The 55,177-nt window shown below is 66.5% G+C and carries 55 protein-coding genes and 1 riboswitch (2 of these 56 cut by a window edge); of the genes, 24 read left to right on the top strand and 31 right to left on the bottom strand.

Going from position 1 to position 55,177, the window contains the following annotated elements; genetic code table 11:
* A protein-coding gene (locus ACFOYU_RS25720) for a DUF3297 family protein (RefSeq protein ID WP_226739658.1) crosses the window boundary here: on the top strand, window positions 1-139 show its 3' portion. The gene continues 101 nt to the left of window position 1, outside the view; 139 of the gene's 240 nt are visible here — the last part of the coding sequence; its start codon lies beyond the left edge, outside the window; the stop codon is at window positions 137-139.
* A 12-nt stretch (window positions 140-151) separates the two neighbouring features.
* Here ACFOYU_RS25720 and ACFOYU_RS25715 read toward each other — a convergent pair whose 3' ends face one another.
* Window positions 152-598, bottom strand: coding sequence for a MarR family winged helix-turn-helix transcriptional regulator (locus tag ACFOYU_RS25715; RefSeq protein ID WP_226739656.1), 447 nt, complete (start codon window positions 596-598; stop codon window positions 152-154).
* Window positions 599-741: 143 nt separating this feature from the next.
* Between ACFOYU_RS25715 and ACFOYU_RS25710 the strand changes: the two genes are divergently transcribed.
* Window positions 742-1,188, top strand: a complete 447-nt coding sequence (locus ACFOYU_RS25710; protein WP_377035730.1) for a YybH family protein — start codon at window positions 742-744, stop codon at window positions 1,186-1,188.
* A 106-nt stretch (window positions 1,189-1,294) separates the two neighbouring features.
* Here the strand turns inward: ACFOYU_RS25710 and ACFOYU_RS25705 are convergent, their stop codons facing one another.
* Window positions 1,295-2,074 carry a hypothetical protein gene (locus ACFOYU_RS25705; RefSeq protein WP_377035729.1) on the bottom strand — a complete coding sequence of 260 codons (780 nt, stop codon included), beginning with the start codon at window positions 2,072-2,074 and terminating at the stop codon, window positions 1,295-1,297.
* Window positions 2,075-2,366: 292 nt separating this feature from the next.
* Between ACFOYU_RS25705 and ACFOYU_RS25700 the strand changes: the two genes are divergently transcribed.
* Window positions 2,367-3,638, top strand: a complete 1,272-nt coding sequence (locus ACFOYU_RS25700; protein WP_377035728.1) for a GNAT family N-acetyltransferase — start codon at window positions 2,367-2,369, stop codon at window positions 3,636-3,638.
* Entirely contained in the window at window positions 3,635-5,017 is a 1,383-nt protein-coding gene (locus ACFOYU_RS25695) for a lipopolysaccharide biosynthesis protein (protein ID WP_377035727.1), read from the top strand. The genes ACFOYU_RS25700 and ACFOYU_RS25695 overlap by 4 nt, the downstream gene beginning before the upstream one ends.
* Before the next feature lie 55 nt (window positions 5,018-5,072).
* Here ACFOYU_RS25695 and ACFOYU_RS25690 read toward each other — a convergent pair whose 3' ends face one another.
* On the bottom strand, window positions 5,073-7,037 hold the full coding sequence (locus ACFOYU_RS25690) for a methyl-accepting chemotaxis protein (RefSeq protein WP_377035765.1): 1,965 nt from the start codon (window positions 7,035-7,037) through the stop codon (window positions 5,073-5,075).
* Window positions 7,038-7,556: 519 nt separating this feature from the next.
* Between ACFOYU_RS25690 and ACFOYU_RS25685 the strand changes: the two genes are divergently transcribed.
* The 4 genes from ACFOYU_RS25685 (at window position 7,557) to ACFOYU_RS25670 (ending at window position 10,932) form a co-directional block, all read left to right on the top strand.
* Window positions 7,557-8,858, top strand: coding sequence for a hypothetical protein (locus ACFOYU_RS25685; protein WP_377035726.1), 1,302 nt, complete (start codon window positions 7,557-7,559; stop codon window positions 8,856-8,858).
* Window positions 8,859-9,484: 626 nt separating this feature from the next.
* Window positions 9,485-9,703 carry a GNAT family N-acetyltransferase gene (locus tag ACFOYU_RS25680; protein ID WP_377035768.1) on the top strand — a complete coding sequence of 73 codons (219 nt, stop codon included), beginning with the start codon at window positions 9,485-9,487 and terminating at the stop codon, window positions 9,701-9,703.
* Window positions 9,700-9,981 carry a GNAT family N-acetyltransferase gene (locus ACFOYU_RS25675; protein ID WP_377035764.1) on the top strand — a complete coding sequence of 94 codons (282 nt, stop codon included), beginning with the start codon at window positions 9,700-9,702 and terminating at the stop codon, window positions 9,979-9,981. The genes ACFOYU_RS25680 and ACFOYU_RS25675 overlap by 4 nt, the downstream gene beginning before the upstream one ends.
* A gap of 321 nt (window positions 9,982-10,302) precedes the next feature.
* Window positions 10,303-10,932, top strand: a complete 630-nt coding sequence (locus ACFOYU_RS25670) for a helix-hairpin-helix domain-containing protein (protein WP_377035725.1) — start codon at window positions 10,303-10,305, stop codon at window positions 10,930-10,932.
* A gap of 629 nt (window positions 10,933-11,561) precedes the next feature.
* On the opposite strand, the gene ACFOYU_RS25665 is transcribed toward ACFOYU_RS25670, so the two are convergent.
* Window positions 11,562-12,179, bottom strand: a complete 618-nt coding sequence (locus tag ACFOYU_RS25665) for a hypothetical protein (protein WP_377035724.1) — start codon at window positions 12,177-12,179, stop codon at window positions 11,562-11,564.
* Between the two features lie 294 nt (window positions 12,180-12,473).
* Between ACFOYU_RS25665 and ACFOYU_RS25660 the strand changes: the two genes are divergently transcribed.
* On the top strand, window positions 12,474-13,451 hold the full coding sequence (locus tag ACFOYU_RS25660) for a DMT family transporter (RefSeq protein ID WP_226739636.1): 978 nt from the start codon (window positions 12,474-12,476) through the stop codon (window positions 13,449-13,451).
* A gap of 4 nt (window positions 13,452-13,455) precedes the next feature.
* Here ACFOYU_RS25660 and ACFOYU_RS25655 read toward each other — a convergent pair whose 3' ends face one another.
* Entirely contained in the window at window positions 13,456-14,346 is an 891-nt protein-coding gene (locus tag ACFOYU_RS25655; RefSeq protein ID WP_377035723.1) for a LysR substrate-binding domain-containing protein, read from the bottom strand.
* 252 nt (window positions 14,347-14,598) lie between these two features.
* Between ACFOYU_RS25655 and ACFOYU_RS25650 the strand changes: the two genes are divergently transcribed.
* Window positions 14,599-14,919 carry a DUF1127 domain-containing protein gene (locus tag ACFOYU_RS25650; protein ID WP_226739632.1) on the top strand — a complete coding sequence of 107 codons (321 nt, stop codon included), beginning with the start codon at window positions 14,599-14,601 and terminating at the stop codon, window positions 14,917-14,919.
* Window positions 14,920-14,921: 2 nt separating this feature from the next.
* Here the strand turns inward: ACFOYU_RS25650 and ACFOYU_RS25645 are convergent, their stop codons facing one another.
* From ACFOYU_RS25645 to ACFOYU_RS25635, 3 genes are read right to left on the bottom strand one after another with little or no spacing between them, the layout of a single operon-like run.
* Window positions 14,922-15,644: a DUF937 domain-containing protein gene (locus tag ACFOYU_RS25645; protein ID WP_377035722.1), complete on the bottom strand. Its 723-nt coding sequence runs from the start codon at window positions 15,642-15,644 to the stop codon at window positions 14,922-14,924.
* A 38-nt stretch (window positions 15,645-15,682) separates the two neighbouring features.
* Window positions 15,683-17,062, bottom strand: a complete 1,380-nt coding sequence (locus tag ACFOYU_RS25640) for an MATE family efflux transporter (RefSeq protein ID WP_377035721.1) — start codon at window positions 17,060-17,062, stop codon at window positions 15,683-15,685.
* The gene (locus ACFOYU_RS25635) at window positions 17,062-18,912 is read right to left on the bottom strand and encodes a monovalent cation:proton antiporter-2 (CPA2) family protein (RefSeq protein ID WP_377035720.1); all 1,851 of its coding nucleotides are present in this window, start codon (window positions 18,910-18,912) and stop codon (window positions 17,062-17,064) included. The genes ACFOYU_RS25640 and ACFOYU_RS25635 overlap by 1 nt, the downstream gene beginning before the upstream one ends.
* Before the next feature lie 144 nt (window positions 18,913-19,056).
* On the opposite strand from ACFOYU_RS25635, the gene ispH reads away from it, so the two are divergent.
* The 3 genes from ispH to rnhA are packed head-to-tail and all read left to right on the top strand — an operon-like array spanning window position 19,057 to window position 21,467.
* Window positions 19,057-20,016 (top strand): 4-hydroxy-3-methylbut-2-enyl diphosphate reductase, encoded by a 960-nt coding sequence (gene ispH, locus ACFOYU_RS25630; RefSeq protein WP_377035719.1) that lies wholly within the window; start codon window positions 19,057-19,059, stop codon window positions 20,014-20,016.
* Between the two features lie 3 nt (window positions 20,017-20,019).
* Window positions 20,020-20,985: a homoserine kinase gene (locus ACFOYU_RS25625; protein ID WP_377035718.1), complete on the top strand. Its 966-nt coding sequence runs from the start codon at window positions 20,020-20,022 to the stop codon at window positions 20,983-20,985.
* Complete coding sequence (gene rnhA / locus ACFOYU_RS25620; RefSeq protein WP_377035717.1) at window positions 20,982-21,467, top strand: ribonuclease HI; 486 nt, start codon at window positions 20,982-20,984, stop codon at window positions 21,465-21,467. The genes ACFOYU_RS25625 and rnhA overlap by 4 nt, the downstream gene beginning before the upstream one ends.
* A 43-nt stretch (window positions 21,468-21,510) precedes the next feature.
* Here rnhA and ACFOYU_RS25615 read toward each other — a convergent pair whose 3' ends face one another.
* The gene (locus ACFOYU_RS25615) at window positions 21,511-21,993 is read right to left on the bottom strand and encodes a peroxiredoxin (RefSeq protein ID WP_377035716.1); all 483 of its coding nucleotides are present in this window, start codon (window positions 21,991-21,993) and stop codon (window positions 21,511-21,513) included.
* A 40-nt stretch (window positions 21,994-22,033) separates the two neighbouring features.
* The gene (locus ACFOYU_RS25610; RefSeq protein WP_377035715.1) at window positions 22,034-22,861 is read right to left on the bottom strand and encodes a protein-disulfide reductase DsbD domain-containing protein; all 828 of its coding nucleotides are present in this window, start codon (window positions 22,859-22,861) and stop codon (window positions 22,034-22,036) included.
* Between the two features lie 106 nt (window positions 22,862-22,967).
* Between ACFOYU_RS25610 and ACFOYU_RS25605 the strand changes: the two genes are divergently transcribed.
* On the top strand, window positions 22,968-23,576 hold the full coding sequence (locus tag ACFOYU_RS25605; protein ID WP_377035714.1) for a YqgE/AlgH family protein: 609 nt from the start codon (window positions 22,968-22,970) through the stop codon (window positions 23,574-23,576).
* Between the two features lie 12 nt (window positions 23,577-23,588).
* Here the strand turns inward: ACFOYU_RS25605 and ACFOYU_RS25600 are convergent, their stop codons facing one another.
* The 4 genes from ACFOYU_RS25600 to ACFOYU_RS25585 all read right to left on the bottom strand — a co-directional run bounded on the left by ACFOYU_RS25600 (window position 23,589) and on the right by ACFOYU_RS25585 (window position 29,969).
* On the bottom strand, window positions 23,589-26,468 hold the full coding sequence (locus tag ACFOYU_RS25600; RefSeq protein WP_377035713.1) for an EAL domain-containing protein: 2,880 nt from the start codon (window positions 26,466-26,468) through the stop codon (window positions 23,589-23,591).
* A gap of 203 nt (window positions 26,469-26,671) precedes the next feature.
* Window positions 26,672-27,955: a M16 family metallopeptidase gene (locus ACFOYU_RS25595; protein ID WP_377035712.1), complete on the bottom strand. Its 1,284-nt coding sequence runs from the start codon at window positions 27,953-27,955 to the stop codon at window positions 26,672-26,674.
* On the bottom strand, window positions 27,952-29,367 hold the full coding sequence (gene thrC, locus ACFOYU_RS25590) for a threonine synthase (protein WP_377035711.1): 1,416 nt from the start codon (window positions 29,365-29,367) through the stop codon (window positions 27,952-27,954). Before thrC ends, ACFOYU_RS25595 begins: the two co-directional genes overlap by 4 nt.
* 74 nt (window positions 29,368-29,441) lie before the next feature.
* Window positions 29,442-29,969 carry a GNAT family N-acetyltransferase gene (locus tag ACFOYU_RS25585; protein ID WP_377035710.1) on the bottom strand — a complete coding sequence of 176 codons (528 nt, stop codon included), beginning with the start codon at window positions 29,967-29,969 and terminating at the stop codon, window positions 29,442-29,444.
* 229 nt (window positions 29,970-30,198) lie between these two features.
* On the opposite strand from ACFOYU_RS25585, the gene ACFOYU_RS25580 reads away from it, so the two are divergent.
* Both ACFOYU_RS25580 and ACFOYU_RS25575 read left to right on the top strand, forming a co-directional pair.
* On the top strand, window positions 30,199-30,360 hold the full coding sequence (locus ACFOYU_RS25580) for a hypothetical protein (protein WP_377035709.1): 162 nt from the start codon (window positions 30,199-30,201) through the stop codon (window positions 30,358-30,360).
* On the top strand, window positions 30,321-30,548 hold the full coding sequence (locus ACFOYU_RS25575) for a hypothetical protein (protein ID WP_377035708.1): 228 nt from the start codon (window positions 30,321-30,323) through the stop codon (window positions 30,546-30,548). The genes ACFOYU_RS25580 and ACFOYU_RS25575 overlap by 40 nt, the downstream gene beginning before the upstream one ends.
* Here ACFOYU_RS25575 and ACFOYU_RS25570 read toward each other — a convergent pair.
* The 8 genes from ACFOYU_RS25570 to coxB all read right to left on the bottom strand — a co-directional run bounded on the left by ACFOYU_RS25570 (window position 30,531) and on the right by coxB (window position 37,076).
* Window positions 30,531-31,298: an SURF1 family protein gene (locus ACFOYU_RS25570; RefSeq protein ID WP_377035707.1), complete on the bottom strand. Its 768-nt coding sequence runs from the start codon at window positions 31,296-31,298 to the stop codon at window positions 30,531-30,533. The genes ACFOYU_RS25575 and ACFOYU_RS25570 overlap by 18 nt on opposite strands.
* Entirely contained in the window at window positions 31,295-31,666 is a 372-nt protein-coding gene (locus ACFOYU_RS25565) for a DUF983 domain-containing protein (protein ID WP_226739600.1), read from the bottom strand. The genes ACFOYU_RS25570 and ACFOYU_RS25565 overlap by 4 nt, the downstream gene beginning before the upstream one ends.
* A 127-nt stretch (window positions 31,667-31,793) precedes the next feature.
* A complete protein-coding gene (locus tag ACFOYU_RS25560; RefSeq protein WP_226739598.1) occupies window positions 31,794-32,651 on the bottom strand; it encodes a cytochrome c oxidase subunit 3 in 858 nt (285 codons plus the stop codon).
* A 68-nt stretch (window positions 32,652-32,719) separates the two neighbouring features.
* Complete coding sequence (locus ACFOYU_RS25555; protein WP_226739596.1) at window positions 32,720-33,310, bottom strand: cytochrome c oxidase assembly protein; 591 nt, start codon at window positions 33,308-33,310, stop codon at window positions 32,720-32,722.
* 9 nt (window positions 33,311-33,319) lie between these two features.
* Entirely contained in the window at window positions 33,320-33,481 is a 162-nt protein-coding gene (locus ACFOYU_RS25550) for a hypothetical protein (RefSeq protein WP_226739594.1), read from the bottom strand.
* A gap of 4 nt (window positions 33,482-33,485) precedes the next feature.
* Window positions 33,486-34,442, bottom strand: coding sequence for a heme o synthase (locus tag ACFOYU_RS25545; RefSeq protein ID WP_377035706.1), 957 nt, complete (start codon window positions 34,440-34,442; stop codon window positions 33,486-33,488).
* Between the two features lie 128 nt (window positions 34,443-34,570).
* Entirely contained in the window at window positions 34,571-36,187 is a 1,617-nt protein-coding gene (ctaD, locus tag ACFOYU_RS25540) for a cytochrome c oxidase subunit I (RefSeq protein ID WP_226739590.1), read from the bottom strand.
* Between the two features lie 31 nt (window positions 36,188-36,218).
* Window positions 36,219-37,076: a cytochrome c oxidase subunit II gene (coxB, locus tag ACFOYU_RS25535; RefSeq protein WP_377035705.1), complete on the bottom strand. Its 858-nt coding sequence runs from the start codon at window positions 37,074-37,076 to the stop codon at window positions 36,219-36,221.
* Window positions 37,077-37,384: 308 nt separating this feature from the next.
* Between coxB and ACFOYU_RS25530 the strand changes: the two genes are divergently transcribed.
* Together ACFOYU_RS25530 and ACFOYU_RS25525 are read left to right on the top strand one after the other, a co-directional pair.
* Window positions 37,385-37,897: an invasion associated locus B family protein gene (locus ACFOYU_RS25530; RefSeq protein ID WP_226739586.1), complete on the top strand. Its 513-nt coding sequence runs from the start codon at window positions 37,385-37,387 to the stop codon at window positions 37,895-37,897.
* 33 nt (window positions 37,898-37,930) lie between these two features.
* Window positions 37,931-38,488 (top strand): hypothetical protein, encoded by a 558-nt coding sequence (locus ACFOYU_RS25525; protein ID WP_226739584.1) that lies wholly within the window; start codon window positions 37,931-37,933, stop codon window positions 38,486-38,488.
* Window positions 38,489-38,552: 64 nt separating this feature from the next.
* Here the strand turns inward: ACFOYU_RS25525 and ACFOYU_RS25520 are convergent, their stop codons facing one another.
* Window positions 38,553-39,860, bottom strand: a complete 1,308-nt coding sequence (locus ACFOYU_RS25520; RefSeq protein ID WP_377035704.1) for a hemolysin family protein — start codon at window positions 39,858-39,860, stop codon at window positions 38,553-38,555.
* Between the two features lie 169 nt (window positions 39,861-40,029).
* Window positions 40,030-40,122, top strand: a riboswitch (glycine riboswitch).
* Window positions 40,123-40,278: 156 nt separating this feature from the next.
* On the opposite strand from ACFOYU_RS25520, the gene gcvT reads away from it, so the two are divergent.
* The 6 genes from gcvT (at window position 40,279) to ACFOYU_RS25490 (ending at window position 47,720) form a co-directional block, all read left to right on the top strand.
* Complete coding sequence (gcvT, locus tag ACFOYU_RS25515) at window positions 40,279-41,427, top strand: glycine cleavage system aminomethyltransferase GcvT (RefSeq protein WP_377035703.1); 1,149 nt, start codon at window positions 40,279-40,281, stop codon at window positions 41,425-41,427.
* Window positions 41,428-41,446: 19 nt separating this feature from the next.
* Window positions 41,447-41,818, top strand: a complete 372-nt coding sequence (gene gcvH, locus ACFOYU_RS25510) for a glycine cleavage system protein GcvH (RefSeq protein WP_226739578.1) — start codon at window positions 41,447-41,449, stop codon at window positions 41,816-41,818.
* A gap of 14 nt (window positions 41,819-41,832) precedes the next feature.
* A complete protein-coding gene (locus ACFOYU_RS25505; RefSeq protein ID WP_377035702.1) occupies window positions 41,833-42,306 on the top strand; it encodes an OsmC family protein in 474 nt (157 codons plus the stop codon).
* A gap of 20 nt (window positions 42,307-42,326) precedes the next feature.
* Window positions 42,327-43,667: an aminomethyl-transferring glycine dehydrogenase subunit GcvPA gene (gene gcvPA, locus ACFOYU_RS25500; protein WP_377035701.1), complete on the top strand. Its 1,341-nt coding sequence runs from the start codon at window positions 42,327-42,329 to the stop codon at window positions 43,665-43,667.
* A complete protein-coding gene (gcvPB, locus tag ACFOYU_RS25495) occupies window positions 43,667-45,313 on the top strand; it encodes an aminomethyl-transferring glycine dehydrogenase subunit GcvPB (RefSeq protein ID WP_377035700.1) in 1,647 nt (548 codons plus the stop codon). Before gcvPA ends, gcvPB begins: the two co-directional genes overlap by 1 nt.
* Window positions 45,314-45,692: 379 nt before the next feature.
* Window positions 45,693-47,720, top strand: coding sequence for an acyltransferase family protein (locus tag ACFOYU_RS25490; protein WP_377035699.1), 2,028 nt, complete (start codon window positions 45,693-45,695; stop codon window positions 47,718-47,720).
* Window positions 47,721-47,722: 2 nt separating this feature from the next.
* Here the strand turns inward: ACFOYU_RS25490 and ACFOYU_RS25485 are convergent, their stop codons facing one another.
* The 8 genes from ACFOYU_RS25485 to ACFOYU_RS25450 form a co-directional block, all read right to left on the bottom strand.
* Entirely contained in the window at window positions 47,723-48,370 is a 648-nt protein-coding gene (locus ACFOYU_RS25485; protein WP_377035698.1) for an HAD family hydrolase, read from the bottom strand.
* A 66-nt stretch (window positions 48,371-48,436) separates the two neighbouring features.
* Entirely contained in the window at window positions 48,437-48,919 is a 483-nt protein-coding gene (locus ACFOYU_RS25480; protein ID WP_226740180.1) for an ATP F0F1 synthase subunit B, read from the bottom strand.
* Window positions 48,920-48,932: 13 nt separating this feature from the next.
* The gene (locus tag ACFOYU_RS25475; protein ID WP_377035697.1) at window positions 48,933-49,484 is read right to left on the bottom strand and encodes a F0F1 ATP synthase subunit B'; all 552 of its coding nucleotides are present in this window, start codon (window positions 49,482-49,484) and stop codon (window positions 48,933-48,935) included.
* Window positions 49,485-49,608: 124 nt separating this feature from the next.
* Window positions 49,609-49,833, bottom strand: a complete 225-nt coding sequence (locus tag ACFOYU_RS25470) for a F0F1 ATP synthase subunit C (protein ID WP_116526730.1) — start codon at window positions 49,831-49,833, stop codon at window positions 49,609-49,611.
* A gap of 53 nt (window positions 49,834-49,886) precedes the next feature.
* Complete coding sequence (locus ACFOYU_RS25465) at window positions 49,887-50,615, bottom strand: F0F1 ATP synthase subunit A (RefSeq protein WP_226739562.1); 729 nt, start codon at window positions 50,613-50,615, stop codon at window positions 49,887-49,889.
* A gap of 55 nt (window positions 50,616-50,670) precedes the next feature.
* Complete coding sequence (locus ACFOYU_RS25460) at window positions 50,671-51,042, bottom strand: AtpZ/AtpI family protein (protein ID WP_377035696.1); 372 nt, start codon at window positions 51,040-51,042, stop codon at window positions 50,671-50,673.
* Window positions 51,043-51,251: 209 nt separating this feature from the next.
* On the bottom strand, window positions 51,252-54,710 hold the full coding sequence (locus ACFOYU_RS25455; RefSeq protein ID WP_377035695.1) for a chromosome segregation SMC family protein: 3,459 nt from the start codon (window positions 54,708-54,710) through the stop codon (window positions 51,252-51,254).
* 45 nt (window positions 54,711-54,755) lie between these two features.
* Window positions 54,756-55,177: the 3' portion of a DsbA family protein gene (locus ACFOYU_RS25450; protein WP_226739557.1), read on the bottom strand. Its footprint extends 217 nt past the window's final position; 422 of the gene's 639 nt are visible here — the last part of the coding sequence; its start codon lies off the right edge, out of view — the gene reads right to left on this strand; the stop codon is at window positions 54,756-54,758.

The raw sequence follows: 55,177 nt of genomic DNA, 5'->3' as shown, positions 1-55,177 counted from the left end.
CGAAAAGACCAATGTGGACGAGTACTGCGTCAGCGAAGGCTGGATCCGGGTCACCGCCGGCAATGCCAAGGATCGCGCGGGCAATCCCATGACGATCAAGCTCAAGGGCAAGGTCGAGCCCTATTTCCGCGACGCGTAGGCGACGCCGGATTCAGGACAGCGCGCGCAGATCCGCCCTCAGGGCATCGGGCTCGGCCTGCGTGATCAGCTGCGCCGTCTGCTCCTGGGCCTTCTCCCAGAGCGGCATGGCCGCCGCCAGCAGCGAGCGGCCTTCGGGCGTCAGGCTCAGGAGCCGGCTGCGCTTGTCGGCCGGATCGACGCCCACCGTCACGAGGCCCCGCCGCTCCAGCGGCTTCAGGTTGGCGGTCAGGGTGGTGCGGTCCATGGCCAGCAGGGACGAGACCTGGCTCATGGTCGGCGGCGCCGGCCGGTTGAGCGACATCAGCAGCGAGAACTGGAAATTCGTCAGCCCCAGGGGCCGCAGCGCCACGTCGTAGCGACGGGCGACGGCCCGGGCCGCACGCTGCACGTGCAGGCACAGGCAGGTATCGCGCACCCTGAGGGTGAGATCGAAGGGAAGCTCGTCACGGCTTGACATGGTTTTTATTATGTTGATATCAACGTATTTGTCAAGACCGAGTGCTCGGACTCACCGGGCCGCCAGATGTCCAGGCTGGGAAGCGATCACACCCATCGCCACACCGTCGGCACGGCCGACCATTCTCGAAGAGGGAGAAGACCATGGATACCGCTGCCTACAAAGTCAGGTCCGAGGACCAGGTTCGCGATCTGCTGCATTCCTGGCTCAAGGCGGTCCGAGCCAAGGACGTGGATGCGATCGCATCCCACTATGCGCCGGACATCGTGGCCTTCGACGCCATCGCGCAGCTGCAGTTCAAGGGAGTCGACGCCTACAGCCAGCACTGGAAGGCGTGCATGGACATGTGCGAGGGCGCCATGACCTTCGAGATTCACGACCTCGCCATTGCGGCGGGCGAGGACGTGGCCTTCGGCCACTATCTCAGCCGCTGCGGTGGAGCGGATGCGAACGGCGAAGAGAAGTTCTGCTGGATGCGCGTGAGCGTCGGCTGCCGAAAGAAGGCCGACCAGTGGACGATCGTGCACGAACACTTCTCGGCCCCCTTCGACATGGAAACCGGCAAGGTGTTGTTCGGACTCGAACCGTAAAGGAAGATTCGTTGTCCCGAGCGGGCGCGGCGGGAAGCTCCTGTCGCGCCCGGTTTCGTTCTGCCGGACCGGGAAGTGAAGGCGGGGGAGGCGGACCCTTCCGGCCTCAGAACGCAGGCGGTTTGCCGGAGGCGAGGGCGAGCTTGTCGCCGCGACGCTCGTAGATGACCGTCGTGGCCACCTTGATTCCGTCGGCGAACTTGCCGCCGTAATCGATCAGCAGGCGACCGCCCGGATCCACGCGCCAGGCGGCGTTGATGTCCGTGCAGGGTTCGCCCTTTTCCTTCGCCTCGCAGTTGCTCAGGCGCAGCGGAATGCCGTCCCTGGGGCCGAGCCTGACGGCGCGTCTGTCCCGGAAGATGAAGGCCTGCAGGGAGCTCGACGTCTCGCCCTGGAACGTGCCGCCGCCCTCGATGACGATGCCGTTGTCGGGACCGAGCCGCGTGGGGGTGACGATGCCGGGATCGCCGAAGGTTCCGCTTTCGGCGAACTCGTCATGGCGCCCTTCGACGGTCAGGTCGTCCTTGCTCTTGCGCAGGAAGACGGCGCTCAGCTCGCCGGCGCAGCCATGACAGGCCTCTCCGGGAATCCGGCCCAGGGTGAGCAGCACCACCGAATCGCCGTAGAGAATGGCCTGGTAGGGAAAGAGGCACGGCGCCGCCCCGTGCTGGCGAACGCTGCGACGGCTCTCCGCGATCTTCGGATAGGCGGTCTTGACCGCGTCGCGCAGGAGCGGGTCCGCCGCCATCATCTTCGCCGAGCCCGGGCACAGGAGCTGCGGCTTGCCGTTTCCCTGGGCCTGAGCCGCCGCGCCCGTCAGGAGCCCCGCGGCGATCAGGAGGAGAAGCGGCCTCGTCCTCCTCCGGTGCCCAACCCCGTCTGTCATGTGTCCCGCACCCAATTACGTTGGGGAAGATGCTACAGGTCCCGCGGTGGCGTGAGAAGTGCGGACGTGAGGGTGTAGGCACCGGGTCCCGACCGGCGCCGGGCGACTGCCGGGGCGAGACAACTCCCGATGGCCGTATTTCCCGGATGCATTTTTCCTCATCTTGTGAAGTAGCCCGGATGTCTCGGCGGCCAGAGGCGGGATACCCAATATAGAGGTCATGACCTTTGGGCAGCGGTGCCAATATTGACCTGCGGGCATGCCGCGACGGAGCCCCAGCACGGTCAGCGAGATGGGATCAAGCCACAGTTATCACGTACAGGGTCGCCGGCGGTCCAGGACCATCCCGTCGACCGGGCTGCGCACGGTCGTCGTTCATGATCTCGAAGCTTTGCGGCCGCATTTCGACTCGTGGCGGCGATTGGCCCTGGAGGCGCCGCAGAAGCTGGCGACGCTGCTGCCGGCTTGGGTCGATGCCGGTTTCCGCCATGGTCCGGAGCCCGGCGAATACTGGTTCTGCTGCTTCGTCTATCTGGCCGAAAGGCTCGTCGGCGTGGTGCCGGTGATTGCCGGGCCGCACTCGGTGCTGGGCCGGAGCCGGCCCGTCCTGCGCACCTGCGACAGGCATGTCACCATGGACAGGATCCTGCTGGCGCCGGACCAGGCGGGACCCGCGTTGCGGGCGCTGCTGGAAGCCGTCGACAGGGAGGTGCCGAGCCATCTCGGCATCGATCTCATGGCGGTGCGCAGCAACTCGCCCCTGTGGGCGGCCCTGGAGGAGGGGCTTGAAGGCTACGTGGTGCGTCGCGGTGCGCGCTACATGAACTCCTTTCTCGACGTGAGCGGCGATTTCGACAGCTTTCTGACGACCGCCGGAAAGATGCGCACCAACCTCAAGCGCTATCGAAGGAAGCTCGATGGAATGGGGCATGTCTCGGTCGAGATCAGGAAAGGGGACGAGGCCGATGTCGGGTTCCTGGACGAGTTCCTGGCCCTCGAGGCATCGGGCTGGAAAGGGCGCCTCGGCACGGCAATCCTCAACAACGAGAACTCCCTCGCATACCACACCACCCTGGTGAGGAACTTCGCTGCCGAGGGAGGTCTGGAATGGTACGGTATCCGGGTGGACGATCACCTCGTGGCGGCCCGGTTGGGCATCCGCTGCGGGAGCGCCCTCATGCTCCCGAAGGTGGCGTTCGACGAGAACTTCGCCATGTGCAGGCCCGGCACTCTCGTCACGGCGGAGGCGCTGAAGGACGCCTTCTCCCGTCCCGAGATCGACGAGATCAATCACATGAGCTTCGCGGAGGCGCACCGCTACTGGCACATGCCGCAGGACGCCTACACCAACGTGCATCTCGTGCGCGCGAACGCGCTGCCGGTTCTGTTCCAGCTGTCGCGCGTGGTGTCGCGCTCGATCTACCGCGATTACGTGCGGCCGAACATTCCGGAAGCCCTGAAGGAAGCCCATCGCCGGTTCCGGCGCCGGGGAGACCGCAAGCCCCAACGGGCGGCGGAGAGCCGCCCCGCTCCGGACAGAGAGAAGGACGGCGGGATTCCATGATCGCGCCGATCCCCGAGAGAAGGCCGCTCCTCGGCCGCCCGCCGCGGCGGCGCCTGCGCTCGAGCGGCGTCAGCCCGCCGGGAAGGGCGGCTGTCTGGATCGACCGCCTGCGCGGACACGCGTTCCTGCGCGGCGTCGCCGTGGTGGTGGGCGGCACCGCGGCGGCTCAACTCATCACGCTGGCCTTCTCGCCGCTCATCACGCGCCTCTACGGGCCGGAGATCTTCGGCGTGCAGGGCATCTTCCTGGCGGCGGTCGGCCTCGTGCTGCCCTTCGCCAATCTGGCCTACGGCGCATCCATCGTGTTGCCCGCGACCGACAACGAGGCGCGGGCGCTCTTCCGGCTCTCGGTGCTGATCAGCCTCGCGGTGACGGCGCTCTCGACATTGGTGTTCGGCATCTTCCACCGCGACATCGCGGAGGCGATCGGGTTCACCGCACCCTCGCAATTGCTGTGGCTCGCGCCGGTGACGATCCTCGTCATAGCCGTCGCGCAGCCGTTCCACCATTGGCTGGCGCGCAAGAAGCAGTTCGGCGCCCTTTCGCGCATCTCCGTCGCGGAGGCGACCATCGTCGGCGGCGCGAAGACGGCGGTCGGCTTCGTGGCGGCGACGGCGCCCGTGCTGCTCGCGTCGGTGGCGCTCGCGGGCCTGCTCAAGCTGGCGCTGCTCTGGACCAGCGCCCGCGACACGCTCGTGCCGGGAAAACGCGCCGATCAGGATCCACCGGTGCCGCTGAGGGACGTGGCCTATCGCTACCGCGACTTCCCGCTCTTTCGCGCGCCGCACGACTGGCTCAACGGCCTTTCGCACAATATCCCGTCGCTCATGCTGGCGGCCCTGGTGGGACCGGTGGCGGCGGGGTTCTACGTCCTGTCCTACCGGGTGGTGTCGCTCCCCATCACGGTCATCTCGGCGGCGGTGGGCACGGTGTTCCTGCCGCGCATCGCGGAGGCGAGCCACCGGTCGGAAAGGTTGCGTCCGCTGCTCCTGAAGGGCACCGCCGCGCTGGCGGCGGTCGGCCTTCTTCCCTTCGGGATCATGATCGCCTTCGCGCCCTGGCTCTTCAGCCTCGTCTTCGGCGTGGAATGGACCGCCGCGGGGGATTACGCCCGCTGGCTGTCCTTGTGGTTCTACATCGTCTTCATCGGCTCGCCCGCCTATCAGGCCATCCCGATCCTCGGGCTTCAGGGGCATCTTCTCGCCTATGAGATCGTGGTGCTGGCCCTGCGCACCTCCGCGCTCGCCGTCGGCGCCTTCGTGTACCAGGACGGCACGGTCGCGGTGGCGCTGTTCGCCGTGGTCGGCATGCTCGTCAACATCAGCCAGATCGGCTGGTGCATCTTCAGCTGCGACCGGCGCCTGCGCAGCGGGATCTGACCCAAAAAGAAGGCCCGGAGCGGATGGCTCCGGGCCCGCGGTGCCGCGTCAGCCGTCAGGCCGCCTTCACGCCGCTGAGGAAGTGCTCGACCTCGCGGCTGAGTTCCTCCGAGTGGCGCGCCAGTTCCTGCGCCGCTCCCAGAACCTGGGATGCGGCGGCCCCGGTCTCGCCCGCGCCATGCTGCACGTCGGTGATGCTGCCGGTGACGAACTCTGTGCCCTGCGCGGCCTCCTGCACGTTGCGGGAGATTTCGGCCGTTGCGGCTCCCTGCTCCTCCATCGCGGCCGCGAGGCTGGTGGAGATCTGCGACATTTCCGAGATGGTTTGCGCGATCTCCTGGATGGCGCCCACCACCTCCTGGGTCGCCTGCTGGACGCTGGCGATCTGGCTGCCGATCTCCTCGGTGGCCTTGGAGGTCTGGTTGGCGAGTTCCTTGACCTCGCTCGCCACCACGGCGAAGCCCTTGCCGGCTTCGCCCGCGCGCGCCGCCTCGATGGTGGCGTTGAGCGCCAGCAGGTTGGTCTGGCCCGCAATGGTGTTGATGAGCGCGATCACGTTGCCGATCTTCTCGGCGATGCCGGACAGCTGCTGGACCGTCACGTTCGTCCGCTTCGTTCCCTCCACGGCGCGCTCGGCGATGTGCGAGGACCGGAGGATCTGACCGGCGATGTCGCGGATCGAGATCGAGAGCTCTTCCGTCGCGGCCGCCACCGTCTGCACGTTGGCCGAGGTCTGCCGCGCGGAGGAGGCCACGCCCATGGACTGGCTGCTGGTCTGATTGGCGATTGCGGTCATCGACCGGGCGGTCGCCTCCATTTCGGTCGAGGCGCCCGACAGGCTTTGCGTCAGGACAGAAATGTTGGCCTCGAAGCGCTTGGTGAGCCGGTCGAGGGTCTCGGCGCGACGCATCTTGGCGTCGGCTTCGAGCGCGGCGGCTTCGTCGGCCGCCTTCTTCGCAATCAACGCTTCCTTGAACACCTGAACCGCGCGGGCCATCGCGCCGATCTCGTCGCGGCGGCCCGTGCCGTCCACGGCGACGGCGAGCTGGCCCTCGGTGAGGCGCTGCATCGCCTCCGTGATGCGCAGCAGGGGCTTCGCGATCGCGTTGCCCAGGCCGACGGCCAGCGAGGGGACGAGAACGAGCACGATGGCGATGGCCGACCACATCAGAAGCGAGGTGCGGGCTTCTGTGGCCTCGGCATCGGCGCGGGCGGCTTTATAGACCTCTTCCGCCGCCTTCTTGACCTCATCCATCGTCGGCTCGAATTCGGCATAGGCGGACGAGACGGACTTCATCTCCTCCGCCAACTTGAGCTGGGTCTCCATGTAGGCCGCGAAGTCCCGCTGATAGGCCGCCATGGCGGCAGCCACGTCGCTGCGGGTGGCGGGCGCGAGGGTGGATGTCGAAAGCGCCTTCGCGAATTCGTCCGCCCGCTTCTTCATCTCCTCACCGTATTTCGCGTCCAAGCGGAGCATGAAATCCTTCTCGTGCCGCCGCATCATCAGCATCAGGATCATCAGCCGCGGCTCGTCGAACTCGGCCAGCTTCTTCTCGACGGCTCGCACGGACCCGCGCAGGCTGCCTTGCAGGCCGCTCTCCTCGTTCAGCCCCAGCTTCTGCCGCAGCGCGACAGTGTTCCTGAACCGCTCCGCATAGGCTCCGATCCCCTTCTCGATCTGCGTGACCTTCGCCAGGAGGTCGCCGCCGGCGGACGATCCCGTGAGTTCATGAGCCTCCTTCAGGTCGCCTTGGGCCTCCTCGACGATCTCCGCATGGCGGGCCGCGTATTTTTCGTCGGCGCGCAGGAAGAAGTCCTTCTCGGCGCGGCGTGCGTTGAGCAGGTCCGCGTCGATCTCGACGACCAGAAGCTCCAGCTTCGTTGCGGCGGCGGCCGCCCTTCGCTGCTGCTCGGCCGTGCCGGATCCTATGACGTAGACGAGGGCAAGTGCCAGAATGCCGACGACGCCGACGAGGCAGGTCGTGAGGATCTGAAACCGGAGAGATATGCGGGACAACATGGCGGCCACGGCCGACCCCCTTGGAATGAGGCTGTTCACCGACGGAATGTGCAACGGCGGATGCATCGCGTGATGCATAGCGTAACGTTAGATTGGAAAGCTTAAAGAATTCATTCCGGTGCGCGCAGAATATTCCATGATGTGTCGGTTTCGTCTTCTATGGTTTCAAAGTGAAGAGATGCAGGGTCATGATTCTGCAAGTCGTCATCTGCGAAGCGCAAGGAAACGCTTCGTACTTCGAGGCAGTCGTCTCTGTGGATGCTGGGCGTTGTTTCTATCAAAAGAGGTAGCCCCTCAACCATTTGTTGCGGAGCGCCGTATCCGAAAGATTGAGGTCCCGCGCTGGCAAATCATGTCATCGTGATTGTGCATCGACGGTGTGCAGGCAACCAAGCATTGCGTGGTCTCGGTTTGCTTCCGCCGTATCGAGATTGCGAATAATTCTATGCCTGCCGGGCAGGCGCAAAGTGTTGCGAGTCGAGGGGCAGTCCCACCAACCGCTTTTTCAGGAAGTGCCCGATGGCGAGACGAGGTCTGTATTTCCACACCCTGACCCAGGAAGGGACCAGGGAGCTGCACTGGCTTCCGCACTGGAGCTCGAAACCCATTTCCCTGAACATCGATCTGGGCGAATTCGTCCCCGGTCCGCGGCCCCTCGCCGTGTTCAACGGCGACCTCTATTACACGGCGACGACGCCGGAATACGGAACGGAGCTCTACCGGCTGCCCGCGGGCAGCAAGACGCCGATCCTGATCGACATCAACAAGGGGCCCGGCGGTCCGGGGCCGGAACAGTTCGGCTCGCTTCCCATCAACCTCATCGAGTTCGACGGCCACCTCTATTTCACCGCGTTCACGGACGACCTCGGCACGCGGCTCTACCGGCTCGCTCCGGGCAGCAACACGCCCGAACGGATCGAGACCGCGGACGGGGCGGAACTGAGCATCACGCGGCTGCAGGTGTTCGGCGACACGCTCTATTTCGGCGCGCAGACCGAGGAGCGCGGCATCGAATTCTATCGTCTCGAAGCGGGCAGCAGCACGCCCACCGTGATCGACCTGACGCCCGGTCCCGGCGATTCCCTGCAGGGCACCACGACCATGACGGAGCTCGACGGCGCGTTCTACTTCCCCGCGCGCAGAGACGGCCTGGAGGTGGAGCTGATGCGCTTCACGCCGGGCTGCGACACGGGAACGATCATCGACGTGAATCCCGGTCCCGCAAGCTCGTTTCCGGACAAGATCACCGCGTTCAAAGATGCCGTCTACTTCGCCGCGGGAACGGAGGAGGCGGGGCGGGAGCTCTATCGGCTGGCCGACGACAGCACCACGCCGACGCGGATCGACATCAATCCCGGCGCTGCGGATTCGAATCCGGACGCCTTCACCGGGTACAGGGGCCACCTCTACTTCACGGCCACGACGGAAGAGCATGGGCGCGAGCTCTACCGGCTTGCTCCGGGCAGCAAGAAACCCGTTCTCATCGATATCAATCGCGGCGCGGAAAGCTCGAACCCGTTCGGCTTCACCGAGTTCAGGGGGCAGCTCTATTTCAGCGCCTACACGGAGGAGCATGGGCGCGAGCTGTACAAGCTGGGGCCGGGGCGCTGCAAGCCGAAGCTGATCGACATCAACAGGGGTGAGGAGAGCTCGAACCCGCACGACTTCACCGTCAGCGGCAGGAAGCTCTACTTCACCGCCACCACCGAGGAGCATGGCGCCGAATTCTACCGGCTCCATGGGGGCAGCAACAAACCGCTCCTCGTCGATATCGAGCCCGGAAGCTTCGGCTCCGACCCGATGGGCTACTACGTGGTCTGAGGCGCAGGCGGAACGCCACGACAGGCGATGACGGGCCGTGTCGGAGTTCCGCGCGGCTCGCGCCGTCTGGCGCTTGCGGATCGCAGGCCTGATGGAGGTGCGCAACGCGCCGCGCGAACTGTCTTCCCCCGGAGTTCGAACTCGCCGGAAGCGCCGCGTTGCTCTCCTCCCACGATCTCGGGCCTCGCCGGAAGCGCCGACCGGCTCTCCTCCCCCTTGTGGGGAGGAGTTGGAGGTGGGGGTGTGAGCGATAGCCTATGAAGGTCTGGTGCCGGCACCCCCACCCTGGCCCTCCCCACAAGGGGGAGGGAACAAGGTCGCGCCAGACAGCGCCACATCGACGAAGGCCGCAACCGCTCCCACCCTCATCCTGAGAAGCCGCGACAGCGTCGTCTCGAAGGAGGCTCCAGTGCACTCCGGGGACGCCTTCGTTATTGAGACGCTTCGAGACGGTCATCGTGCAACCTCCCCGGTACGAGGACTCGGGTGAATGTGGATGAACATCGATCGCCTGACGTCCGCACCTCGCCCGGTGAGTGAGGTGGGGGCGGTCGGCTCTGTCATGCGCGCGCCGTGCGTGCTATCCGCCTTCCCGCCATCATTCATCCTCCCGGTCCGAGACTTCCATGACCCTGAACCGCTCCATCGTCGTGCGCGACGCCGAAGCCGGCGACGTGCCGGTGATCCTCGACCTGATCAAGGAACTTGCGGCATTCGAGAACCTCTCCGATGCCATTCGCATCGACGAGGCGCGGCTGCGCGAGCACGGCTTCGGTCCCGCGCCGCGCTTCAGGGTTCTGCTCGCCGAGGATGCGGAGGGCGTAGTCGGTTATTTGAGCTACTGATCCGCTATTCGATCTGGGGCGGCGGCGAGTTCATCAATCTCGACGACCTCTACGTGCGCGAACGCGCCCGCGGGCTTGGCGCCGGCCGCGCGCTGATGCGGCGAATGGCGGAGATCGCCGCCGCACAGGAGATGACCGTGCGCTGGGAGCTTCTGGTCGACAACATGCCGGCGAAAAGGTTCTACACCATGCTCGGAGCGACGATCTCCGAGAAGCTCATCGCCCGCTGGTCCGTGGATGCGGCGCGGGCGATGTGCAACTCGTTCCCGCGCGACTGAGACCAGGCGGTCTGCGAAGCGGCCTTGCCGGATAAGAGACAGAGAAGCATGGAAAGGACGGCGCACATCACAGGCCGATGTGCGGCACATTCGCAAAAAAAACTATATAACGTTTGCAAGTTGTTCGTTTTCGAGGGTGCCCGCTATCCACCGCTCGTCGGGATGCGCTCCGAGGCGATATTGCGAGCGACGTCATCCCCGGTGTGAACACGTGCGAAGGAGGCATCCACCTTTGGGCCGTGCATGATTTTCGGCTGCCATGTCTGCGCCACATCCCGCGCCTAACAAAGGCGATCCGAAGGACATAGCCGTGAGACTTCCATGCGAATTGGCGATCTCTCCCGTGCCCAAGCTCCCAGCGGTCGCAAGGGCGATCTTTCGTTGTGGGCCCTCTTCCTCCTTCTGGTGACCAGCGTGCTCCTCGCCGGCTGGCTGGCCGTGCCGCCGCCCGGACCGGAAGGGAAGGCGCCGGAGAGGGTCGCGGCGGCCACCCCGCCCAGGGTGGTCGAGACAGTGTCGGTATCCGCGCCGCAGCCGGCTGCTCCGGTGCGTGTGGCGGCCGTAACGACGGACGGCGCCTATGGCGGTCCTGTTCCGACGGCGCCGACGGCGGTCGAGACCGAACCCGCCGACGTTCCGGAGATCACGGGCAGCAACCCCGTCGCACCTCCCGAGCCTCCCGTCGCAGCGGCGCCTCCGCAACCTGCCCAGCCCGCGCCCGTTCTGGCCAGCGCCATGCCGGCCGCCATTCCCGAGCCCGAACCCGCGGACGGACTCAAGGACCTCAACGCCGCCTCCCTCGAAGAACTCAATTCCCTGCGCGGCGGCGGCCGGATCGGCAAGGCCATCGTGCGCGGTCGTCCCTATGCCTCGGTCGAGGATCTCGTGAAGAAGCGCGTGCTGAACCGTTCGGTCTATGCCCGCATCAAGGATCAGGTCACGGTGCGCTGAGGCGCTGGGGCGAGTCTGCTGGTGCTTCCCGTGCCTTCCTGAGCCTCCTTCGAGACGCCGCTTCGCGGCTCCTCAGGATGAGGGTGGAGTTTGGTTACGACCGTCGTGGATGTGGCGGTGTTCAGCGCAACCTCATTCCCTCCCCCTTGTGGGGAGGGCCAGGGTGGGGGTGTGAGCGATAGCCTATGAGGGTCCGGCGCCCACACCCCCACCTCCACCTCCTCCCCACCGCAAGTCGGGTGTTCCCGACTTGCGCAAGAGGATGCGGATCTCGGGCAAGCCCGAGGTCCGTGGGGAGGAGAGCAACGCGGCGCTTCCAGCGTGAGTCTTCGAGCCGGGCGAGGTCCGTGGGGAGGAGAGCAGGGTGGCGCTTCCGGCGAAGTCGGGCAGGCCTGGGATTCGTACCGAGACGAATGCGGCCCCCTCAGCGATTGGGTTCCGTCCGGACTGCCCCCGCGCCCCGATGCGGAGGAACGCGGCGTTCAGAAGCCTCGCCCTGAGGAGGACCGTCAGGTCCGTCTCGGAGGGCAAGGCGTCTCCAGCGTGCCCTGGATCCTCCTTCGAAACCCCGCTTCCGCGGCGCCTCAGATGAGGATCGGGCATGGTCGTGCATCGCGGCGGGCCGGATTTCAAATGCCTGCGCCGTTCTCGAAATGCCAGGCGTGCCGGTCCCAGTATTCCGCCTCCTCGCGCTCGATCCGCTCGAGATGCGCGGCCAGTTCGTCCCGAAGCTCGTGGATCGTGCGTGTGGGCTTTTCGGGAGAGGCGTCGTGCCCCGGCTCGAGCGGGGCGGCCGGGATCTTCGCCGGCGTGAGAGCGCCGAGGGCGCGGGTGAGGCTGGCAAGCGGCTGGAGCGAGCGCCGTGTCAGCTCGACATCCTGCTCCTCCAGGGCTTCGACGTGGCGGGCGGTGAGCTTCCAGAGTTTCTCGGTGGTCTTGTCCCGGTGGCGGGCGATGCGGGCGGGAAGGGCGGCCCCGGGCGGGCGGCGCCATTCGCCGTCCGTCGCGTAGCGCGAGATGGTGGAGGGCGACACGCCCAGTTCCGCACCGATGCGCTTGTAGGATTTCGTCGTGCCCTCCACGAGTTCGCGCAGCTGCGTCACGCGGGCGGGCGAGAGCTTCTCGCGCAGCTCCGGGCTTTTCGCGGCGGTTGCATTCCTCCGCGAAACGGCCGGGGAGGGAACCGCGAGAGGCGCCGAAAGGAGCGGATCTTCAGTCGGCTTGGGCAATGTGTCAGGTTCGGTCATGGGCAAGGAATGAAATATGATCAGGGGAGTACAAAACATGAACATAATAGCGTGGCGGGAGGCCTGGTCAAGCTTCGGTTGCAGCGATGGCCATGTGCTGGCTTGCGGTTGTGGATAACATCCGATGCTTCCCGCATCCCGCTCCTGCCCCATGGATATGCCGCAGGGGCAGGGTGCCTTGGAACGGCGTTCCAAGGCGTTGCAGGGAATTCCAAGGGATTCCAGGGCCGTTGCTGGAACGTTTCATCAGCGTTCCAGCCGAAACCGATGACATTTCATCATTTGTGCTGATGCATGATCCGGCGTAGATCGGAGGCTCGCAACAAGGTCGCCTTCATGTCCCACGCCACTGCCCTCCAGAGCTCCGCGCCGGCCCCGGCCCGGTTCGACGGCACCACCTTCGGCCTCTACGTCGCCACCGTCCTGCTCTGGGGCGTGAGCTGGATCGGCATGAAGGCGCAGGTGGGCGTGGTGGCGCCGGAGATGTCGGTGCTGTGGCGCTTCGTTCTCGCCGCCCTGGTCATGTGGGGCTGGGTGCTCGCCACCGGAAAGCCGGTGCGCTTCTCGGGCGCCGATCACCTGCGCTTCGCGGTGCTCGGGTGCTGCCTGTTCTCGTTCAACTTCATCTGCTTCTATTACGGCGCGATCCCGATCCCGTCGGGCCTTCTCTCCGTGGTGTTCTCGCTCGCCTCGATCTTCAACCTGGTGCTGGGCTTCGTCCTCTTCCGCCAGAAGGTGGAGCCGCGGGTGGCCCTGGGCGGCGCGATCGGATTTGCCGGAATCGGCCTTCTGTTCTGGCCGGAGATCACGGGGGCGGGCTTCAACGCCGCCGCCCTGTGGGGCCTGGGATTGTGCGTCGTCGGCACCCTGTTCTTCTGCTCGGGCAACATGATGTCGACGGTGGTGCAGCGCCGGGGCGTGCCGCTGCTCTCGGCCAATGCCTGGGGCATGACCTACGGCACGCTGGTGCTCCTCGGGCTGAACCTCGTTCGCGGCAACGCCTTCATCATCGAGCCTACGGTGAGATACGTGGGCTCCCTGGTCTATCTCGCCGTCGGCGCCTCGGTGCTGGCCTTCGCGTGCTACCTCACCCTGCTGCGGCGCCTCGGCGCGGCGCGGGCGGGCTACGCGACGGTGCTGTTCCCCATCATCGCGCTCGCCGTTTCGACCGCCATCGAGGGCTATGCCTGGACGCCGCTGGCGGTTCTCGGCGTGGTGCTGGCGCTGACCGGCAACGTGCTGGTGCTGCGCCGGCCGGCCGCCAAGGCCTGAAGCCCTATTCCGCCGCCGCCGGAACCACGGTGCGGGTGGCGCCGAGATTGTCCAGCGACTGCTTGATGTGGAAGCACAGGGCATCCGCCAGCGGGCTCTCCTCGCCGCGGGCGCGGATCAGGCCGATCTTGCACGAGGGCAGGGCGGGGAAGCCGTCCGAGGGGCCGAGGATGCGCATGCCGGGCCGCACGGCGCTCTCCGGCAGGACCGACACCGCCAGCCCCGACAGAACCGCCGCGCCGACCGCGGTGGAATGCCAGCTCACATAGGCGATGCGGAAGGCGCGGCCCGCGCTCTCCAGCGCCTCGGTGGCCGAGTGGCGCCAGTCGCAGTTGGGCCGGCCGAGCGCCAGGGGAATCGGGATTTCCTCGTGCACCCCGTGGCGGGCGGAGGTGACCCACAGGAGCTGCTCGATGCGCACGATCTCCGAGGGGCCGCGCCGGTCCACATGGGTGATGATGGCGAGGTCCAGGTCGCCGTGCTGGATGCGCTCGATCAGGTTGTGCGTGGGCTCGCACATCACCGTCACCTCGGCCTTTGGGTTCGAGCGCGAGAAACGCGCCAGGATCTCCGGCAGGTAGCGGTCGGCGTAGTCGTCCGGCAGCCCGAGGCGCACGCGGCCGCTGAGCTCGTTCTCGTTGAAGGAGGCCATGCATTCCGCATTCAGGCGCACGATCCGGCGGGCGTAGTCGAGCAGGCGCTCGCCCTCCTCGGTGAGCTTCGACAGGCGCCCGTCGCGCTCAAAGATCGGGCGTCCGACCCGGTCCTCCAGGCGCTTCATCTGCATGGAGACGGCGCTCTGCGTCTTGTGCACGATTTCCGCGGCCCGGGTGAACGAGCCGGTATCCGCAATGGCCACGAAGGTCCGCAGCTGGTCGATGTCGAGAAGGTGCATGGGATCAGCCTCATCATCAATGACTTTGATGATACATATCTTAAACAATCGTTTCAAGTTATGAGATGATCAAGCTACACTAAAAATACAAACTGAAAAATTCTACTTATATTTCAATTAGTTAAGTGGAATTCTCGGCTTGGAACGTTTCTGCAACATCCCTGGAACGCCCCTGGAACGGGCTTGCAACACCCTGGAACGCTCGCTGCCGTTCCAGGGCGGTCACGTGATGCAGCGCGAGGAGAAATCCCCATGGCCAAGACCATCGGTTCCACCACATCCTTCTCCGGGCGCGTCCTCGTCCAGTGGATCTCCCGCGCCGTCGGCAACCTCGTCAAGAACGTGCGGCACCGCCAGGAGATCAAGGCGCTGACGGATCTCGACGACCGGCTCCTGAAGGATATCGGCCTCACCCGGGACGACGTGCAGGGCGCATTGTCGAAGTCGCTGCTCCGCAACCCGTCCGTGGTTCTGGTTCAATCCATGGAGCGGCAGGCTCGGTCCGAACGGCCGAAGCCTTCACGCCGACCTGTGGTGCCGACGGTGACGCGTCCCGAGCAGGCCTGCGCCTGAGGCTATTTTTCAGGAGGCTTCGAAGCATCCTCGAAAATTGACTGGAGGGACGCGAGATACTGCCTCTGCATATCGCGTCCCTTCTCCATCATGTCGTCCCACGGCGCGGCCGATGGCGCCGGGTCCGGTGGGGGAGGGGCCGGCTGCTGCATGAAACCGGCCATCATCTCCTCGAACGGGTTGGCGGCCGGCTTCTTCTCCGGCGTCGCCGCATTCATCCAGATCGCCCAGAGCTGCGCCCACGGATCGGCCGGGTTTTCTCTCCCTTGCTGCTGCGGCGTGGCGGCGGCCTGAAAGGCGCGGCCCTGATGCGCCATCCACTGATACATCCCGCCCGCGAGAATCCCGGTCATGAGGGGCAGGATCTGCTGCATGGTCTCCACGCTCACGCCGACATAGTCGGCGGCCTGGTGCGCCACCCGGCGGGTCACGTCGTCGGAGCCGAAGAGCTGGTCGAGCAGCCGTCTTCCCTCCTGCTGCGCCTGGGCGGAGAAGGATTGCCCCGCGCCCTGCCAGAAATTCTGGTAGGCGTTGCTCATCATCGTCTGCATGAGCCGGCTGGGATCGTTGGGCGAGGCCGCATGCTGCAGTCCCATGGCGAAGGCCGGCAGCAGGGCCGCCATGGCTCTCTGAGTCTGATCGCCCGAGAGGTGATATTGCCGCGCCAGCATGTCGAAGCCCGCACTCGTCTGGGCCTGGCGCATCAGATCGAACCAGTTGAACATCGCAGGCTCCTTCCCGGCGCTCGCCCCGGCCTTGCCGATTACAAGGGCCGGCCAGCTTGCCTCTCCAGACGTCGGATTGTCCAGAACGCAGTGACGATGGCCGCAATCCCGAATGCGATGGAGCCGAGGCCGATGCCCACCAGGGCGCCGATGGGCCCCCCGATCTCGGCGCCGAAATAGGCGAAGGGGATCATGCCCAAGGTCGCGCGGCCCCAGTTGAAGAACGTCGAGAACAGGGGAAAGCCGAGATTGTTGAACGAGGCGTTCGCCACGAAGACGAGACCGACGAAATACCAGATGAATCCGCTGAGCACGCAGAAATACTGGACGATTTCGGCGGTCAGCTCCTCGGCATGGAAGGCTTGGGTGATCGGTACGCGCACGAGGTAGAGGAGAAGCCACACGCAACCGACATAGACGGTCATGAAGGTGAGCGAGTCCTTCAGCGTCTGCCGCATTCTGTCGTAGCGATGCGCGCCCCAGTTCTGGCCCAGTACCGGGCCGATCGCCCCGGCCAGGGCGAACAGGCCGCCGAAGGCGACGGGCGTCACCCGATCGATGATGGCCGATGCTGCGATGGCCTGGTCGCCGAAGCGGGCCATGATGCTCGTGAAGAAGGCGTTCGCCACGGGGGCCGCGATATTGGTCAGGATGGCCGGCACGGCGATGGCGAAGAAAGGCTTCGTATCGGCCATGATGCTCCTCACCTGCGGCTTTGCGATCAGGTTGTGGAATCGGGTGACATAGCCGTAGGCGACAGCGATATAGACCACCCGCGCGATGCCGAGGGTGAGCGCTGCGCCATTAGCCTTGAGCCCGAGGCCGAAGATCAGGATCGGATCGAGCACGACCGTGACGGCCGCGACCGAAAGCGTGGCATACATACTGCGCTTGGCATCGCCGGCTGCGCGCAGGACGGTCGAGAGGGCCATGCCGATGGCCATCAGCACGTTGGTGGGCAGCACGATCCAGAGAAAGCCGTGGGCGACGCGATAGGTCAGGTCGGTCGCTCCGAGAAGCTTCAGGACCCACGGGAGCAGCGGCAGGGCGACCGCGCTGACGACGGCGGCGACGACGGCCATGAGAACGGTGCAGGACGAGGCCAGCCGGCAGGCGTCCTCCCGGCGCCTCGCCCCCAGGGCGCGCGACACGAGCGCGCCGATGGGGATCATCAGCCCCACATTGATCGATATGGTGAAGAACATGACCACGGTGGCAAGGCCGACGCCCGCCGTCAGACTCGGATCCCCCAACCACGAGATGTAGAGAAGAGAAACGAGATCGACGACGAAGATCGCGATCAGGCCCGCCGTCCCGGTTCCCGTCATAACGAGAACGTGGCGCATGGTGGAGCCTGCGACGAAGCGAGGGAGCGCCGCCTGATCGTCCGCGGTTTTCCCCGCAGGGGAGGCGTCCATCAGAAGACTCCTTCGCCGAGAATGTCTCTCGTTTCCTCGCTGAGCGCGCGAGCCTTCCCGGCGGGAGCCAGGAGAGGCTCGGGGGCGATCTTGGCCCCGACGACGAGCTCCGCGCCGCCCATCGCGCCACTGGCCTTCTGCAGGACGAGCCGGGCGATGTCGCGCTTGCGAATGTCATCGGCGGTTCCCGCGGCGATCTCGGGCGGCGTCCCGAGCTCTTCGAGGGCGGCCCGGCCGAAGGCAATCGCGGATTCGAAGACTTCCCTGACCTGGTAGTCGACGTCGTGCTTCATCAGCTCGACCGCATGGATGCGGTCGTAGGCGCGCACGAAGCTGCGGGCATTCCCGAAATTCTCGTGGATGATCTCGACGATCTTGAGCGTCACCTCAGGGTCGTCCGTGCAGACGCAGATCATTTCCGCCTTCTCGGCTCCCGCCGCGCGCAGCACGTCGAGGCGCGCGCCGTCCCCGTAATAGACCTTGAGGCCGAAACGGCCCGCATCGCGGATGCGTTCCACATCCTTGTCGATGACGGTTGCCGGAACACCTTGGCCCAGAAGAACCTGATTCACGATCTGCCCGAAGCGGCCGAAGCCGATCACGAGGACGCGGCTCTCGAACTCGCCTTCATGCCCCTGCGGGTCCGCCAGCCCGGGCACGGCCTCGCCGCCGCGCCTTTCCAGCACTTTCTCGACCAGGGTCGAAACGATGGGGCCGAGCAGCATGGTGACGGCGGCCAGGGCCGTCACGAGCTGCGCCTCCTCCGGTTCCATGAGGCCAAGCCCCGCCGCGACGGGGAGGAGCACGAAGGCGAATTCGCCCGCCGGGCAGAGCAGAACGCCCGACCGCAGGCCGTCGCGCCAAGTGGCGCCGAACAGCCTCGACAGGACGGCGATGATGAACGTCTTGGCGAGGATCACCGTCGGAGCCGCGATCGCCAGCAGAACCCATTGCCGGCCGACGAGGGCGAGATCGATGGTCATGCCGACGCTGATGAAGAACAGGCCCAGCAGCATGCCCCGGAACGGCTCGATATCCGCCTCGAGCTGGTGGCGGAAGTTCGACTCGGCCAGGAGAAGCCCGGCCAGAAAGGCGCCCATCGCCATCGACAGGCCGACTTCCTCCATGAGCAGGGCCGCGCCCAGCACGACGAGGAGGGCGGAGGCGGTCATCACCTCGCGGGCGCCGCTGCGCGCGAGCACGCGGAAGAACGGGTTCAGCCCGTAGCGGCCGATCAGCACGACTGCCGCGATGGCGGCGACGGCCTCGGCCAGGGCGAACAGGCGGTCGGAGAGGCTTTCATGCTGGACCTCGCCGGCGCCGGAGGCCAGGAGGGGCAGGAGCGCCAGGATCGGCACGACCGAGATGTCCTGGAAGAGCAGGATCGCGAAGGAGCGCTGGCCGTAGGGCGTCTGAAGATCGTTGCGTTCGCCCAGCATCTGCAGCGCGATGGCGGTTGCGGAGAGCGCGACCGCGATGCCGGTGGCAAAGGCGGCATGGGGCGAGAAGCCGATATAGAGCGCCGCGCCTCCCAGGCAGAGCGCGGTGATCGCCAGCTGCGCGAAGCCGAGCCCCAGGATGTCCCTCTTCATCGACCAGAGATGGGAAAGCTTGAGCTCGAGCCCGATGATGAACAGGAGAAGCACGACCCCGAGTTCCGCGACCGTGACCAGGGTCTGAGGATCCCCTACCAGTGCCAGGCCCGAAGGGCCGATGACGACCCCCGCGGCGAGATAGCCGAGGACGGCGCTCAGGCCCAGGAGCCTGAACAGGGGGACAGCCACCGCCGCAGCCCCGCAGAAGGTCAGAATGGGTGGGAGAAAGCTGACGTGGGAGGCTGCGTTTGCCATCGGTCATCGGGAGGTGCGACTTGACGCTTCCTTTCTAGGGAGTCTTTTCCGGAAGAGCGAGCGTTTCTTGCAGGCGGCATCGGCCGCGAATAAGCGTCGCTCCCGCTTGACAGGAGGGCTCTGCTCTCGCCACATCGCCGCATCATGACCAAGCCGCCTCTCGATATTCTTCTTTGCGCACCGCGCGGGTTCTGCGCCGGTGTCGTGCGTGCCATCGATGCCGTCGAGAAGGCGCTGTCGATCTATGGCGCGCCGGTCTTCGTCCGCCATGAGATCGTTCACAACAAGTACGTGGTGGAAAACCTGAAGCGTAAGGGAGCCGTCTTCGTTCGGGAACTCGACGAGATCCCGGACGGCGACGCCCCAGTGATCTTCTCGGCCCACGGCGTTCCCAAATCGGTTCCCGAATCGGCGCTGGCCCGCAGGCTGTTCGCCATCGACGCCACCTGCCCGTTGGTCACCAAGGTCCACCGGGAGGCCCAGGTCCATCACAAGCGCGGCCAGCACATCATCCTGATCGGCCATGCGGGGCATCCGGAGGTCGTCGGCACCATGGGGCAGCTGCCCGAGGGCGCCGCGACCCTGGTCGAGACCGTCGACGACATCGCCCGCCTCCAGCCCGCCGACGAGAACAACCTGGCCTTCGTCACCCAGACGACCCTGTCGGTCGACGACACCCAGGACATGGTGGATGCCCTGAAGGCGCGGTTCCCCTCCATCGTGGGACCCCACAAGGAGGACATCTGCTACGCCACCACCAACCGCCAGGGCGCGGTCAAGAGGGTGGCGCCTTCCGTGGACGCGATGATCGTGGTCGGCTCGCCGAATTCCTCGAACTCGCAGCGTCTGCGCGAGGTGGCCGAGCGGGAGGGATGCCCGCTGGTGCGCCTCATCCTGCGGGCCGAGGACATCGACTGGAGCCTGTTCGGCAACATCCGGAGCCTGGGCATCACGGCGGGGGCCTCGGCTCCCGAAATTCTGGTGGAGGAGATCATCGACGCCTTCGCCCAGCGTTACGAAGTGTCGGTGGAAAGCGTTTCGACGGCGGACGAGAGCGTCTTCTTTCCTCTGCCTCGCGAGCTTCGCGAGCACGCGGCGGAGTAAAGAGTGGCTGTCTATACCGAAGTGAACGACGAGGAGCTGTCCGCTTTCCTCGCCACCTACGACATCGGCACCGTCCTGTCCTACAAGGGCATCGCCGAGGGCGTGGAGAACACCAATTATTTCCTGCATACGACGGCGGGTTCCTACATCCTGACCCTCTACGAGAAGCGGGTGCGGGAGGCGGATCTGCCGTTCTTCCTGGCGCTCATGCAGCATCTGGCCCGCAAGGGCCTGAACTGCCCGCTGCCCGTGGTCAACCGCCAGGGCGAGTCCCTCGGCCGGGTGGCGGGGCGGCCCGCGGTCATCATCACCTTCCTCGACGGCATCGCGATCCGCCGCCCCACGGCGCAGCACTGCGCCGCCCTGGGGGGAGCCCTGGCCAAGCTGCATCTGGCGGGCGAGGATTTCGGGATGACCCGGCCCAACGCCCTGTCCCTGGACGGGTGGGCGCCGCTCTTCGCGCAGGCCGAGGCGCAGGCGGATACGGTCTCGGACCGGCTCGCCGAGCGGACCCGGCGCGAGCTCGACTATCTGACGGGCGCATGGCCGGGCGGGCTTCCCACCGGCATCATCCATGCGGACCTGTTCACCGACAACGTGTTCTTCATCGGTCCCGAGGTCTCGGGGCTGATCGACTTCTACTTTGCCTGCACGGATGCCTTCGCCTATGACGTCGCAATCTGCCTCAATGCCTGGTGCTTCGAGGCCGACGGATCCTACAACCTGACCAAGGGGCGCGCCCTGCTGGCGGGCTACCGGGCGGTGCGTCCGCTGGAGCCGGCCGAGATCGAGGCCCTGCCGATCCTCTGCCGCGGCTCGGCCCTGCGCTTCATGCTGACCCGCCTCGTGGACTGGCTCAACGTGCCGCCCGGGGCGCTGGTGAAGCCTAAGGATCCGCTGGAATACGACCGTAAGCTCAATTTCCACCGCCATGTCCGCCATGCGCGGGAATACGGGCTCGACGCATGAGCGGGGCAGAGCGCGTGGTGATCTATACGGACGGCGCCTGCTCGGGCAATCCGGGCCCGGGCGGCTGGGCCGCCATCCTGTCCTTCAAGGGAAGCGAGAAGGAAATCTCCGGTGGAGAGGCGTTCACGACCAACAACCGCATGGAGATCCGTGCGGCCATCGAAGGGCTGAACGCCCTCAAGCGCCCCTGCACGGTCGAACTCTTCACGGACTCGCAGTATGTGCGCCAGGGCATCACGGCCTGGATGCACAACTGGAAGCGGCGCGGCTGGCGCACCGCCGACAACAAGCCGGTGAAGAACGAGGATCTGTGGCGTGCCCTCGACGAGGCGGCGTCCCGCCATCAGGTCTCGTGGCACTGGGTGAAGGGCCACGCGGACGACCCGATCAACATCCGGGTCGACGAACTCGCCGTCGCGGCCATGCGGCCGTTCAAGAAGGGCAATTGCGGTGCCCCGAAGCCGTCGCTCGCATCCGACTGAGCGACGGCCATCCTGCATGAACATCCTGCATGAAAATGCCGGATCAGAGGTCCTTGAGCAGGTTCTCCGCGCCGGAGACCTGGGCCTTCGAGGGGGCGTCCTCCACGTTCAGCGCCTTCACCACGCCGTCCTCGACGAGCATGGAATAGCGCTGGGAGCGCATGCCGAGGCCGAAGCCGGTGCCGTCCATGGAGAGGCCGAGAGCCTTGGCGAAGTCGCCGTTGCCGTCCGCCACGAACTCGATCCCGTCCGCGCCGCTCGATTTCGCCCACGCATCCATCACGAACACGTCGTTGACCGAGGTCACGAGAATGGCGTCGACGCCCTTCGCCATGATCTCGTCCTTCTTCTCCACGTAACCTGGAAGGTGGTTGCGGTGGCAGGTCGGCGTGAAAGCGCCCGGCACGGCCACGAGAACGACCTTGCGGCCCTTGAAGAGATCGTCCGTGGTCTTGGCCACGGGCCCGTCCGGCGTCATCACGCGGAACGTGGCCTGGGGCAGACTTTCTCCAATCTGAATTGTCATAGGCAGTTCTCCAACACTGTGCCGAGGGGCTGCCTTCTCACTAGCGTGGCTGTTGCCCGGCGTCGAGGCTCACTTGCGTCTCGACCGCCTTCCCGCCGGCCACCAGGGTGAGCCGGACCGGAACGGGGCCGGAGGCCTCCTTCGGCCTGTCCTCCACCGTCACCGTGACGCGGTTGGCGTCGTCGGGCTCCGAGGCCGAAAGATACCAGTTCTCGGGGGCCTCCGGGAAAAGGGCGGGCTTGATTCCCGTGGGAGCCCGGACCGTCACCCGAAAGGTGGGCTGGTCCTGCGCGACCCGCTCGATGCTCTCCACCGCGATCTCGCCCTTGGCTCCCAGGGCCTGAGGCCGCGGCACCTCCGCCAGCGCCTTGGCGATGTCCGCCTGATGCGGGCCTTTGCCGGAGAGCGTGGCCTTCATCTCCGCATGGGCGGGAATGCAGATGTCCTTGCAGATGCCGTAATCGGCGGAAAGGGCGAGCGTGACGGGCTTGCCCGCCTCCTTGGGCGTCACCAGGACCGGCAGGACGACCGAATCCTCGTAGACGTAGGAGACGCCACCCGGATCCTCGTGGCGGGAGGGGGCCGGCCAGCGGATCTCCACGTCGGCGACGTTCTCCGAGCCCGCCCAGTCGAAGCGCGGCGGCAATCCGGAATCGCCGGGCGTCCTCCAATAGGTCTTGTAGCCCGAATCCAGGGCGATCTCGATGCCCGCCAGGTGACGGCCGCCTTCGGTCTCGCCGGAAATCAGGCGCGCCCGGGAGTGCAGACCCTGAACCCATGAGGACGATGCCGGGGGCTGGGCGAAAGCCGGAAAAACGGCCAAGATCAAAAAAATGGCCGCTGGAACGGTACGTAACATGATTGGCATGGAACTGACGCCCTCCTGACGCGCTTCCCTTATGCGGTTTATCCTCGGGCATGCCATCCACGATCCTGTGATCGGGCTGCGGGCCTGGCAAGGCAGAAGTCGAGATATGATACAGTCCACTACCTTCAATGCCCGTTCCAGCTACCTCGATGGCCAGTTGCTGGTGGCCATGCCGGGAATGACGGACGAGCGCTTCTCAAGGGCTGTCATCTATGTCTGCGCCCATTCGGCCGAAGGGGCGATGGGCATCATGCTCAACAGGCCTGCCGCCAACGTCAACGTTCCCGATCTCCTGGTTCAGCTCGAAATCATCCCCGACATGGAGCGCATCCGCCTGCCGGAGAAGGTCGGCCAGATGCAGGTGCTCATGGGCGGACCCGTCGAGACGAGCCGCGGCTTCGTGCTCCACTCGCCCGATTACCACATCGCCCAGTCCACCCTGCCCATCGACGATAGCGTCTGCCTGACCGCCACCGTGGACATCCTGCGGGCCATTGCTCGGGGGGACGGCCCCGAGAACGCCGTGCTGGCGCTCGGCTATGCGGGGTGGGGCGCGGGGCAGCTCGAACTGGAAATCCAGTCCAATGGCTGGCTCAACTGTCCGGCCGATGCGGAGCTGATCTTCAAGACTTCGGTCGATACCCGCTACGAGATGGCCCTGCGCAAGATCGGCATCGAGCCAGCCATGCTCTCCATGCAGGCCGGCCACGCCTGAGGTTCTCGCCCCTTAAGCCGCTTCCGGCGCCGCGCCGACGAGTTGGCGCGCCTGCAGCATGGACATGGGCTCCCCGAAGACGGGACCCTGCGCATATTCGCAGCCGAGCTGGTAGAGCTCGATGGCTTCCGATTCCGTCTCCGCGCCCTCCGCCACGATCTCCATGCCGAGTTCGTGCGCCATCTTGACGATCGACCGCAGGATCACGGGCTTGCCTCCCGCCATCTGGCGCACGAAGGACTCGTCCACCTTGATCGTGTCGAAGGGGAAGCGCAGCAGGTAGGAAAGGGCGGAATATCCCGTGCCGAAGTCGTCGAGGGAGAGGCCGGCGCCCAGATCCCTGAGGCGGGTCAGCATCTGGGCCGAGTATTCCGGATTCTCCATGACCAGGCTCTCGGTCATCTCGATCTTCAGGGAGCCCGGAAGAACGCCCGTGCGGGTGATAACCGCCTTCACGTCCTGCAGGAGATCGTGCCGCAGGAGGAGATGGCTGGACATGTTGACCGAGGCGAAGATCGGCGGATCGACCTCCAGGGCGTTCTGCCACGCCGCCAGCTCCCGAGCCGTCTGCTCGAGAAGGAAGAAGCTGAGATTGACGATGAGCCCCGTCTCCTCCGCGATCGACAGGAAGTCCTCCGGCCCCATCCGGCCTAGCCGCGGGTGATCCCAGCGCAGCATCGATTCGAAGCCCGCGATGGTGCGGTCCTCCAGGCGGACGATGGGCTTGAAGAGCACCTTCATCTCGTTGCGGTCGAGCGCCCGGCCCAGGTCGGTCTGCATGGTGAAGCGGTCGCTGCGATCCGAGCGCATGGTCGGGCGGAAGACCTCGATCCGGTCGCCGCCGTGGCGCTTGGCATGAGCCATCGCGATTTCGGCGTTCCGAAGCACCTCCTCGCGCCGCGCGGTGATCTGCGGATCGTGCAGTGCGATGCCGATGGAGGCCGTGAGGAAGATTTCGCGCTCCGCATAGGTCACGGCCGTCGTCACCGTGCGCCGGACCATGTCGGCGAAGGCGATGATGCGGTCAGGCTCCCGCTCCGAGAGCAGGATCATGGCGAATTCGTCGCCGGCGATCCGCGCCAGGGTGTCCTGCGGCTTGAGCAGCCGCCCGAGCCGCCGGGACAGGGTGAGAAGAATGGAATCCCCCGCCGCGTAGCCCACGGCCTCGTTGATGTTCTTGAGCTTGTCGACGTCGATGACGAGCACCGTCGGGCGTAAGGAATCGTCCTGGCTCGCGAAGGTGAGGGCAGCCTCCAGACGATCGTAGAAGAGCTGCCGGTTCGGCAGTCTCGTCAGGTTGTCGTGCACCGCATCGTAGAGCAGGCGCTCCTCGGCCGTCTTCGAGTCGGTGACGTCCGCAAGGGTGCCGACGATGCGGAGCACCTCGCCGTCAGACCCGATCACCGGCCGGGCCTTGAGGCGGAACCAATGGTACGTGCCGGAGGCGGAGCGCAGGCGGAAGTCCTGGCACAGGCGACCGCGCCGCTGCTCGATGACCGCATCCAGACACGCCATGTAGCGGTCCTTGTCGAACGGATGGATCAGGTCGAGCCATGCGGAGGCGGGACCCTCCAGGGAGCCGCGCTTGAGCCCCAGATGATGCTCCACCTCGGGGCTGACGAAGATCTTGTCGGACGCGACGTCCCAGTCGAACACCACGTCGCCGGCGCCTTCGAGCGCCAGGGCCCGGCGCTCGGTATCGTTGACGAAGCCCTGCCCGAACGCGCCGCCCGCGAAGGCGTGCTGCATGACCGTGAAGCCGATCAGCATGACGATGAGCACGAGACCGCCGACGAGGGCCGGGGGCACGAGATCGGAGGGGAGCTGCCCCATCACCGTGAAGCTCGCTGCCACCACCCAGGCGATGAGAAGGAGCCAGGTCGGCACGAGCATCACGGCCCGGTCGTAACCGTGCGTCGCCAGATGAATGACGAGCACGAAGCCGATGGCCGCCACCGCTGCAATGGAAATGCGCGCCACCCCCGACGCCACCGGGGGATCGATGATGGCAAGGCCGATCAGGGCGCCCAGGAAGACGAGCCAGAACGCCGTCACATGGCTGTAGCGCACATGCCAGCGGTTGAGGTTGAGATAGGCGAAGAGGAAGACCAGAAGCGTGGCGGCGAGCACTGCTTCCGCACCGGCACGGTAGATCTGCTCGGTGGTCTCCGCGATGGGGAAGACGCGCTGGAAGAAGCCGAAATCGATGCAGGCATAGGCCAGGACCGCCCAGGCCAGCGCCGCCGCTGCCGGGAAGATCAGGGCGCCCTTCACCACGAAGATGATGGTCAGGAACAGGGCGAGCAGGCCCGCGATGCCGATGATGATGCCCTTGTAGAGGGTGAGTCCGTTGACCCGCTCCTTGTAGGCGTCGGCATCCCACAGATGGAGCTGCGGCAGCTCGGTCGAGCGCAGCTCGGCGACGAAGGTCACCGTGGTGCCGGGATCGAGGGTGATCAGGAAGATGTCCGCATCCGCGCTGTCCTCGCGGTCGGGCCGGATGCCCTGGCTCGCGGTGATCGCCGCGATCCGCGACGAGCCGAGATCGGGCCAGATCACGCCCGATCCGGTGAGCCGGAAATGGGGCGCGACGAGAAGGCGGTCCACCTGCTCGTCCGTGTCGTTGGTGAGCGCGAACACGATCCAGTCGGGACGCGTGCCCGCTTCGCGCGCCTTCACGGCGATACGGCGCACGATGCCGTCACGGCCGGGGGCCGTGGAAATGCGGATCTCGTCCCCGTCCGAGCGATAGCGCTCGATCATCGGGGTGAGATCGACAGCCTTGGTTTTCGGGTCCACGCGCACGGACTCGACGGCCTGGCCGTCCGCAGTCCAGGCGAGACACAGGAATGTCGCCAAAAGGAAGGTTATGGCGAAAGAAACGATCCGCAACGCTTCGGTCTTTCGTCCGGTACGACAACAATGGAACAGAATTGGTACCGGTCAGGAGGCTCGAGGGCAAGGCGAAGTCGAGGCTCGGCCCGAATTGTCCGCAAGACTCAGGTGGGTTTGTGCCAGCGGCCATGGGGCCACTTTGCGGCGGGATTGAGGAGCGGCAAGCGTGACCTTGGGGAAGGCTGCGCGGCCGAAAAGCGTCAGCCGCGGAGACCCGCGGCGATGCGCTCCAGGGAGGGCAGGCGCCTGATGGGGCCGATTGCCGCGACGGTCGGGGCGCCCTGCAGCAGGCGCTGTCCCGCCTGGCGGACATGGTCCGCCGTCAGGGCGTCGACCTTCAGCACGATCTCGTCGCTCGGCACCACGCGACCCCACGAGAGGAGCTGGCGCGCGATGCGCTCGATGCGCCCGCCGGGAGTCTCCAGTGCGGTCAGGAGCGCCACCTTCATCTGCGCCTTGGCGCGGGTCATCTCGATGTCGCTGATGTCCTGCGTCGCCTGGCGCATGGTGTCGAGGGTGACGGTCATGAGCTCGGCCACGTCCGATCCCGCGGTTCCGGCTCCGATGCCGAAGAGGCCGGTATCGGAGAAGGGCCAGTGGAAGGAATCGATGGAATAGGCGAGCCCCCGGCTCTCCCGTACCTCGTGCCAGAGGCGCGAGGTCAGGCCGCCGCCGAGGATGTGGGCGAAGAGATGGGCGGCGTAATAGCCGGGATCCTTGAAGGACAGGCCGGGCAGCCCGAGAACGATGTTGGCCTGTTCGAGCTTGCGCGAAATGCGCCGCTCGCCGCCCGAATAATGACCGGCTTCGGGCTCTCGGACCTCGACGGCCGGCATGGCGCCGAACAGGCGCTCCGCCGCCTCGACGATGCGGGCGTGGTCCACGTTGCCGGCGGCCGCCAGCACCATCTTGCCCGGCGCGTATTCCCGCGCCAGGAAGGTGCGGATGGTCTCCTCGTCGAAGCTCTTGATCGTGTCCGGCGTGCCGAGGATCGGGCGGCCGAGGGGCTGCCCGGCATAGGCCGTTTCCATGAAGGCGTCGTAGACGAGGTCGTCCGGCGTATCCTCGACGGCGGCGTATTCCTGCAGGATGACGCCCTTCTCGCGGGCGAGCTCCAGGGAATCGAAGACCGAGTTGATGAGGATGTCGCCGAGCACGTCGAGGGCCACATCGACGTTCTCGCCCAGCACCCGCGCGGTGTAGCTGGTATATTCGACGCTGGTGGCGGCGTTGATGTCGCCGCCCACGTTCTCGATGTCCTCCGCGATCTGGCGGGCCGAACGGCGGGTCGTCCCCTTGAACGCCATATGCTCGATCAGATGCGACAGGCCGTGCTCGTGCGCCATCTCGTGACGCGAGCCGGTGCCGACCCAGATGCCGAGGGTCGCGGTCGCGATCTCGGGCATCCGCTCGGTGGCGATGGTCAGGCCGTTGGCGAGCTGGGTAATGTCGATCCGCTTCTCGCGGACGAAGTGATGATTCATGCGGCAACGCCTTTGACGGCTCGGGCGCGTTCGCGGATGAAACGCTCGACCGCACCCTGATCGTTGGGAAGCACCGTGAAGCTCTCCTTCCGCTCCATGAGATCCGCCATGTGCGGCGGGAGGGCGGGGCGGATGCCGGTGGCGCGCTCGACCGCATCGGGGAACTTGGCCGGATGCGCCGTGGAAAGGGCGACGACGGGAATGTCGGGCCGGTCCCGCAGCAGCGCGCGGCCGGCGCGGGTCCCGACCGCCGTGTGCGGATCGAGCACGTAATCCGTGGACTTGTAGGTTTCTGCCATCTCCGCCGCAACCGCGGACTCGTCCACGGCCAGGGCCGAGAACTCCTCGCGGATGCGGGCGAGGGGCTCCGCATCGACCAGGAAGGCCTTGGACTGGAAAAGGTTCGCCATCAGGCGCCGGATCGCGCCCGCGTCGCGGCCGTAGGCCTCGAACAGCAGCCGCTCGAAATTGGACGAGATCTGGATGTCCATGGAGGGCGAGGCGGTGGGCTGCACGCCCTTGATCTCGTAGGCGCCGGACTGAAGCGTGCGGGCCAGGATGTCGTTGGCGTTGGTGCCGATCATCAGGCGCTCGATGGGCAGGCCCATGCGCTTGGCGACCCAGCCGGCGAGAATGTCGCCGAAATTACCCGTCGGGACCGAGAAGGAAACCGGACGATGGGGTGCGCCGAGGCTCACGGCGGCGGTGAAGTAATAGACCGCCTGTGCGGCGACGCGGGCCCAGTTGATGGAGTTCACGCCGGACAGCTGAAGCTCGTCGCGGAAGCGGGCATGGTTGAACATGCCCTTCACCATGGACTGGCAGTCGTCGAAGGTGCCCTCTACCGCAAGCGCGTGGACGTTGGGCGAGGCGACGGTCGTCATCTGCCGCCGCTGCACGTCGGAGACGCGGCCATGCGGGTAGAGAATGAAGATGTCGACCTGTTCCAGCCCCTTGAAGGCTTCGACCGCCGCGCTTCCCGTATCGCCCGAGGTGGCGCCCACGATGGTGGCGCGGGCGCCGCGGGCCTTCAGGACATGGTCCATGAGGCGGCCGAGGAGCTGCATCGCCACGTCCTTGAAGGCGAGGGTCGGGCCGTGGAAGAGCTCGAGCGCGAAGAGGTTGTCGCCGATCTGGTTGAGCGGGCACACCGCCGCGTGACGGAAGGTGGCGTAGGCCTCCTCGATCATGCGGTCGAGATCGGCCTTCGGGATGTCGCCGTCCACGAGCGGGTTCAGGACCGCCTTGGCCACCTCCGCATAGGGCTGGCCGGCAAAGCCCCGGATCGTGTCGGCCGAAAGGCTCGGCCAGGATTGCGGCATGTAGAGGCCGCCGTCCCGGGCGAGGCCGGCCAGAAGGGCATCGGAAAAGCCGAGCGCCGGGGCTTCCCCCCGGGTCGAGACGTGGAGCACGGTCGATCTCCTGAAATTTGGCCGGACATTAGGAGCCGCGGCGGGCGACGGCAAGCTGCATGGGGCCGCAGGGCTCATGGTTTTACCCTCCCCATGGCATAGGCATCCACATAGGCGCCGTCTCGGAACGCATAGGCGCGGTGCGTGCCCTCGATCACGAAGCCGCAGCGCTCGTAGAGGGCGATGGCCGGGACGTTGTCCACATAGACCGTGAGCTCGATCCGCCTCAGGTCGAGCCAGTTGTCGGCGATGCTCAGCAGTTCCCGCAGGAGCTTCGTGCCGATGCCGCGGCCGCACCAATCGTCGTGGACCCCCATGCCGATCCCTGCGGCGTGGGCGCGCCTGCCCTGAAAGCGGCTGAGGCCGCCATTGCCGACGATGCGATCCTCATGCACGGCCACGAGGCCGATATCGCCGGGGGGCCGGTTTTCAATCCATTCCCGGGTCTCCTCGGGCGTCTGGTGCGGCAGGCGCAGCGTGCCGAACCGGTAGCCGGGCAGGCACGAAAGCGCGGCGATCTGATCGCTGTCGCCGGGGCGGGTGGCCCTGATCACGATGGAATCGGGGCTGGGCGGTTCGGCAGGGGGAGGGGGCTGGTCCATGTCGCTCTCCTGGGAAAAGGCGGAGGCGAACGGAAGCTTCAAGCCCTGCTCGACTCCGCAGGGCTTGGGGGAATGTTCACGCTCTCAGATGCGCAAAGCCGATCCCGCACGCCCTGCCAGGCGCGTCATGAGATGGGTTGCGGTCATAAGGGCGAACATGGGCCACATGGTATAGGCTTTCGGTCCTGAAGCCAAGCTGCCGCCGACCATCCGAGGTGAGCCGATGCGAATGACACGAATCGATTGGGTTCTGCTGCCGTTCCTGGTGGCCGTGCTGGCCGGCGTCGCCCTCGGCGCGTTCCTGCTCGCAGGCTTTCTGGGGCTGGGGTTCTCGGTCTCGTCATCGGCGTCATGGCCCAGCGCATCGAGCTGGAGAAGGACGGCGCGGTGAGCAACTACATGACGACCTCGCTCTATGCCCAGCAGCTCAGGGCGCAGGAGAGCATGAGTCGGGCCGAGAGGGCGGAGCGCCGCGCCGAGGCGCAACGGCTCCTCAAGGGGCTGTTCGTCGCCAAGGTGGTCAGCGCCGGGCTGATCATCCTGGGTTTCGGCTTCTTCGTCCTATTTCAGCTCGCCTGAGCCCGGGGGCCTGAGGCGCTGCCAGGCAAAGGCGATGAAGACGCCGACGAGGGTGAGCGCGATCCCGTACCAGGTGACGGCGTATTGGAGATGGTTGTTGGGGAGCTCGAGGCGGATCTGCCCGCCCTTAGGCCACTCGCCGGGATTGGGGGTGGCGTCGGCCTCCACGTAGAAGGGCGCGACCTGCTCCAGGCCATGCGCCCGGGCGATGGAGGCCGGGTCGCGGGCGAACCAGCGATTGCCCGCCGGGTCGTCCTCCGGGGTGAAGGGGTTGCGCTCCTCGGGCGCGCGCACGAGGCCGGTGACGGTCACCTCTCCCTCGGGCTGGCTCTGGGGGCGCGTGGCGGGATCGCGAAGCTCGGTCGGGACGAAGCCGCGATTGACCATGACGATGGCGCCGTCCTGCAGCCGGAGCGGCGTCATCAGGTAATAGCCCTGGACCGGTGCGCCCCGCTGGGCGGGCGCGAGGCCGTAGACCGGCGCCTCGAACCGGTGCAGGAAGGTGCCCGTCACCCGAACCCGCCGGAACTCGTCGTCCTGCGCGCGCCAGGTGCTCCAGTCGGACGGGGGAACGATGGCGCCGGGCTCTCCATGGGAGCGGGCCTCGATCTGGGCGATCAGGCTTTCCTTCCAGGCCTTGCGCTGGAGCTGCCAGGTGCCGAGGCCGATCAGAATCGCGAAGGCGACGAGGGCCGCGATGCCCGGGAGGATCAGGGAGCGCGCGCTTCGGGGGGCGGCAGGGCTGGTCACTTCTGAATGCGCCCTTCCTCGGCCTTGTGGTGATATTGCAGGGCGATGAGGATGCCCTTGGAAGGCCGCACCAGCAGGAGGCTCAGGATGCCGCTGAGGGCGAACCACATGACCAGGTGGAGCCAGATCGGCGGCTCGTAGGCGAACTCGACCCACAGTGCCAGCGCCACCACCACGATGCCCACGATGGACATGACGAAGAAGGCCGGACCGTCGCCCGAATCGGCGAAGGCGAAATCGAGGCCGCAGACCTCGCAGGAGGGGCGCACCGACAGGAAGCCCTTGAACAGATGTCCCTTGCCGCAGCGGGGGCAAAGCCCTTTGAGGCCGGTGGCGATGGGGGAAGGGGCCGAAGGATCCTGGGCCACGATTTCTAACCTTCCTGAAGAGCCTCCCGGTCCGGGAAGCGAATGCCTGACAGATGGTGCCGCAGCCCTGAAAAGCGAAGGGCGGCCCGAAGCCGCCCCCCGTCTCTCGTCTGCTGCCGGAGCGGCCTTAGTGACCCGCGCCGGTTCCGCCGAAGCCCCACACGTAGATGGCGGCGAAGAGGAAGAGCCAGACCACGTCGACGAAGTGCCAGTACCAGGCCGCGAACTCGAAGCCGAGATGCTGCTTCGGCGTGAAGTCGCCGCGATAGGCGCGCAGCAGGCACACCGCCAGGAAGATCGTGCCGATGATCACGTGGGCGCCGTGGAAGCCCGTCGCCATGAAGAAGGTGGCGCCGTAGATGTTGCCCGAGAACCCGAAGGTGGCGTGGCTGTACTCGTAGGCCTGCACGAACGAGAACACGATGCCGAGGAGGACCGTCAGCCAGAGGCCGGCCTTGAGGCCCTTGCGGTCGTTCTCGAGCAGGGCATGGTGCGCCCAGGTGACCGTCGTGCCCGAGGTGAGCAGGATCAGGGTGTTCAGGAGCGGCAGGTGCCACGGATCGAAGGTTTCGATGCCGCGGGGCGGCCACACGCCGCCGAGCGCCTCGACGCGGGCGTACTGCATCGGGTCGTTCGGATAGAGGGCGGCGTCGAAATAGGCCCAGAACCACGCCACGAAGAACATCACCTCGGAGGCGATGAACATGATCATGCCGTAGCGGTGGTGCAGCTGGACCACCCGGGTATGGGCGCCCGTATTGGCCTCGCGGACCACGTCGCTCCACCAGCTGATCATGGTGTAGATCACGCCGATGATGCCCGCGCCGAAGATGTAGGCGCCGATGTCCATCCCCGCGATGGCGATGTCCTTCCACCACGTGACGAAGCCGGACGCCATCAGGAAGGCGCTGACCGAACCGATGAGCGGCCACGGGCTCGGGTCGATAATGTGGTAGTCGTGGTTCTTGGCGTGGGCCTCGGCCATTTCGTGTCGTCTCCGTGCCTCGAAGGTGTGCTCGCTTTAAGACGTTTCCGTCTAGCTTGTCACGTGCATTATTGAACGATGGGTTTCGGTGATGTCGCGACCTCCGCCACCGGCTGCCCCCCCTTGGAGGGGAAGTAGGTGTAGGAAAGCGTGATGGAGCTGAGATCCTTGATGTCCCGGTCCTGGACCAGTCGCGGATCGATGTAGAACACGACCGCCGACTCGATGGTCTCGCCCGGCTGCAGCGTCTGCTCGGTGAAGCAGAAGCATTCCAGCTTCGAGAAATAGGTGCCCGCGAGGTCCGGCTGGACGTTGTAGGTGGCGATGCCGGTGCTCGGCTTGTCGCCGGTATTCGTGACCTTGTAGTAGACCGTCGTGGTCTCGCCGAGCTTGACCTTGACCTCGGGGGTCTCGGGGGCGAAGCGCCAGTTCAGGCCGGGGGAGACATTGGCGTCGAAGCGCACGGCGATCGTCCGGTCCGCGACGGCCGAGGTGTTGTCGGCGCGCACGACGGGAGTGCCGCCGAAGCCGGTCACCTTACAGAAGAGGTCGTAGAGAGGCACGGAGGCGTAGGCGAGCCCGACCATGCCGAAGGCGACGCCCAGGCAGGCTAAGGCCGTGCGGCGCATCTTCCGTTGAAGCTGGAGCTGTTCGGACATGGCATCGCCTCACATGGGCCGCTGCAGGATCTGCGGCCCGATCTTCACGATCGTCACGACATAGAAGAGCGCCACGAGGGCGCCGAGCGTCAGCGCGAGGGCCAGAGAGCGCTTGCGGCGGCGCTTCTGCTCCTCGGGGGTCAGGCGGGGGGGAGGGGGCCTGTCAGCCATGGGTTCACCCGAAGACCGGCCTGAAGAAGCCGAGGCCATGCTCCGCGAGAAGGGTCGCGAAGAGCAGGAAGAGATAGAGAATGGAAAAGCCGAAGAGCTGCTGGGCGACGCGCATGGCCGCCTCGCCCTGACGCAGGCGGTAGACCTGGAAGGCCAGGGCCAGCATGCCGACGCCGCCAACCGTGCCGATGATCGCATAGGCCAGGCCGCCGAAGCCGAAGGCGACGGGAGCAAGGCCCAGGGGCGCCAGCAGGAGCGTATAGGCCAGGATCTGCCGGCGGGTGGAATCGGGTCCGGCCACGTTGGGCATCATCGGAATGCCCGCCCGCTCGTAGTCGCCGGATTTCACCAGCGCCAGGGCCCAGAAATGGGGCGGCGTCCAGATGAAGATGATGGCGAAGAGAATGATGCTCTCCCAGCCCACATGGCCGGCCACGGCAGCCTGGGCCACCACCGGAGGGAGCGCGCCCGCCGCGCCGCCGATGACGATGTTCTGCGGCGTGGAGCGCTTCAGCCACATGGAATAGACGACGACGTAGAAGAAGATCGTGAAGGCGAGCAGTCCCGCCGCGAGCCAGTTGCTGACCAGGCCGAGCACGATCACCGAGCCGGCGGACAGGGTCAGGCCGAAGGCCAGAGCCTCGCCCGGTTGGATCTTGCCGGCCGGGATGGGCCGCTTGCGGGTGCGGGTCATGACCGCGTCGATATCCGCGTCCCACCACATGTTGAGGCAGCCCGAGGCGCCGCCGCCGACCGCGATCATCAGAAGCGACGCGAAGGCCACGACGGGATGAACGTCCGGATGGACGACGACCATGCCCACGAGCGCCGTGAACACGACCAGAAACATCACCCGCGGCTTGAGCAGGGCGAAGAAGTCCGACACGTCGCCCTGGGAGACGCCCGCGGTGGCGAGGCTCTCGGTAGCGTTGTCGGTCAGGCTGTTTGATGCGGTGGTCATCACGGTCAACTCTTGAAACGCAGGGGCAAGGCCCGAAGCCTTCCGATAGCCAACTCCTCGCCGAAGGGCTTTATATAGCAAGCCCTCGGGGGAGGAGCGGGCGGCATGATGCCGCCCGGCCCTCGATCTTAGTGGCCCGTCTCGACGATGCGAGGCAGGGTCTCGAACTGGTGGAACGGAGGCGGCGAGGGCAGCGTCCATTCCAGGGTCGTGGCGCCTTCGCCCCACGGGTTGCCGGCAGCCTTCTCCTTGCGGACGAGCGCGTAGACGACGCCGAAGATGAAGACGAACAAGCCCAGGAAGAAGATGTAGGCGCCGATGGACGAAACCAGGTTCCAGCCGGCGAAGGCATCCGGGTAATCCGCATAGCGGCGCGGCATGCCGGAGAGGCCCAGGAAGTGCATCGGGAAGAACAGCACGTTGGCCCCGATGAACGAGATCCAGAAGTGCAGCCGGCCGATCCAGTCGGGCAGCATGTAGCCGGTGATCTTCGGGAACCAGTAGTAGACGCCCGCGAAGATCACGAACACGGCGCCGAGCGACAGCACGTAGTGGAAGTGCGCCACCACGTAGTAGGTGTCGTGCATGTAGCGGTCGACGGGGGCGTTCGCCAGAACGACGCCGGTGACGCCGCCCACGGTGAACAGGAACACGAAGCCCACCGCCCACTGCATGGCCGCGTTGAACTTGATCGAGCCGCCCCACATGGTCGCGATCCAGGAGAAGACCTTCACGCCCGTGGGCACCGCGATCACCATCGTGGCGAACACGAAGTAGGCCTGGGTCTGGAGCGACAGGCCGACCGTGAACATGTGGTGCGCCCACACGACGAAGCCGACCACGCCGATCGCCACCATGGCGTAGGCCATGCCGAGATAGCCGAAGATCGGCTTCTTGGAGAAGGTGGAGATGATGTGGGACACGATGCCGAAGGCCGGCAGGATCATGATGTACACTTCGGGGTGGCCGAAGAACCAGAACAGGTGCTGGTAGAGGACCGGATCGCCGCCGCCCGACGGATCGAAGAACGTCGTGCCGAAGTTACGGTCCGTCAGCAGCATCGTGATCGCGCCGGCGAGCACCGGAAGCGACAGGAGCAGCAGGAAGGCGGTCACCAGCATCGACCAGGCGAAGAGCGGCATCTTGTGCAGCGTCATGCCCGGAGCGCGCATGTTGAGGATGGTGGTGATGAAGTTGATCGCGCCCAGGATCGAGGCCGCGCCCGCAAGGTGGAGCGACAGGATGCCGAAATCGAGCGCCGGGCCGGGGTGGCCTGCGGTCGAAAGGGGCGGATACACGGTCCAGCCGCCGCCGAAGCCGAGCGAGCCCGGGGCGCCCTCGACGAAGAGGGAGCACAGCAGCAGCGCGAAGGCCGAGACGGTGAGCCAGAACGAGATGTTGTTCATCCGCGGGAAGGCCATGTCCGGCGCGCCGATCATCAGCGGCACGAACCAGTTGCCGAAGCCGCCGATGAGGGTGGGCATCACCAGGAAGAACACCATGATGAGGCCGTGGCCGGTCACGAAGACGTTGTAGGTCTGCGGATTGGCGAAATACTGCAGGCCCGGCTCCTGGAGCTCCAGGCGCATGCCGATGGAGAGCAGGCCGCCAATGATGCCCGCCGTGAAGCCGAAGATGAGGTAGAGAGTGCCGATATCCTTGTGGTTGGTGGAATAGAACCACCGGCGCCAGAAGGACGGATGATCGTGGTGATCCGCGTGAGCGGCATCAACTGCATGTGCCATGATGAGACCTCTGTGGTCCTTTGTCCTGAAATTACTGAGCGGTGGCGAACTTGACCGGCGCCGGAGCGCCCGTCGAGGCGAACTTCTGCTTCGCCTCCGCCAGCCAGGCGGCGTATTGCTGCTCGCTCACGACGCGGATTTCGATCGGCATATAGGGATGGCCGTTGCCGCAGAGTTCCGAGCACTGGCCGTAATAGACGCCTTCCTTCTCGGCCCTGAACCAGGTCTCGTTCAGCCGGCCCGGAATGGCGTCGACCTTCACGCCGAAGGACGGAAGAGCGAAGGCGTGGATCACGTCCGCGGCAGTCACCTGGACCCTCACGTTCTTGCCGACCGGAACCACCATGGCGTTGTCGACGCCCAGCAGGCGGGGCTGGTCGGGCTTGAGATCCTTCTCCTCGGCCATGTTCGAGTCGAACTTGAAGCCGCCGCCCTGGTCCTCCGGATACTCGTAGCCCCAGTACCAGGAATAGCCCGTGGCCTTCACCACGATGTCGGCCGGCGGGATGATGAGCTGCTGGCGCAGGAGGCGGAAGGAGGGGATCGCGATGGCGACCAGGATCAGCACCGGAACGATGGTCCAGGCCACTTCGAGGAGGGTGTTGTGGGTGGTTCGGGAGGGAACCGTGTTCCGGTTCTCGTTGAAGCGGACGACGATGATGACGATGAGGGCCAGCACGAAGAGGCAGATGGCCGTGATCAGCCACACGAGATAGGTGTGGAAGTCGGACACGTTCTGTCCGAGCTCGGTCACCATGCCCTGCATCCCGGTTTCCCAGGGGGTGGGTGCACCGGTGCCGGCGACTGCCTCACTTATGCCCAACACAAGTGCGACCGCCGCTCCAAAGAGGGCGGTCACCGATCGAAGTCCTGAGGTCTCGATCCGCATCGGTGTTCCAAAGCTCCTAGATAAGATGGCCGATGGGCCACGAAAGCGTCGGGGAAGGCGCGGGCGCGCAAAATGCGGTGCTCAGCCTGCGCCATCACCTTTTGATCTGCGTCTATGACCACAGGATGGGCGCAAGCGCAACGGGCCAAGCGACGCAATTTGTGCGTCATATCCGCCAAACGGCGGATTCCGCTGCCCGATCATGCCCTCTCGCTTGACATCGCGGCCCCTGCCATGGTCCCAACGGCCGAACATGATGAACGGCTCGGCGGGTTCCCCTGCGTCGGGCTCAAGGACGGAGAGGCCTCATGAGCGTGTCACGATGGGTTCGCCGCGGAGCGGCCGCGTTCCTCGGGCTGCTGGCACTGTCGGCGGCGGGCGGCGCCCATGCTCAAGGCATGGTCAAGAATACGTTCGGCGACTGGCAGATGCGCTGCGAGACCCCGGCGGGCGCAACGGCCGAGCAGTGCGCCCTGGTGCAGAACGTGGTGGCGGAGGACCGCCCCAACATCACCCTCGTCATTATTGTGTTGAAAACCGCCGACGGGAGCAGCCGCCTCCTGCGCGTGGTGGCTCCCTTGGGTATTCTCCTGCCCTCCGGGCTGGGCCTCAAGATCGACGAGACGGATATCGGCCGGGCCGGCTTCGTGCGCTGTCTCGCCACGGGCTGCGTGGCGGAGGTCGTCATGGACGAGAACCTCATCAACCAGATGAAGTCCGGACAGACGGCGACCTTCATCGTGTTCCAGACGCCCGAGGAGGGCATCGGCATTCCCGTGTCCCTGAACGGGTTCGGGGCGGGCTACGACGCCTTGCCGTAAGGGCGGGCGAAAAGGACGACAGAGGGGGATCTCATGAGCGGTGAACTTGGCAGGAAGGCCGGATGGGCCGTGGCGCTGCTGGGCCTGTCGGCCCTGGCCGGCTGCGGCGCGCCCGGCGAAGGCGGCTCGACCTTCAGCAACATGCTGACCTTCGCGGGGCCGACGGTGCCGCCTCCGGTCCAGGCCCAGATCGAGGACGTCTACTGCCCGCCGGTGGAGATTTCCGAGGGCGGGGCGGCTCTCCGGTCCGTGGCCGGCGGGGACAGCCTCCGCAGCCAGATCTCTCTGGGAAATCTCGCCCGGGAATGCATCGGGCAGCCCAACGGGACGACCATCGTGAAGATCGGCGTCGAAGGCCGCGTCCTGCTCGGGCCCGGCGGCTCGCCCGGACGCTACGACGTGCCGGTTCGGATCGCGGTCAAGAACGGCTCGAAGATCATCGCCAACCGGTCGCGTCGCGTGGCCGCCTCCGTTCCGGCCGGCGACACGCAGACGACCTTCTCGGTGATCGAGGAGGGCATCGTAGTTTCGCCTGCAGACGCCAACAGCTTCGAAATCGAGGTCGGCCTCGGCAGTGGAGCCCGCGGGTAAGCGCCGGGCTTCGGTCCCGGAGCGTCGGGTTCCGACGCTCCGCTCTTCAGGATTCAGCGCATCGTCACGGCAGGGGAGCGGCCGCGCCCGCCCTCTGGGTGAGGGACGTGGCGAGCACCTTGTCGATGCGCCGCCCGTCCAGGTCCACCACCTCGAAGCGCCAGCCCAGGGCGTCCACGTGCTCGCCCGTCTCGGGCAGGTGCTGGATCTCGCTGATCACCAGACCGCCGACCGTGTGGTAGGAGCGGCTCTCGGGCAGCGTCACCGACAGGATGTCGGCCATCTCGTCGACCGGCATGGAGCCCGCGAGCAGCCAGGAGCCGTCCTCGCGCCTGACGGCATGGGGTTCGGGCGCCTCGCCGTCCGACCGGAAGGCGCCGACGATGGCCTCCAGCGCGTCCGCCGGGGTCACGATTCCCTCGAAATGCCCGTACTCGTCGTGGACCAGGGCCATGGGTACGGGCGAGTCGCGCAGGATCGAGAGGGCATCCAGGGCATGGAGCGTGTCCGGGATGACAGGCGCCTGCTGCAGATGGGCGCGCACGTCCAGGGCCCGATCTGTCAGAAGCGAGGCCAGGAGCTCCCGCGACTGAACGACGCCGATCACGTTGTCGGAGGTGCCTTCCGTAACAGGAAGCCGGGAATGCGGGGTTTCGACCAGAAGCGCACGGACCGCCTCCTCGTCGTCGTCGAGGTCGATCCAGTCCACGTCCGTGCGCGGCGTCATGAGGCCGCGCACCGTCCGGTCACCGAGGCGGAGCACGCCCGAGATCATGCGCCGCTCCTCCTCCTCGATGACGCCCGCGCTCTCGGCCTCGCCGACGAGCATCTTGATCTCCTCTTCCGTGACCGTGTTGTCCCCGTCCGACGACGGGCCGAACAGGCTGAAGATGAGGCGGGTCGAGGCGTTGAGGAGCCACACGGCGGGAGCCGCGATCCTGGAGACGACCAGCATCAGGGGCGCCACGGTGCAGGCGATCCCCTCCGGGTTGCGCAGGGCGAGCTGCTTGGGCACGAGCTCGCCGATCACGATGGAGAGATAGGTGATGAGGCCGATGACGATGCCGTAGCCCAGGGGTTCGGCCGCCCCGTCGGGCATGCCCCGGGCCTCGAGGATGTCCGTCAGCCGCCCGCCCAGGGCCGCGCCCGAGAAGGCGCCGGCCAGGATGCCCACCAGGGTGATGCCGATCTGGACCGTGGACAGGAAGCGCCCGGAATCCTCCATCAGGGCGAGGGCGGTGTTGGCGCCCGTGCGGCCCTGCTCGGCCATGGCCTTGAGGCGGGGGCGGCGGGCGGAGACGATGGCGAGCTCGGAAAGCGCGAAGATGCCGTTGAGGGCGATGAGGAATAAGGCGATGGCCAGTTCGAGCAACGATGTCAGGAGCTGCCGACCCGGTCAGGCCGCGAGTCTCCCCTTCTGTGAAAGCAGGGCCTAAAATGCTGCCTCGCGCCGGTGCCGTCAATTAAGGCATGGAGAGGCGTCCCGCGGCGACCTGCTTTGTTGACAGGATCACGATTCCTCTTCAGAGGTGAGGCAGCCGCTGATCCCCGCGGAAGAGACCGGGCTATCCACGCCCGGCGCCGAAGGCGCAACCGCCCCGGAAACGCTCAGGCCAAAGGACCGCGCGGGAGCTGGCACTCTGGAAAGCGGCGACGTTTCAAGAACGTCGCCCACCGACGGGCGTAACCTTTGCGCGAGCAAGGGGAAATCTCTCAGGTCTCGGGACAGAGGGGGCGCAAAGCAGCGGGCCAAAAGGCCCGGTGAAACATGCGCCTTTTGAGGGATTCCCATGGCCGAGCCAGCCCGTGCCGACGAGCCGCTTCTGAAAACCCCGCTCCATACCGAGCATGTGGCCCTTGGCGCCCGCATGGTGCCCTTCGCGGGCTACGACATGCCGGTCCAGTACCCCACCGGCATCCTGACCGAGCACAACTGGACCCGCGACCATGCGGGCCTGTTCGACGTGTCCCACATGGGCCAGGCTTTCCTGATCGCCGAGGACAAGAGCCACGAGACCGTGGCCCGCGCCCTCGAGGCGCTGATCCCGGCCGACGTGCTGAACCTGAAGCCCAACCAGCAGCGCTATTCCCAGCTCCTGGCCGACGACGGCGGCATCCTCGACGACCTGATGGTCACCCGCGTGGGCGCCCCCGGCCACGAGGGCTGGCTGTATCTGGTGGTGAACGCCTCCATGAAGGAGCAGGACTACGCCCATATCGAGGCCCGGCTTCCGGCCGGGGTGAACCTGAAGCGCAAGGACGACCTCGGGCTCATGGCCCTGCAGGGACCGTCCGCGGCCGCCGTCATGGCCGCGAAGGCGCCGCAGGCGGCCGAACTCGCCTTCATGATGTCCACTGACGTGCAGATCGACGGCATCTGGTGCCACATCTCCCGGTCCGGCTACACCGGCGAGGACGGTTTCGAGATCTCCTGCCACGGCAACGACGCGCCCGGCCTGTGGCGCGCCTTCCTGGCGAATCCCGAGGTCAAGCCCATCGGCCTCGGCGCCCGCGACTCCCTTCGCCTCGAAGCGGGTCTGTGCCTCTACGGCCACGATATCGACACCACCACCTCGCCCATCGAGGCCGGCCTGATCTGGTCGATCCAGAAGCGCCGCCGCGAGGAGGGGGGCTTCCCGGGGGCCGAGCGCGTCCAGCGCGAGATCAAGGACGGCGCGTCCCGCGTCCGCGTGGGCCTCAAGCCCGAGGGGCGGGCACCGGCCCGCGAGGGCGCCGTGATCGCGACGCCCGACGGCCGCGAGGTCGGCATCGTGACCTCCGGCGGCTTCGGCCCCACCGTCAACGGACCCGTGGCCATGGGCTACGTCTCGAAGGACGTGTCGGCCGTCGGCACCGACCTCCACCTCATCGTCCGCGGCAAGCCGATCCCGGCCAAGGTCGCGGCCATGCCGTTCGCACCACACCGCTACAAGCGCTGAAGACCAGAAGGGGACAACCATGACCACGCGCTACACCAAGGATCACGAATACATCCGCATCGAAGGCGATGCCGGCATCGTCGGCATCACCGACTACGCCCAGTCCCAGCTCGGCGACGTGGTGTTCGTGGAGCTGCCGAGCGTCGGCAAGACCGTGAACAAGGGCGACGAGGCCGCCGTCGTGGAGAGCGTGAAGGCGGCGAGCGAAGTCTACGCCCCCGTCTCCGGCGAAGTGGTGGAGGTCAACAGCGACCTGGAGGCCTCCCCCGGCACCGTCAACGAGGATCCGACCGGCCGCGGCTGGTTCCTGAAGATCCGCCTCACCAATCAGGGCGAGCTCGACGGTCTCCTGACCGAGGAGCAGTACCAGGACTTCGTGAAGTCCCTCTAAGGCGGGAAAACGCAATGGCACACGAATACAGGGCGACGGTCAGCTGGGCGCGCAACGGGGAGACCTTCTCCGACAACCGCTACAGCCGCGGCCATCTCTGGACCTTCGACGGCGGCGTCGCCGTGCCGGCCTCGGCCTCGCCCTCCGTGGTGCCATTGCCTCTCTCCCGCGAGGACGCGATCGATCCGGAAGAAGCCTTCGTGGCGGCGGTGTCGAGCTGCCACATGCTCACCTTCCTATCCATCGCGGCGAAGAAGCGGTTCGTGGTCGATTCCTACGAGGATCATGCGCTCGGCGTCATGACCAAGAACGACAAGGGCAAGCTCTTCATCTCGAAAGTGACCCTCGATCCGACAATCGAATTCTCCGGCGAGAAGCGGCCCAGCCCTGAGCAGATCGCCGACATGCACCACTTGGCTCACCAGGAATGCTTCATCGCGAATTCCGTCCTGACGGAAGTCGAGGTGGCGGGCCTTCCCTCGCATTGAACCCCTAAGGTTTTGCACCGATGCGTTATCTTCCCCTCTCGGACACCGATCGCGGCGAAATGCTCGCCCGCATCGGCGTCAAGTCGGTCGACGATCTCTTCGCCGACATCCCGAAAAACATGCTGCTCAAGGAGCCGGTGGACCTTCCCCGCCGCAAGGGCGAACTGGAGGTCGAGCGGATCCTCTCCCGCGTGGCGGCCAGGAACGTCTCCGCCTCCTCGGTGCCGTTCTTCGTGGGCGCGGGCGCGTACAAGCACCATGTTCCCGCGACCGTGGATCACCTGATCCAGCGCTCCGAGTTCCTGACGAGCTACACCCCGTACCAGCCGGAAATCGCGCAGGGCACGCTGCAATACCTGTTCGAGTTCCAGACCCAGGTGGCGGCGCTGACCGGCATGGATGTGGCGAACGCCTCCATGTACGACGGCTCCACCGGCACAGGCGAGGCGGTGCTCATGGCGCACCGGGTCACCAAGCGCCGCAAGGCCGTGCTCTCCGGCGGCCTGCATCCGCACTACGTGGACGTGGTGAAGACGCTCTCCGACATGGCGAGCGACCAGGTGGTGACGCTTCCCGCCGACGTTTCCGGCACCGAGGACATCCTGTCGCAGATCGACGACAGCACCTCCTGCGTGGTCGTGCAGACACCGGACGTGTTCGGCAACGTGCGCGACCTGAAGGCCATCGCCGACAAGGCGCACCAGCACGGCGCGCTGCTCATCGCCGTGTTCACGGAAGCTGTGTCGCTCGGGCTGCTGCAGTCGCCCGGGAGCATGGGCGCCGACATCGTGGTGGGCGAGGGCCAGTCCATCGGCAACGCGCTCAATTTCGGCGGGCCTTACGTGGGCCTCTTCGCCGCCAAGTCGAAATACATCCGCCAGATGCCGGGCCGCCTCTGCGGCGAGACGGTGGACGCAGACGGTAATCGCGGCTTCGTGCTCACCCTCTCGACCCGCGAGCAGCACATCCGCCGCGACAAGGCCACGTCGAACATCTGCACCAATTCGGGCCTGTGCTGCCTGGCCTTCACGATCCACATGACGCTGCTGGGTCAGGCCGGACTGAAGCGCCTCGCCCGCATCAACCACGCGAACGCCGTGAAGCTCGCCGACCGGCTGGCAGGCGTGAAGGGCGTCGAGGTTCTCAACAAGACGTTCTTCAACGAGTTCACCGTGAAGCTGTCCAAGCCCGCGGCGGAAGTCGTGGAGCGTCTGGCCGAGAAGGGCGTGCTCGCGGGCGTGCCCGTGTCGCGGCTTCTGCCGAAGGCCGGCCTCGACGACCTGCTTCTGGTCGCCTCCACCGAAGTGAATACCGATGATGACCGTGCGGCCTTTGTCGCCGCCTTGAAGGAGGTTCTGTGATGTTGAACCGCCAGGGACGTCCCTCCACTCCGCAGGCCCACGGCGTGTCCGATCCGGCCGCCGGCATGGGCGATCAGGCCGCTCGCCTGCAGGGCGACGCCAACCAGCTCGGCTCGGGCTCCCCGGGAGGTCATCCGACCTTCACGGGCAACAAGGCGCTCGCCCAGATCGAGCCGCTGCTGTTCGAGATCGGCCGCCATGACGTGACCGGCGTCGATCTCGACGAGCCGGAGGATTTCGAGCCGCGCCTCGGCGGGCTCGAGCGCAAGGACGAGATCGGCCTGCCCGGCCTCTCCGAGCCCGAGGCCATGCGCCACTACGTGCGCCTGTCCCAGATGAACTACGGCATCGACACGGGCCTCTTCCCGCTCGGCTCCTGCACCATGAAGCACAATGCGCGCCTCAACGAGCGCATGGCCCGCCTGCCGGGCTTCTCGGACGTGCATCCGCTGCAGCCGGTCTCGACCGTCAAGGGCGCGCTGGAGCTCATGAACGAGCTCGGCCGCTATCTGGTGACGCTCACCAACATGACCACGGTGGCGCTCTCGCCGAAGGCCGGCGCCCATGGCGAGCTCTGCGGCATGATGGCCATCAAGGCCGCCATCGAGGCGCGCGGCGAGGGCAAGACCCGCAACGTGGTGCTGGTGCCCGATTCCGCCCACGGCACAAACCCGGCCACCGCCGCCCTCATCGGCTTCGTGGTGAAGCCGGTGCCGGCGCGCGAGGACGGCTGGGTGCATGTGGAGGACGTGAAGGAGCGGCTCGGCCCCGACGTGGCGGCGATCATGCTCACGAACCCCAACACCTGCGGCCTCTTCGAGAACCAAGTGGCGGAGATCGCCAAGGCCATCCACGAGGCCGGCGCCTATTTCTACTGCGACGGCGCCAACTTCAACGCCATCGTCGGCAAGGCGAAGCCGGGCGACCTCGGCGTCGACGCCATGCACATCAACCTGCACAAGACCTTCTCGACGCCCCATGGCGGCGGGGGCCCGGGCGCGGGCCCGGTGGTGCTCTCCGAGCGTCTGGCGCCGTTTGCGCCCGTGCCGTTCGTCACCGTGAAGGACGGCGAACTGACCCTCGTCGAGAACGACGAGGATGCCGACGAAACGCCGTTCGGCCGCATGACGGCGTTCCACGGCCAGATGGGCATGTATGTGCGGGCGCTCTCCTACATGCTCTCGCACGGATCGGACGGCATGAAGCAGGCGTCCGAGGACGCGGTGCTCAACGCCAACTACATCCGCGCCTCGCTCTCCGACCTGTTCTCCCAGCCTTTCGGCGACAAGCCCTGCATGCACGAGGTGCTGTTCGACGACACCTGGCTGAAGGACACCGGCGTCACCACTCTCGATTTCGCCAAGGCGATGATCGACGAGGGCTATCACCCGATGACCATGTACTTCCCGCTGGTCGTCCACGGCGCCATGCTGATCGAGCCGACGGAATCCGAGTCGAAATCCTCTCTCGACCTGTTCATCGCGACCCTGCGCGACCTCGCCATGGCGGCGAAGAAGGGCGACAAGGAGCGCTTCACCGGCGCTCCCTACCACGCCCCGCGCCGCCGTCTCGACGAGACCCGCGCCGCCCGCACCCCCGTGCTCAAGTGGACGCCGCCCGCGCCGATGGCGGAAGCCGCGGAGTAGGACAGCTTCCACGCTCCGATGCGTCCCTGCCGCAACAGGGGTGCAGACGCGATGGACGATCAAAGACGCCGCCCGGCCGGGCGGCGTCTTTTTGTTTTCAGGGCTGTCCCACCGGTCTGAAGCGGACGCCTGCGGCAGGCTGACCCTCCCTGTTCGGGGAGGAGACAAGGAAGAGGCTGCGCGATACACCGAACGTCATAGCGTAGCGTAAACGCCGCCGGACCAGCCAGGCACGAACCGTCGTCCGACCTCCGATGCTCCGGCTTCGGAGAACGAAGGCGTCTGCCCGAATGAATACTCCCATGATCGCGCCAGAACCGAGCAAAGCGACCACGATCGGAAGACAGTCTTTAGGCGCCGCGAGGAAAGGCGGCGCGCGATGACCTCCGTATCCCGCAGCTCCTCCTATCGTCCTGAGATCCAGGGTCTTCGCACCATCGGCGCCCTGCTGGTGGCCTGCTTCCACATCTGGGGCGGGCGCGTCTCGGGCGGCGTGGACGTGTTCTTCGTCGTCTCCGGCTTTCTCATCACCGGCTCCCTCTACCGGGAGGTCGAGACAAGCCGCACCATCGACGTGGTCGCCTTCTGGGGCCGCATCGCCCGGCGCATCGCCCCGCTGGCCTATCTGGTGCTGGCCCTCACCCTGCTCGCGGCTCTCTTCTGGCTGCCCCGCACGCGTCAGGACGGGTTCCTGTCCGAGGTCCTCTACAGCGCCTTTCATCTCGAGAACATCAAGCTGATGATGAACTCGGTCGACTACCTCGCCCGCGAGGAGGCGCCCAGCCCCGTGCAGCAGTTCTGGGCCCTGTCGGTGCAGGTGCAGTTCTATGCCGTCTGGCCGTTCCTGCTCCTGGCGGCGGCCTTTCTGGCGCGACGGCTGCGCGCGGCCTGGGGCGTTCATCTTGCCGTTCTGGCAGGGGTGTTCCTGGCCTCCCTGATCTACTCGGTGATCGAGACCCACCGCGATCCGTCGCCCGCCTACTTCAACACCCTGGCGCGGGTATGGGAGTTCGCCCTCGGGGGCATTCTGGCCGTCGCCCTGCCGCGTCTTGCGCTCCCCTCGGGGCTGCGCCTGGCGGCGGGGTGGGTCGGGCTTCTGGCGGTGGTCGGCTGCGGCTTCGTCATTCCGGCCTCGGCGGCCTATCCCGGCTATGTGGCGCTGTGGCCGACGCTGGGGGCGGCGCTGGTGCTGATCGGCGGCGGCAGCGGACGGCGCCTGGGGGCCGACCGGCTGCTGGCGGCCAGGCCCCTCGTGGCGCTGGGGGAGATCTCGTTCTCGTTCTATCTCTGGCACTGGCCGGTGCTGATCTTCACGATGATCGTGACCGGCCGGACGGAACTCGGCGTCCTGCCGGGTCTGCTGGTGATCGCCATGGCCCTGTGCGGCGCCTACGGCGCCAACCGCTGGATCGAGCAGCCGATCCAGCGCTCCTCCTTCGGCAGAAGGCGAGCATGGCACATCCATGCGATGGGTGCGGCAATGGCTGTGCCAGTTCTTGTGGCGGCAACCGTGTGGAGCGTCACCCTCGAGGGCACTACAACGGAGGTGGCTTGGTCCTCCGTATCGAAATACCGCAATGTTCGACTTCAACCGCCCTTGACGACGGCGAGTCGTGATAGGCCAAGAGCACAGCGGGAGCGATGCCACCAGACATCGAACAGAGCAAAGCTGATCGAATGCAGCTATGGAACTGCCCTGGAGCCTCTCAAGACGATCGCTCTCGTCGGGAGTTCCCACGCCGTACAATGGCTCCCCGCTCTAGAGCCACTGGCCGGGCAGAATCGATGGCGCATCGTCGTTATGACGAAGAACGGGTGCCCTTTGACGCTCGATACGAGGGTCAATGAGTCCTGCAAGCTTTGGAACGAGGACGTGATTCACCGCCTTCTGGAACTCAGGCCCGATGCTGTCCTCACGATTTCGACGCGGCCGAACCGAGGCCCCTTCAAATCACTTGACGATTCACCAGAAGCGGTTGCGTATTCGAAGGAATACATCCCTCACGATTATATGAGGCAGTGGTTGCGCCTGACCGACAAGGGGATCTCGATCATAGGGCTCCGAGACACTCCATGGCTGACCATTCACGTGCCTCAGTGTTTGGATGGAGCTCCTTCGGAGGGGATCGATTGCGGTCGTCCGCGCGCGGAGGTCATGGATGAGATCGACCCGGTGTCGAGGCTACAATCGAAGCCTGCGCATGTGGACTTCGTCGATCTGACGGATCAGTTCTGCAGCAAGACCATGTGTCCGCCTGTGACGGGCAACTTCATCATCCACCGGGATGGAGATCACATGACCGCCACTTACGCGCAGAGTCTGGCTCCTGTGCTCGGGGGGCGGCTGAGGCAAGTCAGGCCCGATCTCTTCTCCAAACTCCAACCGGATCTCGACCAGGATTCTTGAGCTTAGATGCGCTCGAAAGACGTGGACAAGTCCGCCATCCGCCCCACGACGACCGTTGCGCCGGCTTGCTGCAATCGCGCCCCGTGCTCTGGCCCGCAATGTCCGCCGCCGGTGAAGCCGATGACGCGCATGCCGGCGGCGCGGGCGGCCTGGACGCCTGCGAGGGAATCCTCGACGACGAGGCATTCGGCAGGCTGGTAGCCCATCCGTGAGGCCGCGTGCAGGAAGAGATCGGGCGCGGGCTTGCCGCGCGGAACCTCCACGGCGCTGAAGACGTGCGCGAAGAGGTCCGCCAGGCCCGTAACGCGCAAGGAGAGGGCGATTCGCTCCGGCACGGACGAGGAGGCGACGCAGCGCGGATAGGGCAGGGCGAGGATGGCGTCTCGCACACACGGGATCGGCTTCAGATCGGTTTCGAACCGGGCAAACAATGCCCGGTTGATTCGCTCTGCCAGATCCTCCGGCAGGCGGCAGCCGCGCTCGGCCTCGATCCGGGCGATCATGTCTTTCTGGCTGACGCCGACGAACGCCCCTGCGATCTCGTCCGCCGTGTAGGGAATGCCGAGCCCGGTCAGGACCTCGGCATCGACGCGGCAGCTCAAGGGCTCGGAATCGACCAGAACCCCGTCGCAATCGAAGATCAGCAGCATGGATGTCTCCCAACGAAAAAGGCCGCCCCGATAGGCGGCCTTGGATGCTTGGATCGTGCGAGCCGCTTACTGCAGCTTGCGACGCACGTCGCCGAGGCTTTGAGTGAGGATCGAGGCGGCCGTGTTGCCGGTGATCTGCTGGCGCAGGACCTGCTCGGAAGCCCTGACGGCGGCATCGACGGCGGCGGCGCGAACCTCGGCTGACGCCTGGCTCTCGGCCTGGGCGATCTTCGCCTCGGCGGAGGCGGTGCGGCGGCGGATGAAGTCCGCCATCTTCTCCTGGGCCTCGCGGGCGAGGCGCTCGGCCTCCTCGCGGGCGGAGGAGACGATCTCGGCGGCCTCGCGTTCGGCGGCGGCGCGCTTGGCCTCGTACTCCCGCAGGAGGTTCTCGGCGTCCTGGCGCAGGCGCTTGGCCTCGTTGAGCTCGTCGGCAATGCGCACGGAGCGCTTGTCGAGGGTGTTCATCAGGTTCTTCGGCACCCCGTAATAGACGAGGAGGCCGATGAAGATGACGAGGGCGACGAAGACCCAGAAGGTGGGATTGGCCAGCATGAGGCTCTCCTTAGACCTTGGTCCGGTCGAGGGCGGCTTCGACCGCCTGCGGGGCAGGGGCCTGGCCGGTGATGCGTTCGACGATGGCGGAAGCCGTCTCGGCGGCGATGCCGCGGACATGGCTCATGGCCTCGTTCTTCTTGGCCGTGATGGTGCCCTCGGCCTCGGCCAGTCGGCTGCCGAGATCGGCCTCGAGAGCCTTGCGCTTGGCGTCGGATTCGGCGGCCAGCTTGCCGCGGGTCTCTTGGGCGAGCGCCTGGGCGCGGCCCCTGGCTTCGGCCAGAGCCTTCTCGTAGGCGACACCGGCCTCCTCCGCGCGCGTCTTCATCGCGGCGGCGTCGTCGAGGTCCTTGGCGATGATCTCGCGGCGGTTCTCGATGATGCCGGTGAGGCGGGGCAGGACGAGCTTCGATAGAAGCGTGTAGAGCACCACGAAGGTGATCGCCAGCCAGATGATCTGTCCGGCGAATGTTTCCGTCGCGAAGGGCGGGAAGCCGATATCCGCCGCATGAGCGTCGCCGGGAACTTCCGTACCAGCCTGTGGGATCTGAGCCTGAGCCATGGAAATGGTCCTGGAGGACGGGTGGTCCTGTAATGTGGAAATGACGGCGGTTCGTGCCCGCCGTCACTGTCTCGAAGCAAGGCGCACGGGGCGCCTTGCTCTCCCGATCACCGAAGAAAGTGGATTAGGTGAACAGCAGGAGGAGGGCGACGACGAGGCAGAAGATGCCGAGACCTTCCGCGAGCGCCGCACCGATGAACGCGCGGGCGAACTGGCTGTCGGCAGCCGACGGGTTGCGCAGGGCGCCCGACAGGAAGTTGCCGAAGATGTTGCCGACGCCGAGAGCGGCGAGGCCCATGCCGAAGCAGGCCAGGCCCGCGCCGAGGAATTTGAAAGCGATAGGATCCATCGTGATCTCCTAGGGTGATGATCGGGAGAGAGAAGAAGGGACGACGCCTTAGCCTAGTGTCCCGGATGCAGGGCGTCGTTGAGGTAGATGCAGGTCAACACCGTGAAGACGTAGGCCTGCACGCCGGCGACGAGGAACTCGAGCGCCGTGATCGCAACCGCCATGAGAAGCGGAAGAGGGGTGAGAAGCGCGAAGCCGATGCCGGCCGCGCCGAGGGAGACCACAAAGCCGCCGAACACCTTCAGGGCGATGTGGCCCGCCAGCATGTTCGCGAAGAGACGCAGGGAGAGCGAGATGGGTCGCGAGAGGAAGGAGATGATCTCGATGACGACGATGAAGGGCAGGAGCCACTTCGGAACGCCTGACGGCACGAAGAGGCCGAGGAAGTGGAAGCCGTGCTTGACGAAGCCGTAGATCACGACCGTGCCGATCACGAGAAGGGCCAGCGCGAAGGTGACGACGATCTGGCTGGTGACCGTGAAGAAGCCGGGCATCATGCCGAGCAGGTTCGCGGTCAGCACGAACATGAACAGGGAGAATACGAAGGGGAAGAACTTCATGCCCTCGCGTCCCGCCGTGTCGGTGAGCGTGGTGGCGACGAAGTCGTGCAGGATTTCGGCGACCGACTGGGCGCGGCCGGGGATCAGCGAACGGTTGCGCGTCGCCAGGAGCAGCCCGCCGACGATCAGCGCCGCCGAGCCGATCATGAACAGGGACGAGTTCGTGAAATTGATGATCGGAATGATGGGCTTGACCTGGAATTGCTCGATCGGGCTCGCCATGATCCGCTCTGTCTCGCTGTTGTTCGCCGCTGTCCGTAGCTCTTCGAATCCGGTCTCACTGCTTGTCGTCGGAACGGGCGGTTTTCACCACACCCGCTGCTCGTAGGAGATTGAGCATCCCGGCACAGAAGCCGAGCAACAGACAGACAATGAGTCCCCAAGGAGAGGATCCGAACTGGTGGTCGACGAGCCAGCCTATGACACCGCCCGCAAGGACTCCCGAGATGAACTCGGCCGTGAGCCTGAAGGCCTGGCCGATCGCACTGGAATCCGACGTAGGACGGTCGCGAGGTTCGGCCTCTGCCCTTTGTGCGGATGCTTTCGTGATCCGCGCATTGAGAGAGCTCAGCCTCGCCGATAGGTCGGCATCGTCGGAACCGCTCGGTTTCCGCTCGCCTTCACCGTTCCGCTGAGTAGGGTCCGCCATATGCGTTTTCCTTGCTAGCGGCACGGGAAAAGGTCTTGGAAGCCCGGCCCCGAAAGCCGCGCGCAACATATGAGGGAGGGTCCCCCCTGTCAAGGATTGCCCGAAAACATATAAGTCATTGAATATTATAGCAAAAAGGCGCTATCGCACCGGCTTCGCGCCAAAGCGTCCACGATTTTGCGTCGGAACCCGCGGCAGGGCGCAAAGCCTTAGACCGTCTCAAGAATGCGCTCGGCGCTCTGGAGGTCGACGGAGACGAGCTGCGAGACGCCGCGTTCCGCCATGGTCACGCCGAAGAGCCGGTCCATGCGCGCCATGGTGATCGGGTTGTGGGTAATCACCACGAAACGGGTTTCGGTCTGTCGCGCCATGTCGTCGAGGAGGTCGCAATAGCGCTCCACGTTCGCGTCGTCGAGTGGCGCGTCGACCTCGTCGAGAACGCAGATCGGCGAGGGATTCGTGAGGAACACGGCGAAGATCAGCGCGGTCGCCGTCAGGGCCTGCTCGCCGCCGGAGAGCAGGGTCATGCTCTGGGGCTTCTTGCCCGGCGGGCGGGCGAGGATGTCGAGGCCCGCCTCCAGCGGATCGTCCGAATCGACCAGGGTCAGCTCCGCCGTGCCGCCGCCGAAGAGGGTGGTGAAGAGCCGCTGGAAATGGGCGTTCACCACGTCGAAGGCGGCGAGCAGGCGCTCGCGGCCCTCGCGGTTGAGGCTGCCGATGGCCTGGCGCAGGCGCTTGATCGCCTCCACCAGATCGTCGCGCTCGGCCGCGAGGCTGGTGAACTTGGCCTCCAGCTCGGTCAGCTCCTCGTCCGCGCGCAGGTTGACCGCGCCCAGGCGCTCCCGGTCGGACTTGAGGGAGTGGAGCTTGGCCTCGATTTCTCCCTGCGGGGGCAGCTCGACGCCTTCCTTCAGGCCCGCGAGCTCGATGAGCCCGGCGGGCGTCGTCTCCAGGTTGTCGGCGATGGTGCGGGTGATCTCCGCGAGGCGCTGAAGGGCGGCCTCGTGGCGGGCCTGGGACCCGGCTCGGGCCTCGCGGGCGGCGGAAAGGGCTTCCAGGGCCGAGCGGGCGGCGCGGTCGGTCTCGGCGAGATGCGTCTCCGCATCGGCCAGACGGTCGGCCGCCTCCTTGCGCTTGGCTTCGGCCTGCTCGATCTCGGACAGCAGGCCGCGGCGGCGCAGGAGATAGGTGTCCGGCGCTTCGAGAAGGCGCTGGTGCTCGTCCTGGGCGCGCTCCAGGCGCTCGCCCAGATCCTCGTGGGCCTTGGCGGCGCGCGCCGCGCGCTCGGTCCAGAGCCGGATGTCGGCGGCGAGCGATTCCTGGCGCCGGCGGCGCAGCTCGGCCTCGTGCATGAGGGCCTGAAGCGCCGCGCGAGCCTCGGAGGCGGCGGCGCGGAACTCCGCCACGCGGGTGCGCTCTTCGAGCAGGCGGCTCTCCAGATCGGGCGCCGGAGCCAAATCCTCCAGATTCGCCCGGGCGGCTTCCGCGCGCTCCTGGGCCTCGGCCTCGCTGGCGGAGATTCGCGCCATGGCCTCCTGCAGAGCCGAGCGGCGCTGGCCGAGCTCGGCCTCCTTGCGCTCGGCGGCGGCGAGGCGCGTGCGGGTGCCGTCGAGGGCCTGCCGGGCCTGCCGGGCGCCCTCGATGGCCTGCATCTCGTGCGAGGCGGCGATTCGGACGGCGTTCAGGGCCTCCTCGGCCTCGTGCCGCAGATGCTCGGCCTGTTCCCGGGCCTCGGCGGCCTCGCGCTCCAGATCGCCGAGGCGGTTCTTTTCAGCAAGGCGGCGGGCGGCGGGCGAGGGCGCTTCCGCCGCGGTGGTGAACCCGTCCCAGCGCCACAGGTCACCCTCCTGCGAGACGAGGCGCTGGCCCGGCTTGAGGAGGCCCCGGAGGCGCAGGCCGTCGGCCTTGGTGACGACGCCGATCTGCCGCAGGCGGCGCTGGAGCGGAGCGGGCGCGGTCGAAAGATCGGCCAGCGAGTGGACGCCCTCCGGCAGGGCCGGATCCCCGTCGCCCGCGCCGGTCTCGGCCCAATGGGAGGGTGCGGAAGGGTTGGTGGAGGCTTCCAGATCGTCGCCGAGGGCGGCGCCGAGAGCGGTCTCGTAGCCCTTCTGGACCGTGATCTGGTCCACGGCCGGCGGCCAGAGGTCGCCGGTAGCGGAGGTGACGAGTTTGGCGAGGGTGCGCGCCTCGGTCTCCAGCCGTTGGGCCCGGCGCTCGGCCTCGCTGAGGGGCTGGCGCAGGCGGTTCTCGGCCTCGCGTGCCGCCGCGAGGGCCTCGCGGGCGCCCATCACCGCCTCCTCGGCGGTCTGCGCGGCCTCCTCGGCCATGGCGGCCTCTTCCCGGAGGTCGTCGATGGGCGGCGAATCGTCGGTGCCGGCCGCGAGAGCCTCGATGTCGCGCTCGATCCGCTCCCGCTCGGCGGCGAAGCGGGCGGCCCGCTCCACCTCCTCGCGCACGGAGCGCTCCAGGGCGGCGCGGCGGGCGTTGAGGTCGGAGGTCTGGGCCTGAAGGGCGCTCAAGGCGGCCTCGGCCTCGGCCAGCTCGGCCTCGACATTGCTCAGGCGCTCCTGCGCTTCGGCGCGGGTATCGTCGGCGCCGTCGGTGGTGAGCGCGATCTCCGCCTGTTCCTCCTGCAGCCGCTCGATGGTGGCCTGGGCGTCCGTGCGCTGCACCGCCTCGCGGGCGAGGTCCCGGTTCAGGTCGGCGATATGGCGCTCCAGCTCGGTCACCCGGTCCTTGGAGCGGCGCTCCTCCGATTCGAGCTCGCTGCGGGCATGGGTCAGCCGCTGCAGGGCCGCGGCGGCGGCGGCCTCCTCCTGGCGCAGGGCCGGGATGGCATGGGCGGCGACAGCCTGGGCCGTGGCGGCCCGGGTCTGCTCCTCCGTCAGGTCGGCGACGGCCTTGAGGTTGTCCGCCATCTGCTGCTCGGCGGTGGCGGCCTGCTCGCGCGCATCGGCGAAGGCCAGCGCATGCATGAGCGCTTCCAGGCGGCGGATCTCGGACGAGAGGTTCTTGTACCGGGAGGCCTGACGGCCCTGGCGCTTCAGGCTCTCCACCTGGGTTTCGAGCTCGCGCAGCACGTCCTCGACGCGGACCAGGTTGTCCTCCGCCGCCTTCAGGCGCAGCTCGGCCTCGTGGCGGCGGGCATGGAGGCCCGCGATGCCGGCCGCGTCCTCGAGGATGCGGCGGCGGGCCTGGGGCTTGGCGGAGATGATCTCGCTGATCTGGCCCTGCCGGACGAGGGCCGGGGAGCGGGCGCCGGTGGCGGCGTCCGCGAACAGGATCTGCACGTCGCGGGCGCGGACTTCCTTGCCGTTGACCCGGTAGGTGGAGCCTTCCTCGCGCTCGATCTTGCGGGAGACTTCGAGAGTGTCGGAATCGTTGAAGGCGGCCGGCGCCGTGCGCTCCGCATTGTCGATGGTGAGCAGCACCTCGGCGGAGTTACGCGCCGGGCGGCTGCCCGAGCCGGAGAAGATGACGTCGTCCATCCCCGAGGCGCGCATGTTCTTGTGCGAGTTCTCGCCCATGACCCAGCGCAGGGCCTCGACGAGGTTCGACTTGCCGCAGCCGTTGGGCCCGACCACGCCGGTCAGCCCCGGCTCGATCAGGAACTCCATGGGCTCGACGAAGGTCTTGAACCCGGCGATGCGAAGGCGCGTCAGCTTCATCGACGCGCCTTTCCGGCCCGCCCCGAGGGGGCGGGGCAGGGGAGATTATTCTCCCAGCTTCGGCTTGATGATCTCTTCAAGCTCATTGATCGACAGGTTTCCGGCGTGACGCTCACCATTGATGAAGAAGGTCGGGGTCGAGTCCACGCGGAACTGCTCCATCCCCCGGTTCTTCACCGCGTTCACAGCGTCATAAAGTTTCTGATCCTTCAAGCAAGCATCAAATTTCTCCTGTGAGAAACCGGCCTGCCGCATCAGGCCGCGCAGGGCATCCAGGGGCTTGTCGGTGAAGGCCCAGTTCCGCTGCTGGTCGAACAGCAGGTCGGTGATGGGGTAGTACTTGTCGTTCCCGTCGCAGCGGGCGAGCATGAAACCGGCCGTGGCCAGGGGGTCGAGCGGGAATTCGCGCAGGATGAAGCGCACCTTGCCGGTGTCGATGTAGCGCTTCTTCAGCTCCGGCCAGGTTT

It is taken from the genome of Microvirga sp. GCM10011540, assembly GCF_042650665.1.
Lineage (GTDB): Bacteria > Pseudomonadota > Alphaproteobacteria > Rhizobiales > Beijerinckiaceae > Microvirga > Microvirga lenta.
Note: the sequence above shows the minus strand (reverse complement) of the source record. Positions and strands in the feature narration are given on the sequence as shown.

Coding starts and splice junctions, on each gene's coding strand:
- ACFOYU_RS25715 (WP_226739656.1), bottom strand. CDS start 598: ATGTCAAGCCGTGACGAGCTTCCCTTCGATCTCACCCTCAGGGTGCGC.
- ACFOYU_RS25710 (WP_377035730.1), top strand. CDS start 742: ATGGATACCGCTGCCTACAAAGTCAGGTCCGAGGACCAGGTTCGCGAT.
- ACFOYU_RS25705 (WP_377035729.1), bottom strand. CDS start 2,074: ATGACAGACGGGGTTGGGCACCGGAGGAGGACGAGGCCGCTTCTCCTC.
- ACFOYU_RS25700 (WP_377035728.1), top strand. CDS start 2,367: ATGGGATCAAGCCACAGTTATCACGTACAGGGTCGCCGGCGGTCCAGG.
- ACFOYU_RS25695 (WP_377035727.1), top strand. CDS start 3,635: ATGATCGCGCCGATCCCCGAGAGAAGGCCGCTCCTCGGCCGCCCGCCG.
- ACFOYU_RS25690 (WP_377035765.1), bottom strand. CDS start 7,037: ATGTTGTCCCGCATATCTCTCCGGTTTCAGATCCTCACGACCTGCCTC.
- ACFOYU_RS25685 (WP_377035726.1), top strand. CDS start 7,557: ATGGCGAGACGAGGTCTGTATTTCCACACCCTGACCCAGGAAGGGACC.
- ACFOYU_RS25680 (WP_377035768.1), top strand. CDS start 9,485: ATGACCCTGAACCGCTCCATCGTCGTGCGCGACGCCGAAGCCGGCGAC.
- ACFOYU_RS25670 (WP_377035725.1), top strand. CDS start 10,303: ATGCGAATTGGCGATCTCTCCCGTGCCCAAGCTCCCAGCGGTCGCAAG.
- ACFOYU_RS25665 (WP_377035724.1), bottom strand. CDS start 12,179: ATGACCGAACCTGACACATTGCCCAAGCCGACTGAAGATCCGCTCCTT.
- ACFOYU_RS25660 (WP_226739636.1), top strand. CDS start 12,474: ATGATCCGGCGTAGATCGGAGGCTCGCAACAAGGTCGCCTTCATGTCC.
- ACFOYU_RS25655 (WP_377035723.1), bottom strand. CDS start 14,346: ATGCACCTTCTCGACATCGACCAGCTGCGGACCTTCGTGGCCATTGCG.
- ACFOYU_RS25650 (WP_226739632.1), top strand. CDS start 14,599: ATGGCCAAGACCATCGGTTCCACCACATCCTTCTCCGGGCGCGTCCTC.
- ACFOYU_RS25645 (WP_377035722.1), bottom strand. CDS start 15,644: ATGTTCAACTGGTTCGATCTGATGCGCCAGGCCCAGACGAGTGCGGGC.
- ACFOYU_RS25640 (WP_377035721.1), bottom strand. CDS start 17,062: ATGGACGCCTCCCCTGCGGGGAAAACCGCGGACGATCAGGCGGCGCTC.
- ACFOYU_RS25635 (WP_377035720.1), bottom strand. CDS start 18,912: ATGGCAAACGCAGCCTCCCACGTCAGCTTTCTCCCACCCATTCTGACC.
- ispH (WP_377035719.1), top strand. CDS start 19,057: ATGACCAAGCCGCCTCTCGATATTCTTCTTTGCGCACCGCGCGGGTTC.
- rnhA (WP_377035717.1), top strand. CDS start 20,982: ATGAGCGGGGCAGAGCGCGTGGTGATCTATACGGACGGCGCCTGCTCG.
- ACFOYU_RS25615 (WP_377035716.1), bottom strand. CDS start 21,993: ATGACAATTCAGATTGGAGAAAGTCTGCCCCAGGCCACGTTCCGCGTG.
- ACFOYU_RS25610 (WP_377035715.1), bottom strand. CDS start 22,861: ATGCCAATCATGTTACGTACCGTTCCAGCGGCCATTTTTTTGATCTTG.
- ACFOYU_RS25605 (WP_377035714.1), top strand. CDS start 22,968: ATGATACAGTCCACTACCTTCAATGCCCGTTCCAGCTACCTCGATGGC.
- ACFOYU_RS25595 (WP_377035712.1), bottom strand. CDS start 27,955: ATGAATCATCACTTCGTCCGCGAGAAGCGGATCGACATTACCCAGCTC.
- ACFOYU_RS25585 (WP_377035710.1), bottom strand. CDS start 29,969: ATGGACCAGCCCCCTCCCCCTGCCGAACCGCCCAGCCCCGATTCCATC.
- ACFOYU_RS25580 (WP_377035709.1), top strand. CDS start 30,199: ATGACACGAATCGATTGGGTTCTGCTGCCGTTCCTGGTGGCCGTGCTG.
- ACFOYU_RS25575 (WP_377035708.1), top strand. CDS start 30,321: ATGGCCCAGCGCATCGAGCTGGAGAAGGACGGCGCGGTGAGCAACTAC.
- ACFOYU_RS25560 (WP_226739598.1), bottom strand. CDS start 32,651: ATGGCCGAGGCCCACGCCAAGAACCACGACTACCACATTATCGACCCG.
- ACFOYU_RS25555 (WP_226739596.1), bottom strand. CDS start 33,310: ATGTCCGAACAGCTCCAGCTTCAACGGAAGATGCGCCGCACGGCCTTA.
- ACFOYU_RS25550 (WP_226739594.1), bottom strand. CDS start 33,481: ATGGCTGACAGGCCCCCTCCCCCCCGCCTGACCCCCGAGGAGCAGAAG.
- ACFOYU_RS25545 (WP_377035706.1), bottom strand. CDS start 34,442: ATGACCACCGCATCAAACAGCCTGACCGACAACGCTACCGAGAGCCTC.
- ctaD (WP_226739590.1), bottom strand. CDS start 36,187: ATGGCACATGCAGTTGATGCCGCTCACGCGGATCACCACGATCATCCG.
- coxB (WP_377035705.1), bottom strand. CDS start 37,076: ATGCGGATCGAGACCTCAGGACTTCGATCGGTGACCGCCCTCTTTGGA.
- ACFOYU_RS25530 (WP_226739586.1), top strand. CDS start 37,385: ATGAGCGTGTCACGATGGGTTCGCCGCGGAGCGGCCGCGTTCCTCGGG.
- ACFOYU_RS25525 (WP_226739584.1), top strand. CDS start 37,931: ATGAGCGGTGAACTTGGCAGGAAGGCCGGATGGGCCGTGGCGCTGCTG.
- gcvT (WP_377035703.1), top strand. CDS start 40,279: ATGGCCGAGCCAGCCCGTGCCGACGAGCCGCTTCTGAAAACCCCGCTC.
- gcvH (WP_226739578.1), top strand. CDS start 41,447: ATGACCACGCGCTACACCAAGGATCACGAATACATCCGCATCGAAGGC.
- ACFOYU_RS25505 (WP_377035702.1), top strand. CDS start 41,833: ATGGCACACGAATACAGGGCGACGGTCAGCTGGGCGCGCAACGGGGAG.
- gcvPA (WP_377035701.1), top strand. CDS start 42,327: ATGCGTTATCTTCCCCTCTCGGACACCGATCGCGGCGAAATGCTCGCC.
- gcvPB (WP_377035700.1), top strand. CDS start 43,667: ATGTTGAACCGCCAGGGACGTCCCTCCACTCCGCAGGCCCACGGCGTG.
- ACFOYU_RS25490 (WP_377035699.1), top strand. CDS start 45,693: ATGACCTCCGTATCCCGCAGCTCCTCCTATCGTCCTGAGATCCAGGGT.
- ACFOYU_RS25485 (WP_377035698.1), bottom strand. CDS start 48,370: ATGCTGCTGATCTTCGATTGCGACGGGGTTCTGGTCGATTCCGAGCCC.
- ACFOYU_RS25475 (WP_377035697.1), bottom strand. CDS start 49,484: ATGGCTCAGGCTCAGATCCCACAGGCTGGTACGGAAGTTCCCGGCGAC.
- ACFOYU_RS25470 (WP_116526730.1), bottom strand. CDS start 49,833: ATGGATCCTATCGCTTTCAAATTCCTCGGCGCGGGCCTGGCCTGCTTC.
- ACFOYU_RS25465 (WP_226739562.1), bottom strand. CDS start 50,615: ATGGCGAGCCCGATCGAGCAATTCCAGGTCAAGCCCATCATTCCGATC.
- ACFOYU_RS25460 (WP_377035696.1), bottom strand. CDS start 51,042: ATGGCGGACCCTACTCAGCGGAACGGTGAAGGCGAGCGGAAACCGAGC.
- ACFOYU_RS25455 (WP_377035695.1), bottom strand. CDS start 54,710: ATGAAGCTGACGCGCCTTCGCATCGCCGGGTTCAAGACCTTCGTCGAG.